The organism is Kaistia defluvii, assembly GCF_026343955.1.
GTDB lineage: Bacteria > Pseudomonadota > Alphaproteobacteria > Rhizobiales > Kaistiaceae > Kaistia > Kaistia defluvii.
Map to the genome: position 1 here is coordinate 56,573 of NZ_JAPKNI010000010.1, position 55,890 is coordinate 112,462.

General features: G+C 65.0%; 52 protein-coding genes, 1 tRNA gene and 1 pseudogene (1 of these 54 running past the window's edge). 23 read left to right on the forward strand and 31 right to left on the reverse strand.

Annotation, left to right across the window (positions count from 1 at the left end):
* Positions 1-292, reverse strand: partial view of a DNA recombination protein RmuC gene (locus OSH10_RS20180; RefSeq protein ID WP_323181643.1) — the 5' end (the start) only. The gene continues 881 nt to the left of window position 1, outside the view; 292 of the gene's 1,173 nt are visible here — the first part of the coding sequence; the start codon lies at positions 290-292; its stop codon lies off the left edge, out of view.
* Between the two features lie 139 nt (positions 293-431).
* On the opposite strand from OSH10_RS20180, the gene def reads away from it, so the two are divergent.
* Genes def through truA form a run of 3 tightly spaced genes read left to right on the forward strand, consistent with a single transcriptional unit; the run spans position 432 to position 2,723 of the window.
* Complete coding sequence (gene def / locus OSH10_RS20185) at positions 432-986, forward strand: peptide deformylase (protein WP_266334047.1); 555 nt, start codon at positions 432-434, stop codon at positions 984-986.
* A gap of 7 nt (positions 987-993) precedes the next feature.
* On the forward strand, positions 994-1,926 hold the full coding sequence (gene fmt / locus OSH10_RS20190; RefSeq protein ID WP_266334049.1) for a methionyl-tRNA formyltransferase: 933 nt from the start codon (positions 994-996) through the stop codon (positions 1,924-1,926).
* Between the two features lie 8 nt (positions 1,927-1,934).
* Positions 1,935-2,723, forward strand: coding sequence for a tRNA pseudouridine(38-40) synthase TruA (gene truA / locus OSH10_RS20195; RefSeq protein WP_266334051.1), 789 nt, complete (start codon positions 1,935-1,937; stop codon positions 2,721-2,723).
* Here truA and OSH10_RS20200 read toward each other — a convergent pair.
* The 10 genes from OSH10_RS20200 to rpmH form a co-directional block, all read right to left on the reverse strand.
* The gene (locus OSH10_RS20200; RefSeq protein WP_266334053.1) at positions 2,676-3,260 is read right to left on the reverse strand and encodes a hypothetical protein; all 585 of its coding nucleotides are present in this window, start codon (positions 3,258-3,260) and stop codon (positions 2,676-2,678) included. The genes truA and OSH10_RS20200 overlap by 48 nt on opposite strands.
* Positions 3,261-3,273: 13 nt before the next feature.
* On the reverse strand, positions 3,274-4,431 hold the full coding sequence (gene dapE / locus OSH10_RS20205; protein WP_266334055.1) for a succinyl-diaminopimelate desuccinylase: 1,158 nt from the start codon (positions 4,429-4,431) through the stop codon (positions 3,274-3,276).
* Between the two features lie 27 nt (positions 4,432-4,458).
* Positions 4,459-4,947 (reverse strand): DUF805 domain-containing protein, encoded by a 489-nt coding sequence (locus OSH10_RS20210; protein ID WP_266334057.1) that lies wholly within the window; start codon positions 4,945-4,947, stop codon positions 4,459-4,461.
* Between the two features lie 63 nt (positions 4,948-5,010).
* Positions 5,011-5,862, reverse strand: coding sequence for a 2,3,4,5-tetrahydropyridine-2,6-dicarboxylate N-succinyltransferase (gene dapD, locus OSH10_RS20215; RefSeq protein ID WP_266334059.1), 852 nt, complete (start codon positions 5,860-5,862; stop codon positions 5,011-5,013).
* 128 nt (positions 5,863-5,990) lie between these two features.
* Positions 5,991-6,692, reverse strand: coding sequence for a pyrimidine 5'-nucleotidase (locus OSH10_RS20220; RefSeq protein ID WP_266334061.1), 702 nt, complete (start codon positions 6,690-6,692; stop codon positions 5,991-5,993).
* A 23-nt stretch (positions 6,693-6,715) separates the two neighbouring features.
* Positions 6,716-7,618 (reverse strand): acetylglutamate kinase, encoded by a 903-nt coding sequence (gene argB / locus OSH10_RS20225; RefSeq protein WP_266334063.1) that lies wholly within the window; start codon positions 7,616-7,618, stop codon positions 6,716-6,718.
* Positions 7,619-7,712: 94 nt separating this feature from the next.
* Positions 7,713-8,354 carry a ribosome biogenesis GTP-binding protein YihA/YsxC gene (gene yihA, locus OSH10_RS20230; protein ID WP_266334065.1) on the reverse strand — a complete coding sequence of 214 codons (642 nt, stop codon included), beginning with the start codon at positions 8,352-8,354 and terminating at the stop codon, positions 7,713-7,715.
* On the reverse strand, positions 8,354-10,183 hold the full coding sequence (gene yidC, locus OSH10_RS20235) for a membrane protein insertase YidC (protein ID WP_266334067.1): 1,830 nt from the start codon (positions 10,181-10,183) through the stop codon (positions 8,354-8,356). The genes yihA and yidC overlap by 1 nt, the downstream gene beginning before the upstream one ends.
* Positions 10,180-10,617, reverse strand: a complete 438-nt coding sequence (gene rnpA / locus OSH10_RS20240; RefSeq protein WP_266334069.1) for a ribonuclease P protein component — start codon at positions 10,615-10,617, stop codon at positions 10,180-10,182. The genes yidC and rnpA overlap by 4 nt, the downstream gene beginning before the upstream one ends.
* A 42-nt stretch (positions 10,618-10,659) precedes the next feature.
* Complete coding sequence (gene rpmH, locus OSH10_RS20245; protein WP_266334071.1) at positions 10,660-10,794, reverse strand: 50S ribosomal protein L34; 135 nt, start codon at positions 10,792-10,794, stop codon at positions 10,660-10,662.
* A 281-nt stretch (positions 10,795-11,075) separates the two neighbouring features.
* Here rpmH and OSH10_RS20250 point away from each other — a divergent pair, with 281 nt between their 5' ends.
* Complete coding sequence (locus OSH10_RS20250; protein ID WP_266334073.1) at positions 11,076-12,596, forward strand: sensor histidine kinase; 1,521 nt, start codon at positions 11,076-11,078, stop codon at positions 12,594-12,596.
* A gap of 220 nt (positions 12,597-12,816) precedes the next feature.
* Positions 12,817-12,893, forward strand: a tRNA-Arg gene (locus tag OSH10_RS20255).
* Between the two features lie 11 nt (positions 12,894-12,904).
* Here the strand turns inward: OSH10_RS20255 and OSH10_RS20260 are convergent.
* Positions 12,905-14,017 (reverse strand): AraC family transcriptional regulator, encoded by a 1,113-nt coding sequence (locus tag OSH10_RS20260; protein ID WP_266334075.1) that lies wholly within the window; start codon positions 14,015-14,017, stop codon positions 12,905-12,907.
* A 274-nt stretch (positions 14,018-14,291) separates the two neighbouring features.
* On the opposite strand from OSH10_RS20260, the gene OSH10_RS20265 reads away from it, so the two are divergent.
* Positions 14,292-15,761 (forward strand): DUF1254 domain-containing protein, encoded by a 1,470-nt coding sequence (locus tag OSH10_RS20265; RefSeq protein WP_266334077.1) that lies wholly within the window; start codon positions 14,292-14,294, stop codon positions 15,759-15,761.
* 507 nt (positions 15,762-16,268) lie between these two features.
* Here the strand turns inward: OSH10_RS20265 and OSH10_RS20270 are convergent.
* From OSH10_RS20270 to OSH10_RS20275, 3 genes are all read right to left on the reverse strand, one after another.
* Positions 16,269-17,789 carry a DUF1254 domain-containing protein gene (locus OSH10_RS20270; RefSeq protein WP_266334079.1) on the reverse strand — a complete coding sequence of 507 codons (1,521 nt, stop codon included), beginning with the start codon at positions 17,787-17,789 and terminating at the stop codon, positions 16,269-16,271.
* Between the two features lie 300 nt (positions 17,790-18,089).
* Positions 18,090-18,335, reverse strand: a complete 246-nt coding sequence (locus OSH10_RS22980; protein ID WP_407660738.1) for a DUF3489 domain-containing protein — start codon at positions 18,333-18,335, stop codon at positions 18,090-18,092.
* Between the two features lie 50 nt (positions 18,336-18,385).
* Positions 18,386-19,390, reverse strand: coding sequence for an AraC family transcriptional regulator (locus OSH10_RS20275; RefSeq protein WP_266334081.1), 1,005 nt, complete (start codon positions 19,388-19,390; stop codon positions 18,386-18,388).
* 139 nt (positions 19,391-19,529) lie between these two features.
* On the opposite strand from OSH10_RS20275, the gene OSH10_RS20280 reads away from it, so the two are divergent.
* The 3 genes from OSH10_RS20280 (at position 19,530) to OSH10_RS20290 (ending at position 22,666) form a co-directional block, all read left to right on the forward strand.
* The gene (locus OSH10_RS20280; protein WP_266334083.1) at positions 19,530-20,501 is read left to right on the forward strand and encodes a hypothetical protein; all 972 of its coding nucleotides are present in this window, start codon (positions 19,530-19,532) and stop codon (positions 20,499-20,501) included.
* A 147-nt stretch (positions 20,502-20,648) separates the two neighbouring features.
* Entirely contained in the window at positions 20,649-20,999 is a 351-nt protein-coding gene (locus OSH10_RS20285; RefSeq protein WP_407660741.1) for a hypothetical protein, read from the forward strand.
* A 44-nt stretch (positions 21,000-21,043) separates the two neighbouring features.
* Complete coding sequence (locus tag OSH10_RS20290) at positions 21,044-22,666, forward strand: DUF1254 domain-containing protein (protein WP_407660739.1); 1,623 nt, start codon at positions 21,044-21,046, stop codon at positions 22,664-22,666.
* 128 nt (positions 22,667-22,794) lie between these two features.
* Here OSH10_RS20290 and OSH10_RS20295 read toward each other — a convergent pair whose 3' ends face one another.
* Both OSH10_RS20295 and OSH10_RS20300 read right to left on the reverse strand, forming a co-directional pair.
* On the reverse strand, positions 22,795-23,019 hold the full coding sequence (locus tag OSH10_RS20295) for a hypothetical protein (RefSeq protein ID WP_266334087.1): 225 nt from the start codon (positions 23,017-23,019) through the stop codon (positions 22,795-22,797).
* Positions 23,020-23,285: 266 nt separating this feature from the next.
* Positions 23,286-23,738 (reverse strand): GNAT family N-acetyltransferase, encoded by a 453-nt coding sequence (locus OSH10_RS20300; protein WP_266334089.1) that lies wholly within the window; start codon positions 23,736-23,738, stop codon positions 23,286-23,288.
* A gap of 423 nt (positions 23,739-24,161) precedes the next feature.
* On the opposite strand from OSH10_RS20300, the gene OSH10_RS20305 reads away from it, so the two are divergent.
* Positions 24,162-24,533, forward strand: a complete 372-nt coding sequence (locus OSH10_RS20305; RefSeq protein WP_266334091.1) for a DoxX family protein — start codon at positions 24,162-24,164, stop codon at positions 24,531-24,533.
* A 78-nt stretch (positions 24,534-24,611) separates the two neighbouring features.
* Here the strand turns inward: OSH10_RS20305 and OSH10_RS20310 are convergent, their stop codons facing one another.
* Positions 24,612-25,112, reverse strand: coding sequence for a DUF2165 family protein (locus OSH10_RS20310; protein WP_266334093.1), 501 nt, complete (start codon positions 25,110-25,112; stop codon positions 24,612-24,614).
* A gap of 426 nt (positions 25,113-25,538) precedes the next feature.
* On the opposite strand from OSH10_RS20310, the gene OSH10_RS20315 reads away from it, so the two are divergent.
* Complete coding sequence (locus OSH10_RS20315) at positions 25,539-26,333, forward strand: SDR family NAD(P)-dependent oxidoreductase (RefSeq protein ID WP_266334095.1); 795 nt, start codon at positions 25,539-25,541, stop codon at positions 26,331-26,333.
* A gap of 72 nt (positions 26,334-26,405) precedes the next feature.
* Here OSH10_RS20315 and OSH10_RS20320 read toward each other — a convergent pair whose 3' ends face one another.
* Complete coding sequence (locus OSH10_RS20320) at positions 26,406-26,600, reverse strand: hypothetical protein (RefSeq protein WP_266334097.1); 195 nt, start codon at positions 26,598-26,600, stop codon at positions 26,406-26,408.
* A 127-nt stretch (positions 26,601-26,727) separates the two neighbouring features.
* Positions 26,728-28,776, reverse strand: a complete 2,049-nt coding sequence (locus OSH10_RS20325; RefSeq protein ID WP_266334099.1) for a M3 family metallopeptidase — start codon at positions 28,774-28,776, stop codon at positions 26,728-26,730.
* Between the two features lie 155 nt (positions 28,777-28,931).
* Between OSH10_RS20325 and OSH10_RS20330 the strand changes: the two genes are divergently transcribed.
* Complete coding sequence (locus OSH10_RS20330) at positions 28,932-29,837, forward strand: carbohydrate kinase family protein (protein ID WP_266334223.1); 906 nt, start codon at positions 28,932-28,934, stop codon at positions 29,835-29,837.
* A 223-nt stretch (positions 29,838-30,060) separates the two neighbouring features.
* On the opposite strand, the gene OSH10_RS20335 is transcribed toward OSH10_RS20330, so the two are convergent.
* From OSH10_RS20335 to OSH10_RS20360, 6 genes are all read right to left on the reverse strand, one after another.
* Positions 30,061-30,942 (reverse strand): N-acyl homoserine lactonase family protein, encoded by an 882-nt coding sequence (locus OSH10_RS20335; protein ID WP_266334101.1) that lies wholly within the window; start codon positions 30,940-30,942, stop codon positions 30,061-30,063.
* Between the two features lie 15 nt (positions 30,943-30,957).
* Positions 30,958-31,452 (reverse strand): hypothetical protein, encoded by a 495-nt coding sequence (locus OSH10_RS20340; RefSeq protein ID WP_266334103.1) that lies wholly within the window; start codon positions 31,450-31,452, stop codon positions 30,958-30,960.
* 150 nt (positions 31,453-31,602) lie between these two features.
* Positions 31,603-33,996, reverse strand: coding sequence for an aldehyde dehydrogenase family protein (locus OSH10_RS20345; protein ID WP_266334105.1), 2,394 nt, complete (start codon positions 33,994-33,996; stop codon positions 31,603-31,605).
* A gap of 11 nt (positions 33,997-34,007) precedes the next feature.
* Positions 34,008-35,006, reverse strand: coding sequence for a deoxyribose-phosphate aldolase (gene deoC / locus OSH10_RS20350; RefSeq protein ID WP_266334107.1), 999 nt, complete (start codon positions 35,004-35,006; stop codon positions 34,008-34,010).
* Entirely contained in the window at positions 34,996-36,018 is a 1,023-nt protein-coding gene (locus OSH10_RS20355; RefSeq protein ID WP_266334109.1) for a sugar-binding transcriptional regulator, read from the reverse strand. The genes deoC and OSH10_RS20355 overlap by 11 nt, the downstream gene beginning before the upstream one ends.
* 638 nt (positions 36,019-36,656) lie before the next feature.
* Positions 36,657-37,649, reverse strand: coding sequence for a nucleoside hydrolase (locus OSH10_RS20360; protein ID WP_266334111.1), 993 nt, complete (start codon positions 37,647-37,649; stop codon positions 36,657-36,659).
* A gap of 303 nt (positions 37,650-37,952) precedes the next feature.
* Here OSH10_RS20360 and OSH10_RS20365 point away from each other — a divergent pair, with 303 nt between their 5' ends.
* The 9 genes from OSH10_RS20365 (at position 37,953) to OSH10_RS20405 (ending at position 47,748) form a co-directional block, all read left to right on the forward strand.
* Positions 37,953-39,713 (forward strand): substrate-binding domain-containing protein, encoded by a 1,761-nt coding sequence (locus OSH10_RS20365; RefSeq protein WP_266334225.1) that lies wholly within the window; start codon positions 37,953-37,955, stop codon positions 39,711-39,713.
* Between the two features lie 45 nt (positions 39,714-39,758).
* Positions 39,759-40,976, forward strand: a complete 1,218-nt coding sequence (locus OSH10_RS20370; protein WP_266334113.1) for an ABC transporter substrate-binding protein — start codon at positions 39,759-39,761, stop codon at positions 40,974-40,976.
* A 177-nt stretch (positions 40,977-41,153) separates the two neighbouring features.
* Positions 41,154-42,035 (forward strand): carbohydrate ABC transporter permease, encoded by an 882-nt coding sequence (locus tag OSH10_RS20375; RefSeq protein ID WP_266334115.1) that lies wholly within the window; start codon positions 41,154-41,156, stop codon positions 42,033-42,035.
* Positions 42,032-42,865, forward strand: coding sequence for a carbohydrate ABC transporter permease (locus OSH10_RS20380; RefSeq protein WP_266334117.1), 834 nt, complete (start codon positions 42,032-42,034; stop codon positions 42,863-42,865). Before OSH10_RS20375 ends, OSH10_RS20380 begins: the two co-directional genes overlap by 4 nt.
* 3 nt (positions 42,866-42,868) lie before the next feature.
* Complete coding sequence (locus OSH10_RS20385) at positions 42,869-43,654, forward strand: enoyl-CoA hydratase/isomerase family protein (RefSeq protein ID WP_266334119.1); 786 nt, start codon at positions 42,869-42,871, stop codon at positions 43,652-43,654.
* A gap of 2 nt (positions 43,655-43,656) precedes the next feature.
* Complete coding sequence (locus tag OSH10_RS20390) at positions 43,657-44,433, forward strand: SDR family NAD(P)-dependent oxidoreductase (protein WP_266334121.1); 777 nt, start codon at positions 43,657-43,659, stop codon at positions 44,431-44,433.
* Between the two features lie 31 nt (positions 44,434-44,464).
* Complete coding sequence (locus tag OSH10_RS20395; protein WP_266334123.1) at positions 44,465-45,580, forward strand: hypothetical protein; 1,116 nt, start codon at positions 44,465-44,467, stop codon at positions 45,578-45,580.
* On the forward strand, positions 45,580-46,491 hold the full coding sequence (locus OSH10_RS20400; RefSeq protein WP_266334125.1) for an SMP-30/gluconolactonase/LRE family protein: 912 nt from the start codon (positions 45,580-45,582) through the stop codon (positions 46,489-46,491). Before OSH10_RS20395 ends, OSH10_RS20400 begins: the two co-directional genes overlap by 1 nt.
* 51 nt (positions 46,492-46,542) lie before the next feature.
* Positions 46,543-47,748, forward strand: a complete 1,206-nt coding sequence (locus OSH10_RS20405) for a CaiB/BaiF CoA transferase family protein (protein WP_266334127.1) — start codon at positions 46,543-46,545, stop codon at positions 47,746-47,748.
* A gap of 265 nt (positions 47,749-48,013) precedes the next feature.
* Here the strand turns inward: OSH10_RS20405 and OSH10_RS20410 are convergent, their stop codons facing one another.
* The 5 genes and pseudogenes from OSH10_RS20410 to OSH10_RS20430 all read right to left on the reverse strand — a co-directional run bounded on the left by OSH10_RS20410 (position 48,014) and on the right by OSH10_RS20430 (position 53,227).
* Positions 48,014-48,826: a carbohydrate ABC transporter permease gene (locus OSH10_RS20410; protein WP_266334129.1), complete on the reverse strand. Its 813-nt coding sequence runs from the start codon at positions 48,824-48,826 to the stop codon at positions 48,014-48,016.
* A 12-nt stretch (positions 48,827-48,838) separates the two neighbouring features.
* Positions 48,839-49,741, reverse strand: a complete 903-nt coding sequence (locus OSH10_RS20415) for a carbohydrate ABC transporter permease (protein ID WP_266334131.1) — start codon at positions 49,739-49,741, stop codon at positions 48,839-48,841.
* Positions 49,742-49,907: 166 nt separating this feature from the next.
* A pseudogene (locus tag OSH10_RS20420) lies at positions 49,908-51,132 on the reverse strand (ABC transporter substrate-binding protein).
* Between the two features lie 109 nt (positions 51,133-51,241).
* Positions 51,242-52,111: a sugar phosphate isomerase/epimerase family protein gene (locus OSH10_RS20425; RefSeq protein ID WP_407660742.1), complete on the reverse strand. Its 870-nt coding sequence runs from the start codon at positions 52,109-52,111 to the stop codon at positions 51,242-51,244.
* A gap of 93 nt (positions 52,112-52,204) precedes the next feature.
* Positions 52,205-53,227 carry a Gfo/Idh/MocA family protein gene (locus OSH10_RS20430; protein ID WP_266334135.1) on the reverse strand — a complete coding sequence of 341 codons (1,023 nt, stop codon included), beginning with the start codon at positions 53,225-53,227 and terminating at the stop codon, positions 52,205-52,207.
* A 236-nt stretch (positions 53,228-53,463) separates the two neighbouring features.
* On the opposite strand from OSH10_RS20430, the gene OSH10_RS20435 reads away from it, so the two are divergent.
* Both OSH10_RS20435 and OSH10_RS20440 read left to right on the forward strand, forming a co-directional pair.
* Positions 53,464-54,495: a LacI family DNA-binding transcriptional regulator gene (locus tag OSH10_RS20435; protein ID WP_266334137.1), complete on the forward strand. Its 1,032-nt coding sequence runs from the start codon at positions 53,464-53,466 to the stop codon at positions 54,493-54,495.
* A gap of 87 nt (positions 54,496-54,582) precedes the next feature.
* Complete coding sequence (locus OSH10_RS20440; protein WP_266334139.1) at positions 54,583-55,803, forward strand: putative DNA modification/repair radical SAM protein; 1,221 nt, start codon at positions 54,583-54,585, stop codon at positions 55,801-55,803.
* The last annotated feature ends 87 nt before the right edge of the window (positions 55,804-55,890 follow it).

Genomic DNA, 55,890 nt, shown 5'->3' on the forward strand with positions numbered 1-55,890 from the left:
TGCGGTTGGACAGTCCGTGCAGCAGTTCCGATTGGCGCGACCCGAACACCTCCGCCATGGTCTGCATGCGGCCGGTCATCTCGCTCTGAATCCGCACCAGCTCGCCGATCCGACGCTCGAATTCGCCGCCCAGCATCGCCTGCTCGGCTTCTGCCGAGTCGCGCCGGCTCATCCCGCGCCACACCACGATCAGCACGAGCAGAAGCAGCAGGACGGCGGCCGCCGCGGCAACCAGCATCAGCATGGCGACGGAGATCGGCCGGTCGCCGACGAAGAAGAGGACATCCTGCATGCCCCTTCATACCAGATTCGCATGCCAAGACGAGATCAAAACAAGAACACGCCTCGCATGGCCGGGCTTGGCCTCCATCATTCCTCGTTGACCCACCCCGCCGCATCTCTTATCTGAAACGGCTCAATCTGAGGTTTTCATGGCCCTACTCGACATCATCACCCTGCCGGACGCGAAGCTGAGGCTCGTCAGCGAGCCGGTGGAGCGCATCGACGACGAACTGCTGCGCTTCATGGACGACATGCTGGAGACGATGTACGAGGCGCCGGGCATCGGCCTCGCCGCGATCCAGGTCGGCGTGCCGCGCCGGATCGTCACCATCGACGTGTCGGGCCGCGAAGAGGGCAGCAAGCCCGAGCCGCTGTTCCTGATCAATCCCGAGATCCTGACGTCCTCCGACGAACGTTCGGTCTATGAAGAGGGCTGCCTCTCGATCCCGGATTATTATGCCGAGGTCGAGCGCCCCGCTTCCGTGCGCCTGCGTTATCTCGATCGCGCCGGCAAGCTGCAGGAAATCGAGGCCGACGACATTCTGGCCACCTGCGTGCAGCACGAAGTCGACCATCTCGATGGCAAGCTGTTCATCGACTACCTGTCCCGGCTGAAGCGCGACATGGTGATCAAGAAGTTCGTCAAGGCCGCCAAGACGGGCGTCCGGCCGGAATTCAAGTCGCATACCCCCGACGAGATGTGAGGCGGATATGAGCCTCCGCGTCGTTTTCATGGGCACGCCCGAATTCTCCGTGCCCACGCTTGTCGAGATCATCGGCCAAGGGCATGAGGTCGTCGCCGTCTACTCGCAGCCGCCGCGTCCCGCCGGACGCGGCATGGCCGAGCGCAAGTCGCCCGTGCACGAGACGGCGGAGCGCTTCGGCATTCCCGTCTTCACGCCGAAATCGCTGAAGAGCGCCGACGAGCAGGAGGCCTTCGCCTCGCTTGAGGCGGACGTCGCCGTGGTCGTCGCCTATGGGCTGATCCTGCCGCAGGCGATCCTGGACGCGCCGCGCGAAGGCTGCCTCAACCTGCATGCCTCGTTGCTGCCGCGCTGGCGCGGCGCCGCCCCTATCCATCGCGCCATCATGGCCGGCGATGCCGAGACCGGCGTCATGGTCATGCGCATGGAGGCGGGCCTCGATACCGGCCCCGTGGCCATGGCGGAAAAGATCGCGATCGCGCCCGATATCACCACCGGCGACCTGCATGACAAGCTGGCGCGGCTTGGCGCCGATCTGATGGTGCGCGCACTCGCCGCCGCCTCGCGCGGCGGGCTCGATGCCGTGCCGCAGGCGGAGGAGGGCGCCACCTACGCCGCCAAGATTGACAAGGCCGAGACGCGGATCGATTGGCAGAAGCCCGCCGCCGACGTGCACAACCATATTCGCGGCCTGTCGCCTTTCCCGGGCGCCTGGTGCGAAATGACGTTTGGCGACAAGGTCGAGCGGGTGAAGGTGCTGCGCTCGACGCGGGCTGCCGGCTCCGGCGCGCCGGGCACGGTGCTGGACGACCAACTGACCATCGCCTGCGCCGACGGCGCCGTCCGGCTTGTCGAGGTGCAGCGCGCCGGAGGCAAGCCGCTCCGCGCCGTGGACTTCCTGCGCGGAGCATCGGTCGAAGCCGGTGCTCTCGTCGGCTAGGCCGGCCGATGCCACGCTACAGGATCCTGATCGAATATGACGGCACGCCCTATGCGGGCTGGCAGCGGCAGAAGAATGCGCCCTCCGTGCAGCAGTCGCTGGAAGCCGCCATCAAGCGCTTCACCGGCGAGGACGTGCTGACCTTCGGTGCCGGCCGCACGGACTCGGGCGTCCATGCGACCGGGCAGGTCGGGCATTTCGATCTCTCGGGAACCTGGTCGGGCCTGCGCATCCGCGACGCCATGAACGCGCAATTGCGCCCCGAGCCGATCGCCATCCTCCAGGCCGAGCCGGTCGACGACAGCTTCGACGCGCGCTATTCGGCGGTGAAGCGGCATTACATCTATCGCGTCATCGACCGCCGCGCCCCGGCCGCGCTCGACATCAATCGCGTCTGGGATGTGCGCAAGCATCTCGATATCGAGGCGATGCAGCAGGCGGCCAATTCGCTGCTCGGCTGGCACGACTTCACCACCTTCCGCTCTGCCGACTGCCAGGCGCTGAGCCCGATGAAGACGCTGGAGCGGCTGGACATAAGCCGCGACGGCGACCAGGTTCTGTTCGAGGTCTCGGCGCGATCGTTCCTGCATAACCAGGTGCGGTCCATGGTAGGCACGCTGAAGAAGGTCGGCGAGGGCAATTGGCCGGTCGCCCGCGTGGCCGAGGTTTTGGAAGCGCGCGATCGCAAGGCCTGCGGCCCGGTGGCGCCGCCTGGCGGGCTCTATCTCGTTCGCGTCGACTATGCCGCCTCAGGCGCCGAACAGCCGGCTGAAGATGCCGCTGAGGATGAGGCTTAGCGCGAGGTCGGCCGCGACCAGCCCGACCCGGAAGCCGACCGACTTGCCGAGCGTCGCGCCGACGATCTGGTAGTGGTAGCGCAGCATGACGCCGACGATCGCCAGCGAGACGACGGCGGCGAATTCGATCGGCACCACGCCAAGACCGGCCAGCAGCGCGATGGCCGCCTGCGGCGCGGCCATGATCACCGAGGCCCAGTTGCGCACCACGATATAGGAGGCGTAGCTGCGCGCGATGCCGAGCCGCCTGGCGAAGATCGCCAGCAGGATGGGCATGGCGATCCAGTCGAGCACCAGGTCGAGCCCGCGCGAGACGAGGAAGATCGCGTCCGTCGGACCGGCAATGGTGACGTCTTCCGGCCGCAGCCGATGCTCGACGGCGACGCTGATGGCGAAGAACGGCAGCATGTAGAGAACGGCACCGAACGAGCGCCAGAAGCCGTCGACGCTGAAGTCGAAACGCGTCAGCCCCTCGCGCCGGCCGAGAAACAGCTCGAACGCGCCCGTCAGCGCGCTGGATGCGGAGGGGGTGATCATAGGGCCGCCGCCGTCACGCAAAATACTGGTCGAGGAAGCCGCGATAGATTGCCGTCAGGGTCTGGAGATCGGCGACGGATACCCGTTCGTCGATCTGGTGCATGGTTTGCCCGACAAGGCCGAACTCGACCACCGGGCAATAGTCCTTGATGAAGCGCGCATCCGAGGTTCCGCCGCTGGTCGAGAGCGCCGGCCGGCGGCCGGTCGAAGCCTCGACCGCGTCCGAGAGCGTGCCGATGAGCTTGTCCGAATGGGTCAGGAACGACGCACTCCAGGTCGGCACTAGCTCAAGTTCGAAGTCGATCTCGTTGCCGGCCGCTTCCTGCAGCCGGCTCATCAGCCAGGCCTCCAGCGTGTCGCGATTCCACTCGTCGTTGAAGCGGATGTTGAAGCGGGCGCTGGCCTCGGCCGGGATGACGTTCCAGGCTTTGTTGTCGACCTCGAGACCGATGAATTCGAGGTTCGAGGCGTCGAAGCGCTCATTGCCATGATCGAGCGCCTCCGCCGTCAGCCGGCGGATCAGCTTCATCAGCTGCGGGATCGGGTTCACGGCCAGATGCGGATAGGCGACATGACCCTGCCGTCCCTGCACGGTGATCGTGCCGGAGAGGCTGCCGCGCCGGCCGACTTTTATCGCGTCGCCCAACCGCTCGGGGTTGGTCGGCTCGCCGACGATCGCGGCGTCGAAGTGGTGGCCCTTCTTCGCCGCCCAGTCGAGCAGCTTGACCGTGCCGTTGATCGAGGGGCCTTCCTCGTCGCCGGTAATCAGCAGCGAGATCATGCCCTGCTGCAACCCGCCCTCGGCCAGGAAATCGAGCGCTGCCGCCGCGAAGGCGGCGATGCCGCCCTTCATGTCGACCGCGCCCCGGCCATAGAGCATGCCGTCGGCGATGTCACCGGAGAAGGGCCCATGCAGCCAATGCGCCTCGTCGCCCGGCGGTACCACGTCGGTATGGCCCGCAAAGACGAAATGCGGCGCGCCGCTGCCGATGCTGGCGAACAGGTTTTCCACGTCCGGCGTGCCGGCCTCGGAAAACACCGGTCGCTCGACCGTGAAACCGGCTTCGGTCAGGACGCCATCCAGATAGGAGAGCGCCCCGCCTTCGGCTGGCGTTACCGATGGGCAGCGGATGAGGTCTTGCAACAGGAGGATGGGATCATGGCGGTGCATGCCATCTCGTTGCCACGCGTTCTCGCGTCAGGCAAGCCCGGGCTCGGCGGAAACTGGTGTGGAAGACGTTGGGGCGAGTGGATCCGGGCCGAAGCGGTTCTCACCACGCGTGCCGCGCAAATGGACAAGCTCAATCCATGACCAGAGGAGCACCACGATGGAGATTGTGGCTACGATTGTGGCGATCGTGGCCAACGGGCCGCCCATCTGCGCGACTTCGATCGCAGGGTATAGGATCAGAGATGGGACAACTTGAATTGCCAGTATCCACCAGCCAGACTTATTTCTGTCGTGCAGTCGTTTGACGCCGAGAGCAGCCCATATAAACGCAGCGAACATTGCGTTTATCATGCTTATCGTCAGCCAAAACAAAATATCGTCGGTCTCAACGGAAAATATCTTGTGTAGAGCTAGCTCTAGACCTGCCAATAATACATTGACCAGAATTATGGAAATCAGGAACTTTGTTCGTGCAATCCGCCCCTGAAATGAAAACAGTAACTGCCACAAACTCATAGTACGCCCCCACCCCGATAGGCGTTGAACCTATCAGGGCGGGAGTGTTTGGCAATCTGCAATCTAGTCGCGAAGCAGTTCGTTGACGCTGGTCTTGGAGCGGGTCTTGGCGTCGACCTTCTTGACGATCACGGCGCAGTAGAGCGACGGGCCGGGCTGGCCGTTCGGCAGGTTCTTGCCCGGCAGCGAGCCGGAGACGACAACGGAATAGGGCGGCACGCGGCCGATATGGATCTCGCCGGTCTCGCGGTCGACGATCTTGGTCGAGGCGCTGATGAACACGCCCATCGAGATGACGGAGCCCTCGCCGACGATCACGCCCTCGACGACTTCCGAGCGGGCGCCGATGAAGCAATTGTCCTCGATGATGGTCGGGCTCGCCTGCAGCGGCTCAAGCACGCCGCCAATGCCGACGCCGCCGGAGAGATGCACGTTCTTGCCGATCTGGGCGCAGGAGCCGACGGTCGCCCAGGTGTCGACCATGGTGCCGGTATCGACATACGCGCCGAGATTGACGAAGGACGGCATCAGCACGACGCTCGGCGCGATATAGGCGGAGCGACGCACGACGGCGCCCGGCACGGCGCGGAAGCCGGCCTTGGTGAATTCATCCGCGCCCCAGCCCTCGAACTTGGTCGGCACCTTGTCCCACCAGGTCGAGCCGTTCGGCGCGCCGGGGATCGGGGCCATGTCGTTCAGGCGGAACGAGAGCAGCACGGCCTTCTTCAGCCAGTCATTGACGACCCAGTCGCCATCGATCTTTTCCGCCACGCGGACTTCGCCCCGGTCGAGCAGGCCCAGCGTCGTCTCGACGGTGGAGCGGACGGCGCCCTGCGTCGCGGAGCTGACATTCGCGCGATCCTCGAAGGCGGCTTCGACGGTGGACTTGAGGGCGGCGAGGTCTTGCGTGGTCATCGTTCTTCCTTGGAAAGCGGGCATCTCCGGCGCAGGAGAGGCCGGCATGGTTCGGGCCGGACGATATCGGGCAATCGGGGGAAGTCAACGCGCAAGGCAGGCGGGTCGTCTTTTTCGCCGACGCCGTCTCAGGCGTTCGGGGCGATTCGGGCCAGGAAGGCGGGGAGATCATCGGTCTGGTGATCGATATGCGCCGTGTTGGCGCGCGCCTCCCAGGCCTCGACGGGGGCTTCGGCGGTGCCGCGCGGAACCACCAGGACGGTCGCCATGCCGAGCGATTTAGGCACTTCGAGATTGCGCGGCAGATCCTCGAACATCGCGGCCGAGGCCGGGTCGATGCCGTTCCGGCCGAGGAAGCGGGCATAGGTGTCGGGATGCGGCTTCGGCACGAAATCGGCGCGGATGATGTCGAAGATGTCGTCGAAAGGGTCGCGGAAGCCCAGCCTGGCGAGGATGCGCTCGGCATGGTCCTGCGAGCCATTGGTCAGCACGAAGCGCCGACCGGGCAGGCGCTCTATGGTGGCGACCAGGGCCGGGTCGGCCTCAAGCTTCGAATGATCGATGTCGTGCACGAAGTCCAGGAAGGGTGCGGGATCGATGCCGTGCTCGACGATCAGGCCGCGCAGCGTCGTGCCGTGGCGCCGGCAGAAATCGGCGCGAACCGCCAGCGCCTGCTCGCGACCGCACGAAAGTTGGCGCTCGACATAGAGAAGGATCCGCTCCGACACCTGCTCGAACAGGCCCGTATGGTGCGGATACAGCGTGTCGTCGAGATCGAACACCCAGGCGCGGATGCCGGCGAACCGGGCAAGCGCCGGGTCCGTCGGCAAGGGGATCTCGGGCATGCGGCCGGTCAGCGCTTGATCAGCGTGCCGGCGCCGCGCTCGGTGAAGAGTTCGAGCAGCACGGCGTGTGGCGTCTTGCCGTCAAGGATGACGACGCCCTCGACGCCGCGATCCAGCGCCTCGATGCAGGTCTCGACCTTGGGGATCATGCCGCCGGAGATGGTGCCGTCGGCGATCATGGCGCGCGCCTCGGCGACGGTCAGTTCCTTGATCAGGTTCTTGTCGCGGTCCAGGACGCCGGGGACGTCGGTGAGGAACAGCAGGCGGCTGGCGTCGAGCGCGCCGGCGATGGCGCCGGCAAAGGTGTCGGCATTGACGTTGTAGGTCTCGCCATCCTCGCCGGCGCAGACGGGCGCCAGAACGGGTATGATTTCCGACTTCGCCAGCACTTCCAGCACTTCCGTGCGGACGCGGGTCGGTTCCCCGACGAAGCCCAGATCGATGACCTTCTCGATGTTGGAATCGGGATCGACGACCTTGCGGGTCAGGCGCTTGACCGTGACCATGTTGCCGTCCTTGCCGGTCAGGCCGATGGCGCGGCCGCCCGCTTCGGTGATCGTCTGCACGATCTCCTTGTTGATCGAGCCGGCCAGCACCATCTCGACGACCTCGACGGTCGCCTTGTCGGTGATGCGCATGCCGGCCGCCCATTCGGACTTGATGCCGAGGCGGGTGAGCATGGCGTTGATCTGCGGGCCGCCGCCATGGACGACGACCGGATTGATGCCGGCGAGCTTGAGCAGGGTGATGTCTTCGGCAAACGCCTTGCCGAGCTCTTCCGAGCCCATGGCATTGCCGCCGAACTTGACCACCACGGTCTTCTCGTCATAGCGCAGCATGTAGGGCAGCGCGGTGGCGATCAGTCGTGCGGTCAGCACCGGATCCGTGCTGTCCTCTACCCGCATATCCATCCTCAAATCTCCGCTCCGCTGCAAAAGGGCAGGGCTCTATAGCGATTATGCGATGGCGGAACAATGACGGCGACGGCTTCGCCGCCGCAGTTCCTCAGGTCGCGAGCTGGGCGATCTCGGCGCGCAGCAGATCCATGCCCTCGCCCGTCTCCGAGGAGGTGGCGATGACGACCGGGAAGGCGGCGGGGCGCTTGGCGATGGCGGCTTCCGTCGCCGCCTTGACGCGCGCGAGTTCGCCCGTCTTCAGCTTGTCCACCTTGGTCAGGACGATCTGGTAGGAGACCGCCGTCTCGTCAAGCAGGTCGAGCGTCAGCTTGTCGTTCGCCTTGAGGCCATGACGGGAATCGATCAGTACATAGACGCGGCGCAGGCTGACGCGGCCGCGCAGATAGTCGCGGATCATCCGGTTCCAGGCATCGACCAGCTTCTTCGGCGCCTCGGCATAGCCATAGCCCGGCATGTCGACGATCGACAGCCCGCTGCCGGAGGTGAAGAAGTTCAGTTCCTGCGTCCGGCCCGGCGTGTTCGAGGTCCGGGCCAGACCGATGCGGTTGGTGAGCGCGTTGATCAGCGACGACTTGCCGACATTGGAGCGCCCCGAGAAGGCGATCTCGGCCACGTCGATCGGCGGCAGGTGCCCGATCGTGGGCACGCTCATCACGAACTCCCAGGCCTTGGCGAAGAAGAGACGGCCCGTTTCGAGGCGGTCGATCTCTTCCTGATCAATCTCCGGCATCAGCTCTTGGCCTTGGTTGGCGCGGTGGTCTTGTCGCCACCGTCCTTGGGCTTCTTCTTGAAGGTCGACATGATGTTGCCGAGCAGGTTCACGTCGACGCCCTGGCGCCGCATGATGACCCACTGCTGGGCTATCGACAGCGTGTTGTTCCAGGCCCAGTAGATCACCAGGCCGGCCGGGAACGTGCCGAGCATGAAGGTGAAGATCACCGGCATCCAGTTGAAGATCACCTGCTGCGCCGGGTCGGCCGGAGCCGGGTTCAGGCGCATCTGCACCCACATCGTCAGACCCATGATCAGCGGCCAGATGCCGATCATCAGCATGTGCGGCGGCGTCCAGGGGATCAGGCCGAACAGGTTGAAGATGGTGGTCGGATCGGGCGCGGAAAGGTCCTGGATCCAGCCGAAGAACGGCGCATGGCGCATCTCGATGGTGACGAAAATCACCTTGTAGAGCGAGAAGAAGACCGGGATCTGGATCAGCACCGGCCAGCAGCCGGCGAGCGGATTGATCTTTTCCTTCTTGTAGAGCGCCATCAGCTCCTGCTGCTGCTTCACCTTGTCGTCAGCATAGCGCTCGCGCAGCGCGGCCATTTCCGGCTGCACCTTCTTCATCGCGCTCATCGACTTGTACGACTTGTTGGCGAGCGGGAAGAACACGGCCTTGACGATGACGGTGACCAGCAGGATGGCCACGCCGAAATTGCCGAATAGCCTGAAGAAATAGTCCATCAGGAAGAACAGCGGCTTGGTGAAGAAATAGAACATCCCCCAGTCGATCAGCAGGTCGAACCGGTCGATCTTGAGGTTGTTCTGATAGTCCTGGATGACCGACACCTGCTTGGCGCCGGCGAACAGCAGGCCCTCGGCCGTAGCGGTGCCGCCGGCCGGAACGGTGATCGGCTTGCTCTTGAAGTCGGTCTGGTAGAGCGGCGTGGCGCCGTCAACGAAGCTGAACGAGGCGTCGAAGGACTCCGTGTCACGCGGAACCACGGCGGCGGCCCAATACTTGTCGGTGATGCCGAGCCAGCCGGTGTTGATGCCCTGGAAGGATTCGGAACCGGCCTTGCGCAGATTCTTGTAGGTGATCTCCTGCAGGCCCTTCTCGCCGAGCACGCCGAGCGGGCCTTCATGCAGGATGTAATAGCCGGCAACGGTCGGTTCGCCCAGGCGCACGACGCGGCCATAGGGCGACATGGAGACGGGTTGGCCCGTCGCGTTGGCGACTTCGTCCCTGACGGTGAACATGAAGCGCGGGTCGATCGAGATCGTGCGCTTGAAAGTGAGGCCGGCGCCATTGTCCCAGGTCAGGACGACCGGGGTGGTATCGGTCAGCTTCGCGCCTTCGGGCGCGCTCCAGAGCGTGTCGGGGCCGGGGGCGGCGACGCCCGCCGGCGCGACCCAGCCGAATTCGGAGAAATAGCCGTTCGGCGCGCCCGAGGGCGACAGCAGGACGATGGTCGGGCTGTTCGGATTGACCGTCTCGCGGAAGCCGTCGAGATGCAAATCGTCGAAGCGGGCGCCCTTGAGGTTGATCGAGCCGGTCACCGACGGGGTGCTGATGGCAACGCGCGGGTTGGCGGCCAGCGCCTGGTCGCGGGTCATGACGGTCGCCTGGCCCGGCGTGGTCGGGGCGCCCGGCGTCGCCGCCGCGCCTTCCGTCCCGGTCGTGGCCGTCGGGCTGCCGGAGGTCGACTGCGCGGCCGGGCTCGTCTGGGCGGTATGCTGGCGCGTCTGATCGATCTTCGGGCCTGCGACGAAATACTGCCATCCGAAGACGACCGCCACCGAAAGAATGACGGCTAGGATCAGATTGCGGTTATCGGTCATCGTTCACGTCTTTCGGGTGAGGTCGCTTGGCCCGGCTGCCGGGCTTTTTCCTTGCCGCGGTCCTGGTGCCGCGGTCCGGAGGTCGGACGCTTCAGCGCGTCGAAGCCGGAGATAAGATCGGTCACGAGGGTTTCGAAGGGCAGCGACAGTGTGGCGCGGCGGCCGACCAGGACATAGTCGGTGCCGGCGACAGCGTGGTCGATGCCCGCCAGGCGGATGGCTTCGCGCAGGCGCCGCCGGATCCGGTTGCGCTCGGGCGAGTTGCCCATCTTCTTCGTGACCGTATAGCCAACACGCGCCGGGCGACTGACGTCATCCGCGCGTGGGTCGCGTTTTTGCAAGACAAAGCCGCGCCGGGAGGCGCGGGGCCCTCCGGCGACGGCAAGAAATTCGGCGCGTTTCTTGAGACGATCCATGGTCTTCATATGATCCATGGGAGGCCTTTCCGGGCGCCGGCCGGCTGTCCCTGCGCCCGATTAGGCAGAGAGCTTCTTGCGGCCCTGTGCGCGGCGAGCCGCGATGACCTTGCGGCCGCCGACGGTGGCCATACGGGAACGGAAGCCGTGGCGGCGGGCGCGAACGAGCTTGCTAGGTTGATACGTGCGCTTCATGCGTCGTCACCGCTTGGGGCGGCCCCTCGAATTCAATGTTTATCATCGGATGAGCGAGCCTTCCCGACGGTCCAGGACCCCATGCCACGGCAAAAGCCGCAGCACGACAGGAAGCGTGCTCTCGTGAGCCCGGCTTATACGGACTAGGCCCAACCAAGTCAACGCGACTCCGGTATCGCTTCGTCTGATCCCCATGACGCGTCCGTCGGGGCGGCAAAGTTTGACGTCATGCGGGCGGGCGAGTCATCATAGAGTGTCATCGGCCGAGATGGGAGTGCCGATTGAATGACGCCAAAGTGACGGATCTCAACGCAAGCCCCTTGCGGTCCGGTATTGCCGCGCAGGCCTCCTTGCCGGATGTCGTCCCCGCGCGGCCGCGCCGCCATGCCTTTGGCCTGTCGATCAAGCTGATCCTGCTGACCATTGTCTTCGTCATGGTCAGCGAAGTCGCGGCCTTCGTCCCGTCGGTGTCGAGCTACCGCGTCCGCTTCCTGGAAGAGAAGCTCGCCACCGCGCAGGCTGCCGCCGTGCTGCTGGGCTCGGCGGCGTGGGAGAATGTGCCGCGCAGCGTTCAGGACGAACTGCTGGCCTCGGTCGGGGCTACCGCCATCGTGCTGCGTACCGGCAAGGCGAGCCGACTTCTGGCCGCAGTCGAAATGCCGCCCACCGTCGATGAGGTGGCGGACCTGCGCGACGTCACGCCATGGCGCTCGGCGGAAGCTGCCTTCACGACCCTGACGGCATGGGCGCCGCGCACGCTGCGCGTCATCGGCCCCGATCGGGACGGCAAGAGCCTCGAACTCGTGATCAGCGACCGTCCGCTGCGCGCCGGGATGATCCGCTTCGCCGGCAACATCCTGCTGCTTTCGGCCGTGATTTCGATCCTGACGGCGATGCTGATCTATATCAGCCTGCAGCGTCTCCTGATCCGGCCGATGCGGCGGCTGGCGCAGGCGATGGTGCGCTATTCGGAGGATCCGGAGGACAAGTCGCGCATCATCGAGCCCAGCGGCCGGTCGGATGAGATCGGCATCGCCGAGGACAAGCTGGCCGCGATGCAGGGCCACCTGACCGAATCGCTGGCGCAGAAACGCCATCTCGCCGATCTCGGCCTGGCGGTTTCCAAGGTCAATCACGACCTGCGCAATCTGCTGGCCTCGGCGCAGCTCTTCTCCGATCGCATCGCGGCGCTGCCGGACCCGGCCGTCCAGCGCTTCGCGCCCAAGCTGATCGCCACGCTCGACCGCGCCATCGACTATTGCCAGACGACGCTCGCCTATGGCCGGGCCCGCGAACGCGAGCCGCAGCGGCGTCTCGTCGATCTCGCTCGGATCTCCCATGACGTCGCCGACGTGCTCGGGCTCGACCAGCATGCGACCATCGCATTCGAGAATCGCATCGAGCCCGGCTTCGAGGTGGATGCCGATCCCGACCAGTTGTTCCGCGTCCTGCTCAACCTGTGCCGCAACGCCGTGCAGGCGATGGACGGCGAGGCCGACCCGGCCATCGTGCGGCGCCTTTCCATCGAGGGACGGCGGGAGGGCAGCGTCGTCATCCTTCGCATCTGCGATACCGGCCCCGGCGTGGCGGCCAAGGCCCGCCAGCACCTGTTCCAGGCCTTCCAGGGCGGCGTGCGGCCGGGTGGGGCGGGACTGGGGCTGGCGATCGCGGCGGAGATCGTCCGGGCCCATGGCGGCACGATTTCCCTGGTCGACCAGAATGCGCCGGGAGCGGTGTTCGAGATAGCCTTGCCGGACCGGCCGATTGCTTTCGATCTCGCCGCCCGGGCCCGGGTTGGCTAGGTCTTTTCCGCACCGACGCTCCGATCGGCTGCAGGGCCTGGGATGCTGCGCGACCCGACGGCAAGCCCGCGCGCCTTTCGGCCCTGGAATGAATTCTCCACAGACTCATCCAACTCGACGCTTGCAATCGCGGGAACGAGGCTGTAGCAATCCCCTCGTCGACGACCTGAGGGTCGGCGCGGCGCCCGGGAGGTTTGCTCCGGGGTGAAGCAAGCGACAGGCGCCCGTAGCTCAGCTGGATAGAGCACCAGACTACGAATCTGGGGGTCAGGAGTTCGAATCTCTTCGGGCGCGCCATTTCCAACGTATCATGCAGTTTCGGCACCGGTGGTGGTCACATATTGATCACGCGGCGGCCATGCCGAATGGTGAGCCCGAAACTGGTGCGGGCTCATGCCCGTTCCATTTCGGAAGGCGCGGGCGAAATGCGCTGGCGCCGAATAGCCAAGTATCGCTGATATCTCGGTGACCGAGATTGGGGTGTCCCGCAGGAGCTCGGCCGCTCTCTTGATCCGCAGGGTATTCGTCAGGTCCCGGAAATTCGTGCCCTCCCGGTTCAGTTCGCGCTGAAGCGTGCGCACGCTGGTGTCGACGGAACAGGCCGCACCCTCGACAGATACTTTTCCGCTCAAGACCTGGGACCATATCTGCTGAAGAATGATGTCGCGGAAGCGGTTCAGCGTCCGGCACTCGACGCGTGCCCGCGCCATATCGGCCACCGTGATGTCGGGGACGCGGCGGGTCCTGACCATCCGCTTCGAGAGTTGCTCCGCCTCCAGGCACACGGACACGGTCTTCGCGTCGAAAACAACCGGACAGCCGAAGGCCTCCTCGAAAGCATCCGGCCGTTGCGGGCGGGCGACGTCGAACTCGATCCGCAGCGGGGTCGCCAGAAAATGCTCGCAGAGGTTACGCAGGATGCCGGCCGTGCCGATCGCTACATGAAGGTAGCCGTCCTGTCCCTTGGCTGCGCTGGCATAGCTGATCCGCGCCTCGCGTCCGCTCACGGCGAGCGACATGGTGTCCCCCTTGCTGTGGAAGCCGATGGTGCGGATCGCCCGCTCGACGGCCTGGCCGAGCGTCGGGGCCGCAAGCATGTAGGTCGCCCAGCACCCCTTGCTGGCCATGGTCAGATGGGGGACGAGCAGCAGCGCGAAATCAGGGTCGCCGGAGAGCCTCGCGACGGCGGCGCCAAAGGTCGTCACCGTGAGATGGGGGATGAAGCTGTCCTGGTCCTCGATGGCCTCGATGTCGAGCAGGACCGCTTCGTTCGCGCCGCGCAGCAGCCGCTCTCCAAAACGGTCGCGGACGAATGCCGATACACCCGACAGGGCCGTGACCGTGATCAGCGACGTCGCGCCGAGACCCGTGCCGGACGACAGCTTGCAGGGCGTTGGCGCGAAATGGGTGGCCGGCAGCATCGTTCTTTGCTCTTTCCTTCTGGCCGCATCCCGCGGCATGTGCCTAATAGGTTTCCCTAAAGGTAAGGTAGTTGCAGCGATGCTCGATAGCCACTGCCTCGGTGATCAGGGCCACTGGCTCCGCGGGCGTCGCCGCCATTCTACTGTCTTGCAGCCACTCCTGCGGACATGCGGGTCGAGTCGTCCTTCGATTGCATCGGCAGTCCGCCTTTCATCCGCCGCTCGGCATATGCGCAGGATGTGCCCGGCATAACTGGCCACAAGGAAGGTCCCCATGACCCGACGTCTTACCGAGGGCGGGCTTTCCCGCCGAACCTTCTTGTCCACGACGGCTATCGGAGCCCTGGCGGCTGCCATGGTTCCCATCACCGCGTTCACGCCCGCCCTTGCGCTCGATCCGGGCTTGACGGCGGCCGAAGCCCGCCAGATCGCCATCGACGCCTATATTTACGGCTACTCGCTGGTGACGACCGACATCACCCGACTGCAAATGAGCAACGTGGCCAAGCCGGGAATGATGAGCGCGCCGCTCGGCTCGTTCTTCAATGTTCGTGGCTATCCGCCTGCGACGTATCGCGGCGTCTCGGCCACCAATGCCGACACGCTCTATTCGATGGCCTGGCTCGATCTGAAGGAGCCGCAGGTCTTCAGCCATCCTGAGATCAAGGACCGCTTCTTCAATTTCGAGCTGGTAGACCTCTGGATGGTGGTCAAGCATGCCGTGGGTACCAACACGACCGGCACCGCCGCCGCGACCTACCTCTTCACCGGCCCCGGTTGGAATGGCGACGTACCGGAGGGCATGATCCACATCGCCTATCCGACCCGCTATCTCGGTGTCCTCGGCCGCACCTATGCTCTCGACACGCCAGAAGATCTCGCCATCGTCCACAAGCTGCAGGACCAGTACAAGGTCGTGCCGCTTTCCGCCCACGGCAAGGACTTCACCTTCGTCGCCCCACCGGTCGCCGAGGTCGGCATCAAGATGGACGAGGCGCCGCAGAAGGTGATCCTGGCCCTCGGCATTGATGGCTATTTCAACTGGATGACGCGACTGATCCCGGCGTCGGCGGTGGCGGCGCCTGAAGACGCGCCGATGATCGAGCGGATCGCGAAGATCGGCATCGTTCCCGGCCAGCCCTTCGACATGGCGAAGCTCCCCGCCGATATACAGGCGGCGCTGAAGGACGTGCCGCAGATCGTCACCAACAAGCTCAACGAGAACTGGGCCGATCTCGGCAAGGACGTGAGCGGCTGGCGCGTCACCTCGACCGGCGCCGTCTACGGCACGGACTACCTGACCCGCGCCACCTGGGCCTCCAACGGCTGGCCGTCGCAGCAGCCCGAAGTCTCGGTCTACCCGACGACTTATGTCGACAGCACCGGCACCAAGCTTAACGGCAAGAACGGCTATACGCTCACCTTCAAGAAGGGCGAGATGCCGCCGGTGAACCCGATGGCGTTCTGGTCGATCACCATGTACCAGATCGACAATGGCCTCTGGTTCTATCCGAACCAGCTTAAACGCCTGACGCTCAGCACCCGCAACGCGTTCCAGTACAACGACGACGGCTCGCTGACGCTCTATTTCCAGAACGAGTCTCCGGGGGCGGACAAGGAATCGAACTGGCTGCCCGCGCCTGCGGCGCCCTTCGCCCTGACGATGCGGCTCTACTGGCCGAACAGGACGCCGCCCTCGATCCTCGATGGCTCCTGGGGGCCGCCGCCCGTCATCAGGCGCTGATCGGATGTCCCGGCGCCGGACGCGTCCGGCTCCGGGACGAAGCATGCGGGCGCGCTAACCGCTGCCTGCGAGGCAGCTACCGTTTGACCAGGTGGCCATGAGAGAGCTGTCGCTGTGACATCGACGTTCCCAGCTTCATCCCCATCGGCGAGAAACGGCATTCGCTGCCGAATTCTGGCGCGAGGTCCTGAGGGTTCTTGAGCCTGGCGGCCATGTCGTGGCGTTCTCTGGCACGCGAACCTATCACCGCATGGCAGTGGCAAGCGACGACTCCGGCTTTGAAATCCGCGATCCATTGGCGTGAGGCCATGGCACGGGGGGAGCCAAATCCCACAGGCTCAGCAAGGCAATCGACGAGTCCCTCTACCGTGCGGGGCTGGCTGGAAGCCCCAACACCAAGCGGCGGGTGCCCCGACGAAGCGGGGCTCTTTCTTCGCTGAGCGACGCATCGCAACGAAATCCGGGATCGACGAAGCTCAGCCGCCGAATAAACGGATGAGGCCTTGGTCAGCCTGCCGAGACAGGTTCGATCTCCCCGGGTCGCCAGGTCTTGTTGAACCACGTTTCAAGCGGTCCGTAGAGCCGGAGGATCATGAACCAGCCCTTGCCCGGGATCGTCTGCACCCAGTTGTTTTCGAAGCCGGCGGGAGCTTTGGGGCCGAAGTAGACATCTACCGAGCCGTCCGCATTGACCTTAACATCCTTGTTCTGGCTACTCACACTTGGAAACTGTTGGTCGGTTTGCAGCATCGAACGCGTTTGGAGGTCGTAAGCGATGACCGACCAGAAATCCTTGACGGGAACATTCGGCGGCAGGTGCAGTTTGTAGGTCTTCGCGCCGTCGAACGGATTGCCATGCGAGTCGCGGGCTGCCCAAGGGTACTGCGAACCCTCGCCCACCATCTTCTCGGTCATCGCCGGTGTTACGCCGGTGGCGATGTAGTAGAAGAACAGTGCACCGTCCAGGTTTCTGACACCCGGCGCGATTTCGAAATTGTACCCGCCGAAGAACGGTAGGCGCCATGCGCTGTCTGGATAGAAGTACGCGTCTTTGCCGCGAATTTCATAGGCTATGGTCCGCGCGGTGACGGCACCGATGTTTGCGGCATCCGTCAGGATCTGCTTCATCCGCTCGTCGGGATCAAACGGCTGACCTTTCACGATGCCGATCGATGCGAAAAGGCCCAATGTCGTCGGATCCGAGCCTTCACTCGGCTCTTCTTGCACCGCTTCGTTCAACAGGCTCCAGAAGGAGTAGTCAGCGGGCGCAACAAACGTCGCCGGAATTCCGGACGCATTGGCGAACTTCATCGGCGGCGGGTTCGCGGCATCGGCCAGTTGATAGACTTTAAGGTGCTGCTTGACCGATTCGATGCCTGGTTTGGGCGAGCCGTCAACGAGGAAGGACCTGAACGGCATCCAGTTGCCGAAGGTGCTGGGGCGAACAACGAAGTAGCCCGACGGCACGTCGCCCTTGTAGCCGGGCGGCAAGATCAGGTATTTCCCGCCCTGACCACGATCCGCGCCTGTAATGCCGACGTCGGCTACCCAGCGGTACCACATGTCGTCAATCAGTCCGAGCACCTTGGGCGGGATCTCGACCACCAGCGGCCCCTTGCTCGTGTCGAGCCAGACGAAACTGTAGACCGTATTGTCGTTCGCGGTCAGTTCCACGGTCTTGGAGTCAACGAGGCTCTCCCAGATCGTGTCGGTGTAATTGTCGGGACCAAACTTGCGCATCGAATTGCGCATCCCGATCTGGTTCACGATCGGTAATCCCAGCAGGTAGGCCTGCAGGGCTCGGGATCGATCCAGATTGTCGTAGACCGTCTTGACAGTGTCGGGCATTGGGTAGCCATCCCGCAGGTGCAGTGTGCCGATGGACGTGTCAACCTTGTCCGGCGTCGCGACACCCTCCGCCATCGGTGTGGTCATCTTGTAAGTCTCGGCCGAAGCCGTCGCGACGATAGTGCCGGCCAGCAGCAATGCCGTTGCGACTGCCGTGGTGAACTGGGCGGGGGTTTTCATCCTGGCGTTCCTTGTTAGACCTTCGTCACTGCCGGCGACGCCAATAAGCGAGGCCGAGAGAGCGCGGCGTCACGCGCCCCGTGGATGCAATCGAAAATTGCAGGTACCTTCCCGGCATCTCCCATATCCCGGATTGACAAGCCCGGATTTGATATAGGTCAAAATGGACGTTCCATTGGGGAAGGTATTGTATTGACGGTGTTGGAAATCAGGTCAACGAGTAGCAACGGTCACTTCTAGCTTACAGATGTACAGGGCGACAAGCTGCTTGTTCGGCCCAAAAACGCGCTCACGACTCTTTCACAATCGCGTCAAAGCAGCAGCTTCCGCGCTCCGTCGCCTATGCCCCAGATCGTGCTTTGCGACTGTCATTCCCCCTACGCCGGTCCCAACATTGTCCTGGCCGCGCTTCCGAAAGGGGCCGGCGATGTACCCGCGCCGCGTGTGGCGCTGCAAACCTGTCGCCTGGCAGATTTCCGGGATGGACGCCCCGTCCTCACGGCCAACGAGTTCGAGGATTGCGTCTGCCTTGGTGGCCTTCTTCACCTTGGGCTCTTTCGGGGCCGGCCTCGCTGCCGGGGCGGGATGCGAGGCCGCTAGGCCTTCGACCGGAAATCGCTCGGCGCATGGCCCGCGGCCTTTCGGAAGGCACGGGCGAAATTGGCGGGAGACGAATATCCCATTTCCGCCGCGACGCGGGTGATCGACCCGTTGGTATGGCGTAGCAGTTCGATTGCGCGCTGGTACCGCATGGCGTTCGCGAGGCTGCGGAAATCGGCGCCGGCCCGATTCAGCTCGCGTTGCAGTGTCCGTACGCTCATGTCGATGGATTGAGCCGCACTGTCGATGGATACGCTACCGGCGAGAACCTGGGCACGAATTTGCTCCAGGACAACGTCGAGCAAGTCTTGCGGCGCTCCACCCTGCCGATCTCGCTCCACGTCTTCGATCGTCACCAGTTGCGAGAGGGGCTGCCGCGAACGGAAGGATAAATACCGACATTCGAAGACAATGCTCACGGTCGGTGCGTTGAAGTGGACCGGGCAATTGAAGACGTCTTCGAGAGGATCTGCCTGGCGCGGCCTGCCGATATCCAGTTCGACCCGCAGGGGTTTCCAGTCTACTGGCAAATAGTTCCTGAACAAACTCAACAAAACGCCCGCCGCCGCACTGGCGACGATGTCGTAGCCGGGGCGTCCGGCCAGAGCAAACCGGTAGCTGTACCGCGCCTCATCGCCCACGATGTCCAGCGACATCTTGTCGTTGGTGCTGTGATAGCGCAGCGCCGCAATCGCTCGCTCAATGGCATCGCCGAGGGTTTCGGCGCCGATGATGTGGCGTCCATAGCTGCCGTAGTTGGCGGCATCCATGAAGGGAGCCATCAGGCCCCCCAAATTTGCCTCCCCTGCCGCCCGTGCCACTGCATTGACGAATCCGAGCACGGCCGACTGCGGGATGAAGCAGTTCCGCCCCTCGGCAAGCTCGAGATCGAAGCCGGCGGCGCGATTGGCCTGCGCCAGCGCCTTCTCCCCAACTTCCCGGCGCACGAACGCCGGCATACCGTGCAGAACGTGACTGGAGATGACCGGTATCTCTGTCATGTCCATTATTCCCCCGAAATACGCATGCGTGGCGCAAAATGAGTGGTGACGGACGAGGCTAGCCGATTTGTATTATGGGTGTCCAAGGCCATCGGGAAGATTCTCCGACGGATGCGACAGGCTGAATATTGATGGGGACGTGTCTACCGTGATTGTGAGGACGATGCTCATAGCCCTCGATCGCCGATATGGACGATTGGATTCGCCTATCAACTGGGCTTCCTCTGCGGATGACGAAACGTCCCAGAGGCCCGATCCGGTTTCTCCATCACTTTTTGACTATGCTAGTGTCCTGAAAAGGCGGATTCCGGCAAAACTGGCGCTCCTGGCGGCCCTGTCATGGCCCGGGGTGGCGATGGCCGAAAACGGGGCCGCCAACACCGAGGACCTCGCCAAGGCGGCGCAGAATCCCGTCGCCGACATGATCAGCGTGCCATTCCAGTTCAACACGAACTTCGGCTATGGCCCGTACGATGACACACAGGAAGTCATCAATATACAGCCGGTTATTCCGATCAATATTTCTCCGGATTGGAACTTGATCACCCGGACTATTTTGCCGGTTATTTCCCAGCCTCAGTTGGAGCCGGATGGCGACCGGACGTTTGGCCTCGGCGACACGACGGTCAGCGCATTTCTTTCGCCAGCTCACTCCGGCAAGTTCATATGGGGCGTCGGGCCGGCCATCCTGCTGCCGACAGCCACGGACCATGACCTCGGATCGGGCAAGTGGGGCGCAGGTCCGTCTGCCGTTGGCCTTGTCATGGACGGGCCCTGGGTCTACGGCGCGCTGGTGAACAATATCTGGTCATTTGCCGGCGACACCAGCCGCAAGGACGTCAACCAGATGACGCTGCAGCCGTTCGTCAACTACAACTTCAAGGACGGCTGGTATCTTTCCTCCTCCCCGGTCGTGACCGCGAACTGGATCGCCGACAGCGACAATCGTTGGACCCTGCCTGTCGGCGGGGCTTTCGGCCGTGTGTTCCGGATCGGAAAGCAGCCGGTCAATGCGCAGGTCGGGGCTTACTACAATGTGATTGCCCCCAACGATGCCGGCCCGCAGTGGCAGATCCGAGCGCAGTTGCAGTTCCTGTTTCCCAAAAAATAGGTGAGAGCCCGGGTTTCCCTCGCTGACGCGGTTGCCGTCGCGCCGATCTTTCGTCCTCTCCCTCGCATGCCAACTTGTATCTACTAGAGAGAAACTGTTGTGCTAAAGATGTTGAAGCTATCGATCCTGTCGGCAGGGCTTGCAGCCATGCTCGTTGCCCCGATGCTCGCGAGTACTCCGGCCTACGCCTATCGGTCTGGCGGGGCGGCCTGCGGACCGCGCGGTTGCGCGGCAGCCGGCTGTGGCCCGCGCGGATGCGCAGCCGGAGCGGCAAGGCCCGGCTATCGCGCTCCGGGCTACCGCCCGCGTGGCGTCGTTGTCGTCAATCCGCATCGCTATTGGCGTCCCGGTGGGGCAATTGCCGCGGGAGCGGCGATCGGATTCATCGCCGGCGCCGCTGCGGTTTCGCTCGCCGGCACCCCGCCCAAGCCTGGTTACTGCTGGTACTACACAACGCCCAATCGGACGAGCGGCTTCTGGGATGTCTGCCCCCGATAACTTCAATCGGCCGCCCGAAGGACTGCAGGAAAGGACCAAGTCCCGTGAAACGCTATCTGAATTTGGCCGGTGCCACCTTGGCCACCGCGCTTGCCCTGACTTCCACGACAGCCCTCGCACAGGTCGCCCCGGAGATCGTCCGTAGCCTCGGCGCCCCCGACACCGCCGAGACACGAGCCGGAACGCTGGAGTTCAAGGACGGCGTCCCGACCGCCGAGACGGCCAGCAAGATCTACGACACCCTCGACTTCACCCGGGCGCTCAATGCCTACAACAACAGCTATCGCGGCGCCTCGGCCCTCGCGATCGTCAAGGGCTTTGAAGAGATTGGCGCCAAGCCCGGCGACGTCGTCATCTTCTCCAAGTTGATGGACTCGACGTCGCTGTTCCTGACGGCCAATGCCGACACGGTTTACTATCTGGCCGGGCTCGACCTGAGCAAGGGACCCGTGGTCGTCGAGCAGCCGTCCGATGCCGTCGGCACGATCAACGACATGTGGTTCTCGTGGATCATCGACGTTGGCGGGCCCGGTCCTGACCGTGGGCTCGGCGGCAAGTATCTGATCGTCGGGCCTGACTATGACGGCCCGCTGCCCGAGGGGGGCTATTTCGTCGCCCATTCGAAGACGAACTTCGCGCTCTATGCCTCTCGCGCCTATCTGGTCAACAACGACCCTCAGCCGGCTATCGACAACGTCAAGAAGAACCTGAAGATCTATCCCTACAAGCCGGGTTCGTACGGAACGAGCATTGCCCAGGCGCTGGAAGGCACGGTCAGCCTCGCCGGCGAACCGAAGGTTCCCGAGACGAAGTTCATCGAAGGAAGTGATCTCTCCTTCAACACGATCCCGCCAAGCGACTTTGGCTTCTTCGAGTTGCTCAACGAGAACGTCCAGAACGAGCCAGCCACCAGCTATGACGTCGAACTGGCCGGCCAGTTTGCTGCCATCGGGATCGTACACGGCAAGAAGTTTGCGCCGGACGAGCGGATGAAGAAGATCCTGACGGACGCCGCCATGGTCGGCCAGGCGACCGGCCGGGCGCTCAACTGGCGCTATGCGATACAGCATCCGGATTGGGCCTATTATGAAGGCTCGCAGTGGGGCAGCATGCTGTGGCAGGGCGGCGCCTATTTCGAAACCCCGCCGCCGAACTTCAAGGACGGCAAGTTCGAGCCGCTGGATCCGACCGGCGCCCGTACGCTCGATTCCCGCACAGCCTTCTACTACGGCTACACGCTGGACTCGCCCGGCATGATCATGCGCATTCCGGAAGTGGGTTCGCAGTATCTGATGAGCTTCCTGGATCCCTCGGGAACGCCGTTCGATGGCTCCAAGACCTATTCGGTAACCCTGCCCAAGGGCATCCCTGCCAAGGCGTTCTGGTCCTTCACGCTCTATGACAACCAGACGCGCTCCATGCTGCAGACGCCGCAGAAATATCCGCGCGCCGGCAGCCAGAGCTATCCCTCGCCTGCGGCGGAGGCCGCGCCCGATGGTTCGACCACCGTCTATTTCGGCCCAACACAGCCGGAAGGCGTGGCCCGGGGCAACTGGATCCAGACCGATCCGAGCAAGGGTTGGTTCACGATCCTGCGCCTCTACAGCCCGTTGCCATCGTTCTTCGACAAGAGCTGGCGGCTTAGCGAGATTACCGAGGTGAAGTAATCCGGATGTCGGCCTTCGACCAGAAACGGAGGCCGACATCATCGATCCTGAAAGCTCTGTTGCTGGAATGCGCGAGTGAACGACGTCACACCTGTACCGGCGGTCAGAGGCTTGGGCGCCTTAGGGCGTTACGGGTGGTACAGGCAGCGACGCGCAAATTCCCGTGCTTGATCGATGACGACCGCATGCAACTGCTCGAGCGTGAGCGGGCGCGTCTCGGCAGGAAACTCGAGCGCGACCTCCATTCGTCCAAGGCCGATGGGAGGGGGGCCGCCCGGCACGCATTCGACGGTTGCGCGAACCGTGACTCCGTCCTCTTCGAGACGTCGGATATTCCAGTGCCATGTGGTCATTGGGAATTCTACTCATCGGAGACATGCAGAACCCGTCGGCCGTTGCGGCAACCGACGGGTCTCGGGCAAGGCCGATCGGGGTGAACGACGGCCCTTGCAGAAATAATTCCAGAGGCGGGGTGAAGTTCCCGCATTGATGCGGTGCAAACGCAAGTTGTGGGCGAAAACAGCGGCGCTTGGCTGGCGCCGCCCGCGCATCCGCGAGAAGATGGTCGTACCGCTGGACGGCGGGAATAGGCGGGGCGGCAGGCCGCCCCGCCGGCTTTCTAGCGCTTCAAGACGAGATGGGCGTTCTCGTGAGGCAGGCCCTGCTCATCCTTGGCCCGCCGCGAGATTTCCTCGAAGCCGAGCTTTTCGTAAAACGAGGTGGCCTGCCTATTGGCGGTGTAGACCTCCAGCTGCAATTCGCCCTTCAAGGTGAAGGCGTGCGCCACCAGAGAACGGCCGATCCCGTGTCCCTGTTGGCCGGGGGCGACGAACAGGCCCCCGATGAAGCGATCGAGCAGGCTGATGAACCCCACCGGCGTCTCGCCGAGGCAGGCCACCCAGGTTTCCGCCTGCGGCAGGTATTCGGTTTCGATCAAGGGGCGCTGTTCGCGCAGCCGCGCCTCGCCGATGAATGGATGCGCGAGCAGGGATGCCTCGAACCAGATGTTCGACAGCGCTTCGCGGTCCGTTGCCTCGTCATAGGCGCGGATAGTCAGTTCCAGAGACGTCATGATTCTTCCGTAGAGAAGTCTGCATAGAGAAACGGCGCCCCGAAGGGGCGCGTGAAAAGTCCGCTGCACGCGGCTCAGTTCGGGTCTCTGTGCATTGATCTCCTTCTACTGGCGGACGTTCTAACGCTGCCAACCTCGGGAGGCAAGGTTGCTGCGAATGCTGCTGGATTCTTCGTGTCTGGCAGGTCGCCGGGGGCTCTGGATATCTTGGCTGCAGGCGCTGGTGCCGATGCGGCCAACAAGGCATTGGGGTTGGCCGTGCCGCGACGCGGTTCCTCGTCGCGCCTCTCCATAGACCCCGCCTCACAGCCGGGAGCGGCACCGCCAAAGGAGAGCCGGAGACCTCTTCGCTCTGGCAAGCGCTGCTCCCTCTTTCCTATTCCCCGGCGATCCGGTAGGTCAGTTGGGAAAGTGGGGGAAATCATGACGTTCGCCGTTACTCTGATCCTGATCGGCCGGGTTATTCTTGGCCTGTTCTTCATTATTGCGGGCATCCGCAACTTCCTGAATTTTGCCAAGGCCAGCGCCTCCGAGACCAATTACGGCTTCAGGTTGCCAGCGCCGCTGGTGGCGCTTGGCTTCGCCGCGCAGCTTGTCGGCGGTCTGTCTGTCGCGCTTGGCATTCTGCCCGCCTGGGGCGCCGCGATGCTGATCCTTTTCCTGATCGCCGCAACCGCGCTGTTCCATAATTTCGTGCTGTTCCAGGGCGAGGCGCGGAAGCCGCACCTTTATTTCACGCTCGTGAACTGCGCGCTGGTTGGCTACTGCCTGATGGTCATCGGCCTCTCCGTCTGAGGGCCAGGGCTTCTCCGCATCATTCGGGGCGCGCCGGTTATGGCGCGCCCGTTTTGATGCGGCCTGCCGCCTCTCCGGCTAGTCGTTCAGTTCGGTATCCGGCATCGAGACGAAGATCAGCACGGCAATGATCGTGATGAAGAAGCGGAAGGCCGATTCGATGCCGTTCCAGGTCTGCGACATCCACATTCCGAACCATTCGCCGCCGATCGACAGGAACGCCACCTGCCAGACCAGGAAGCCGAAGGCGAGGCCGCCGATCGCCCACTTCTTCGAGCGGTTGAACGCGCGGGCATCGGCGCCGAGACGGCCGAGCATGGCGAAGGTGCCGATCCAGCACAGGATCGCCGTCAGCGTCTCCGCCGCGATGATGAGGATGTAGAATGCGTGGTGCAGCGTCGGGCTGGTGATGGCGCGATAGTGAATGGTCGCGTTCGGGAAGATCGTGTCCATCAGCAGCACGTGGCGCACGAACTCGAAGTTGGAGCCGTAGTCCGTGATGTTGCCGAAGGCGACCAGCGTCGCGAAGAAGGCAATCGAAGCGACAAGCGCTGTCTTGCTCAACCGGGTGATCTGCATTTCGTGTCCTCATGGTTGCAAGAGCAAAGCGATACGCCGCTTTTTCTACGAAGACGTAAATACCCCACAGTCAGGCGTGCCTCGGCTCCTTCGTGTCGTCTGGCGCAGTGGCAGGGCTCGCGGCTCTGCTGGAGTTTCGATCCGCAGGGCAGCGTGCACCCAGCACGTGCAGCACAGCCTGGCCCGCTTCGTCGCGGTGCTGCTGGCCGTCGAGCCGGGCTCGTCCCGCTGACGAATTCGTTCGAGAAGCGCGTCGACCGCGTGCGAAATCATGGCGCTCCGCGGTGGCCGATGGCAGGTTAGCCTGATCCAACGGGGTGCCTGATTCCGCAGGGAGCGACGCAAAAAGAGGCGTCGGCCCGGGATGTGGGCAGGGACGGGAACGCGCCCACCGGACGGCAAGGCAAAGGACAGGGAGAGACAAGCATGGCGGAATTGGCGGGCAAGGTGGCGATCGTGACGGGCGGCGCGACCGGTATTGGCTTTGGCGGTGCCCAGGCGTTGGCCGGGGAAGGCGCGACGATCGTGATCTTCGGGCTCGACAAGGCGGCGCTGGACAAGGCGGTCGCAACGCTCGAGGCCTCGGGCGCCACGGCACATGGCATTGTCGGCGACGTTTCCAGCGATGCCTCGGTATCGGCTATGGTTTCCGAGACCGTCGCAAAATTCGGCCGCATCGACATCATCGTCAACAGCGCTGCGATCCAGCCCTACGGCACAGTCGAGACGATGGGCGAGGCGGAATGGGACCGCGTCCTCGCCGTCAACCTGAAGGGCACCTATCTGACGGCCCACCACGCCATTCCCGTGATGCGGGAGAATGGCGGCGGCGCGATCGTCAACATCGCCTCGGTGCAGGGCATAGCCTGCCAGACCAATGTCGCCGCCTATGTCGCCTCGAAGGGCGGACTGCTCGCGCTGACCCGCGCGATGGCGCTGGATCACGCCAAGGACGGTATTCGCGTCAACGCGGTCTGCCCCGGCTCGATCGACACGCCGATGCTGCGCTTCGCCGCCAGCGAAAATCTCGACGGCAGGACGGAGGATGAGGTGATCGCCGTCTGGGGCGCGGCGCATCCGATCGGCCGCGTCGGCCGCATCGAGGATGTCGGCGCGATGATCGCCTTCCTTGCCGGTCCGCGCGCCGCCTTCTGCACCGGCGGCGAATACAAGGTCGATGGCGGCCTGCTCGCCAAGATCGGTGTCGTCCTGCCGGATTGAGACGAAACCGCAGACAAAAAAGCCCCCGGCGAAGTCCGTTCGCCGGGGGCTTTTCTATGGGTGGAGTGAAGCCTACTCGGCGTCGGCGCGCAGGATGCCAAAGCCTTCTTCGGTCAGCACGTAGCCGGCCACGCGGGTGCGGACGAGGCCAAGCTCGATCAGCTTCTGCACGGCCTTGCCGTTCAGGCCGACATACGGGCCGGGACGCGCGACGCGAGCCAGCGTCTTCAGCTCGATTTGGGAAAGGTCGGTCTTCGAAACGGCCATGGCACGGTCCTCTCAGTGATTTGCCGCGGACAATAGCGAATAATCCGGGGAAGACTAGCGCCGCGCCGCGAATTGGTGAAGCCCACCCCAGCGGCGCGAAAAGCGCGGTGCCGGGGCGGTGATATGGCTATTCCGCCGCGGAAAGCAGGCCGCGTTTCCTCAGTAGCGCCGAGGGCTCGGGGTCGCGGCCGCGGAAGGCCCGATAGGCCTCGTCCGGCTTGCGGCGATTGCCGGCGGAATAGACGGATTCCTTGAGCTTGGCGGCAACCGCCGGCGCAAAAATATCGCCCGCCTCCTCGAAAGCGCCGAACCCGTCCGCGTCGAGCACTTCCGACCAGAGGTAGGAGTAATAGGCCGAGGAATAGCCGTCGCCGGCGAAGACATGCTGGAAATGCGGCGAGCGGTGCCGCATGACCATCGCCTGCGGCATGCCGATCTCGTCCAGGATCTTCTGCTCGAAGGCGGGCGCGTCGAGCCCCGCCGTATCATCCAGCAGGTGCAGTTCGAGGTCGACCAGCGCCGAGGAGACATATTCGACGGTGGCAAAGCCCTGGTTGAAGGTGCGGCTTGCCATCAGCCGCTCGATGAGCGCCTTGGGCATCGGCTCGCCGGTGCGGTAGTGCAGCGCGAAGCGCTCCAGCACCGAAGGCTGCTCGAACCAGTGTTCGTAGAGCTGCGACGGGAACTCGACGAAATCGCGCGCGACATTGGTGCCGGCGATCATCGGATAGGTGACGTCAGAGAGCAGCCCGTGCAGGCCATGGCCGAATTCGTGGAACAGCGTGCGGGCGTCGTCGAAGGAGAGCAGCGTCGGCTGGCCATCGGCCGCCTTCGCGAAGTTCATCACATTGACGATGATGGGCTGGATGTCGCCATTCAGCCTTTCCTGGCCGCGATATTCGCTCATCCAAGCGCCGGAGCGCTTTGACGAACGTGCGAAATAATCGCCGAGGAACAGGCCGACCGGCTTGCCGTCACGGTCCTTCACCTCGAAGACGCGGACGTCCGGGTGATAAACCGGCACGTCGAAGCGCTCGGTGAAGGTAGCGCCGAACAGCCGCGTCGCCGTGTCGAAGGCGGCCTCGATGATCCTGTCGAGCTGGAGATAAGGCTTCAGCTGGCTTTCATCGAGATCGAACTCGGCCTTGCGGCGCTTCTCCGAATAATAGCGCCAGTCCCAGGCGGCGATGTCGAAATTGCCGCCTTCCGATTGCGCCAGCGCCTGCAGCGCCTCGCGCTCGGCGATCGCCTGGGCGCGGGCAGGCTTCCAGACGGATCGAAGCAGCCCCATCGCCGCTTCCGGGGTCTTGGCCATGGAATCGTCGAGCCGGTAATGCGCGAAGGTCGGGAAGCCCAGCAGCTTGGCCCGCTCGGAGCGCAGCTTCACGGTCTCGGCGATGATGGCGCGGTTGTCCGTCTTGCCGGCCTCGCCACGCGCGGTCCAGGCAGCGAAGGCCTTTTCGCGCAGGTCGCGCCGGGCGGAAAACTGCAGGAACGGCTCGATCGACGAGCGCGACAGCGTGATCACATGCTTGCCGTCGAGGCCTCGATCCCGGGCTGCCTGGGCCGCCGCATCGAGCATGAAGTCGGGTAGGCCGGCGAGATCGTCCTCGCCTTCCAGCGTCAGGCTCCAGCTCTTCTCGTCGGCCAGAACGTTCTGGCCGAAATTGGTGCCGAGCGTCGCAAGCCGCTCGGCGATCGCGCCAAGCCGGGTCTTGGCTTCCGCCGGCAGGCCGGCGCCCGCGCGCACGAAGCCGGTATGATAGCGATCCAGCACCCGCGCCTGTTCGGCGTCGAGGCCGGCCGTGCCGGCCTTGAACAGCGTGTCGATCCGCTGGAACAGCTTGGCGTTCTGGTAGATGCCGTTGCTGTGCCGCGCGAGCACCGGCGCGAGGTCGAGCTCGATGGTTTCCAGCTCGTCATTGGTATGCGCGCCGGTCAGGTTGAAGAACACGCTGGCGACGCGGTCGAGCTTGCGGCCGGCGCGTTCCATCGCGGCGATGGTGTTGTCGAAGCTGGGCGGCTCGGCATTGTCGGCGATATCAGCGATCTCGGCCTCGTGCTCCGCGATCGCCGCCTGGAAGGCCGGCGTGTAGTGGGCGGGTTCGATGGAAGCGAAGGGCGGGACGCCGAACGGCGTATTCCAGGGCGCGAGAAGCGGATTTTCGGCAGTCATGCGGTCCTCGGTGAGAATGAGTTGGCCCAGACATGGAGCCATCGGCCGCGCGGTTCAAGCTTAATGCCGGCTGCATTCCTCTCTATAGGAGAGAGACCAGCCTTCTGTCCGATTCGAGTTTCGCCATGTCTGCCTCCGTTCCGCCCCGTCCCCGCATGCTTGTGATCGGTGATGTCATGACCGACGTCATCGTGCGACCGGACGGTCCGCTCGTGGTGGGCTCCGACCGGCGCGCCAAGATCGGCCTTTATCCGGGCGGCTCGGGCTGCAACCAGGCCGCCTGGCTGGCGCATTTCGGCATTCCGGTCGCCTTTGCCGGCCGGGTTGGCCGCCGTGATCTGGCCGAGCAGGAACAGGCGCTGCGCGATGCCGGCGTGGTGCCGGTGCTCTCGGCCGATGACGAGCGCACGACGGGCATGCTGATCGTCCTGCTCTCGGAGGGCGGCGAGCGCAGTTTCCTGACCGATCGCGGCGCCAATGACGGGCTTTCGGCCGAGGACCTTCCCTTCTCGATGCTGAACGAAATCGATCTGGTGCATGTCTCCGGCTATTCGCTGTTCACGCCGGGCCCGCGCAAGGCCGTCATGGCCATGATGGCGGTGGCGCGGGCGCGCGGCATCACCGTCACCGTCGATCCGGCCTCGGTTGGCTTCCTGGAGGAAGTCGGTCCGTCGAATTTCCTGGGCTGGACCAGCGACGCCTCGATCATCTTCCCCAATGCCGAGGAAGCCGCTTGCCTCACCGGCACCCGGAATGCCGCGGAGCAGATCCGCTTCCTGACGGCGCGCTACGATCTCGCCGTGATCAAGCGCGGCGCCGAGGGGGCGGAGGCCGCCAATCTGTCGGTTCGCCTCAAGGCGGCGGCGCCCAAGGTCGAGGTCGCCGACACGACGGGAGCGGGCGACGCCTTCCTCGCCGGCTTCCTGGCGGCGCATCTGGCCGGCAAAGGCGTCGACGTCTGCCTCGAGCGCGGCGTCAAAGCCGGCGCCGAGGCGACGACGGTCTTCGGCGGCCGTCCGAAGCATGGCGACCCGCTGCCGCGCGTCTGGGGCGAGGTCTGACGGGTTCGTCGTTGGCAGATTTCGGCCAGTGAGGCGCAAAACTTACGCCACGCTCGGCGTCATCCTCGCATAGGCGAGGATCCATTCAGCCGATTTCTCGCCCGCATACCCTCCCGATCCCTCGGATGCATGGATCCCGGGTCAAGCCTGGGATGACGGCGGAGGGTTTTGCCAGGGGCTGCGTTCCAGTTGGCGGAGGCGTATGGCGCTCCGTCCGTCCGACCTATCGCCCGACGTAGCTTTCCGCTCCATCCGCCAGCGCGACCTCGATGATCTGCAGCCCCGTGTCGCTCAGGCGCGAGGGAAAGCGTTCCGGCAGTCGGGCCTCGTGCGGCGGGATCACCCGGTTGAGGTCGCCGCCCGCCGCCTGGACGATGTCGTGCAGCGCCAGCACCATGTTGGTCTGGCTGCCGACGCCCATGCCGACCGGCCGGTAGAAGGGGTCGTCCGGGGCGCCGCCGTGCAGGTTCTCGGTCCGGTAGACGAGATCGCCGGTGATGACCCAGCTGTCCTTGCTTTCGCGCTGGCCGTCATTGCGGATGACGACATATTGCGAGCCGGCCGTATGCGTGTCCGAGGCGAGGCGCAGATCGATGCCGGGGAACACATCCTCCATGTCGCCACCGATCGAGACAAGCCGGCCGTCGCGCGCCAGCTCGACGCAGCGGATGATGTCGCCGGGATCGGCCGCTTTCATCAACCAGCGGAAGCGCCGGTCCAGTGACATCGCCCAGATCCAGCGCGAGAGTTCGCGCTCCTGGATGTAGAACTTCGCATTCGGGAACAGCGCCAGCCCGCCCATATGGTCGAAATGGGCATGGGTGATGATGACGTCGGTGATCTCTTCCGGCTTCACGCCGATCTCGGCCATCACGTCATGCGGCGGCTGCCAGTTCACCACGCCGGAATTGTCGGCGAGAACCTTGCCATAGGCGGCGTTGTCATGGCCGCAATCGATCAGGATGGTGTGCTGGTCGCTCTTCAGCAGCGTGTAGCCATAGGGCAGCTTGCAGCTGCCCTTGTTGTGCTCGCCATGCACCAGCGCGCTGAGCGGCATCTCGGGAATGTAGGCGTATTCCAGAACCCAGATCGAATAATTGGCCATGTTCCCCCCGTAAGCCTAGAGCGCCAGTCGCCCGGCCGGCCGGTGTTCGGCGCAGCAGGACTGGCTGAAATCGACGAGATCGAAGCCGGGCAGCGCGCGCGAGGCATGACCCAGTTCCTGCCAGGCGCTGGTCAGTCTTTGCGTCGGCGCGGCGACGGCTTGCCTGTCGGCAGGCGTGACGCGAAGCAGATCGAGCGTTTTCGCCAGATTTTCGGCCGCGATCCGCAGATGCCGGTGGTGATGCCTGGCCAGCGACGAGCGTGGGGTCAGACGAAGCGTGGCGTCGCGGGCGGAATCGAAGAGATCGGCGGCGACGGCGAGCATGGGATGATGCGGCCCGGCGGAACGTGCGCCGCTGGCGGCAAGCAGCAGCAGGCCGGCAAGCTGGGCCGCGACCTGGCGCAGATCCTCGAAGCAGCTTTCCGCCGCCTCGATATAGGCGAGCGTCGCGTCATCGAGCCCGCCTGGGGGCTCGCAGCGAAACGTCTCGGATTCGAACCGGTTGGTCATGCGCTCTCCCGCCGAACCGATGGCTCCCCCACAGCCGGCGGGGCAGCATGGTCGAACGGGCGCATCGGCTCAAGACCAGCAGGAAAATTCGCCTCCGCGCGTCCGGCGGGACAAGTCTCGGGGACGCACGGAGGCGGGTGTCGTGGGTGGCTATTCGCCGTAGGGGACCCAGATGTTCTTGACCTGGGTGGCGCGGCGCAGGAACTCGCGGCCCTGGCCGGAAGCCTCGCTCCAGCGGCGCGGAACGCCCTGGTTGGACCAGACCGGCTTCAGGTTTCCGGCCGAAGCCTTTTCGACCATGGCGCTGCCGGCCTTGGAGCCGAAATACCAGAGGGCTGCGACATCGTCGTGCTCGGCCAGGGTCTTGGCGAGCACGTCGCGCTCACCCGTAACGATGTTGACCACGCCGGCCGGGACGTCGGAGGTGTCGAGGATCTGGTAGAAGTCGGTCGCCGCCAGCGGATGGCTGGAGGACGGCACGACGATGACCCGGTTGCCCATGGAAATCGCCGGCATCACCAGCGAGACGAAGCCCAGCAGCGGCGCCTCGTCCGGGCAGAGAATGCCCATATTGCCAAAGGCTTCGTTCATGGCGAGCGTGACGTGGCGCGACTTGGTCGCGTGCACCGCGCCGTCGAACTTGTCGGCCTGCGCCGCGTACCAGAAGGTCCGCCGGATCGACACCGCCACCTCTTCCGCCGCCGCCTTGGCCGAAACGCCGGTCATGGCGACGATGCGCTCTTCGAACTCTTTCGCGCGGGACGAGAGGTTTTCCGCAACGTAGTACAGGACTTGCGCACGGTTATGCGCCGTGGCCCCGCCCCACGATCCGGCCTTGCCGGCCGCTTCGACGGCGTTGCGGATATCCTTGCGGTTGCCGAGGCCGGCCTGGCTGATCGGCTGACCCTTGGGGCCGAGCACCGTGTAGGAATAGCCGGAGTCGGGACGAGCCTGCTTGCCGCCGACATAGAGCTTGGCGGTGCGGTCGATCGACGGCAGGCCCGAGATCTCTTCATCCGCGACCGGCAGCGCCGACAGCTTGGCGGCGATTTTCTCGTCTGCCTTCAAGGGCTTGTCGATCACCGGCTTCAGATATTCGGCCATGCCCTCGCGCCCGCCTTCGCGGCCATAGCCGCTTTCGCGATAGCCACCGAAGCCGGCGGCGGCGTCGAACATGTTGGTCGAGTTGATCCAGACCACGCCGGCCTTCAGCTTGGCGGCGACGTCGAGGGTCAGGTTGATGTTCTCCGACCAGACCGAGGCCGCAAGGCCGAAGCGGCTGTTGTTGGCGATCGCCACCGCTTCGTCCGGCGTGCGGAAAGTCATCGCCGCCAGCACCGGTCCGAAGATCTCGACCTCGGCGATGGTGGAGGCCGGCGCCACATTGGTGAACAGCGACGGCGGGAAGAAGCAGCCCTTGCTTGGTAACCCCTTGTTAGCCTGGAAGAGCGTTGCGCCCTCGGCCTCGCCCTTGGCGACCAGTTCCTTGATCCGCTTCAGCTGGACCGGGTCGACGATGGCGCCCATGTCGACGGATTTGTCGAGCGGATCGCCGACGCGGAGGCTGGCCATCCGGGTGCGCAGCTTGGCATAGACGGCTTCGGCGACGCCTTCCTGCACCAGCAGGCGGGAGCCGGCGCAGCAGACCTGGCCCTGGTTGAACCAGATCGCATCGACGACACCCTCGACCGCGCCGTCGAGGTCGGCGTCGTCGAACACGATGAAGGGTGACTTGCCGCCGAGCTCGAGCGACAGCTTCTTGCCGGAGCCTGCCGTCTTCTCGCGGATGATGCGGCCGACCTCAGTCGAGCCGGTGAAGGCGATCTTGTCGACATCGGGATGTTCGACGATGGCGTTGCCGGTCACGCCGTCGCCGGTGACGATGTTGACGACGCCGGCCGGCAGGCCGACCTCGCGGCAGATCTCGGCAAAGGCGAGCGCGGTCAGCGGCGTGTATTCAGCCGGCTTCAGCACCACCGTGTTGCCGGCGGCGAGCGCAGGCGCAATCTTCCACGCCAGCATCAGCAGCGGGAAGTTCCACGGGATGATCTGGCCGCAGACGCCAACCGGGCCTTCACCGGGGAATTCGCTCTCGATCAGTTCGGCCCAGCCGGCGTGATGGTAGAAGTGGCGGGCGACGAGGGGAATGTCGATGTCGCGCGTCTCGCGGATCGGCTTGCCATTGTCCATCGTCTCCAGCACGGAGAGGAAGCGCTCGCGCTTCTGGATGTGGCGGGCGATGGCGTAGAGATAGACGGCGCGGTCATGGCCCGACAGTGCCGACCAAGACTTGAACGCCTTGCGCGCGGCCTTGACGGCCTTGTCGACGTCGGCGGCGCTGCCTTGGGCGACCTGCGCCAGTTCCGTCTCATAAGCCGGATTAAAGACGGCGAAGCGTTCGCCTTCCGACGGCGCGACGAACTTGCCGTCGATGAAATGGTTGAAGCCGTCCTTGTGCTGGTCGAGCCAGCCGACGACGGGTTCGTTCGCTTCGGGGGCGGGGCCGTAATCCATGCTCACGAGGATGTCCTTGACGAGTGCCATGTTCGTTCCCCTCAGGCGAGCGCGTGACGAATGGTGGAGGAATAGCGGCCGGTAACGAAATGCTCGATCTGCCGTTCGATGTCGGCAAGCAGCGAGCTGGCGCCAATGCGGAAAAGCTCAGGTTCGAGCCAGGCATTGCCGAGCTCTTCCTTCATCAGGATCAGCCAGGACATCGCGTCCTTGGCGGTCTTGAGGCCGCCGGCCGGCTTGAAGCCGATCTTGAAGCCGGTCAGCGCTTCGTAGTCGCGGATCGCGCGGCACATCACCAGGCTCACCGGCAGCGTCGCGTTGACGTCTTCCTTGCCGGTCGAGGTCTTGATGAAATCGGCGCCGGCCTGCATGGCCACCATCGACGCCTTGTAGACATTGCGAAGCGTCTTCAGATCGCCGGTGGCGAGGATCGCCTTCAGATGCGCCTCGCCACAGGCCTCGCGCATGGCGGCGACTTCGTCGTAGAGCGCCTGCCAGTCTGCGTTCAGCACATGGGCGCGGGTGATGACGATGTCGATCTCATGCGCGCCTTCGCCGACCGCGTAGTGGATCTCTTCCAGCCGCTGCTTAAGCGGCGTCAGGCCGGCTGGAAAGCCGGTGGCGACCGAGGCGACGGGAATGCCCGAGCCTTCCAGCGCCTTGACGGCGGGGGCGACCATGGTCGGATAGACGCAGACCGCGCCGACCTTGGGCGGGTTCGCCTGGAGGCCAAGCGCCTCGACCAGATCCTCGCGGAACGGCCGGCGCGCCTTCATGCAGAGGCGGTGGACGCGGCCGGGCGTATCGTCGCCGGCCAGCGTCGTCAGGTCCATCAGCGTCACGGCCTTCACCAGCCAGGCGGCCTGATATTCCTTCTTCACCGTCCGCCGGGTCGGCAGCGTCGCGGCGCGACGCTCCGCGGCGGAGGTGTTGACCTGGGCGCCGTCGAACCATTCGACCTGCAACGGCGTGCCGTCATTGCGCTTCAGGGCATTGGATAGCGGCGGAGTCTTGCGCTCCGTGGAGCCGTCAGCCGGCATGGGTTTTCTCCCGATCTTCGGAAAGGGTTGTTTCGTGGGAAGCGTGGTCGGACAAGGCGTAAAGAGCGGTCGCCTCATCGGTAACGAGAACGTTGACGTAGCGCGCCTTCAGGGCGGCGAGGACGACGGCGTGCTTGGCCTTGCCGGAAGCGACGCCGATCGAATGGGTCTTGTCGCGCAGCTTTTCCGGCGCAAGGCCGATGGTGCGGGCGTCGAGCGCCGGGTCGGCGATGGCCCCGTTGGCGTCGATGAAACGGCCGAGCACGTCACCGACGGCATTCTTGGCGGCGAGGCCGTCGACCTCTTCGGTGGACAGGTAGCCGGATTCGACATGGACGGAGCCGGCCATGCCGCCGAGCCCGAAGCAGGCGACGGGGGCTTCGCCGGCCAGGGTCAGCACGCTTTCGATCACCGGGTCGGCCTCGATGACGGTGCGCGTCTCGGCGCGGCCGACGATGGCCGGCACCGGCAGCAGCGTCGCCGTGCCGTTGCCGGCCTCGGCGAAGCGCTCGGCGACGGTGTTGGTCTTCAGCGTCGCGGATTTGAGGTTGGTGGCGCCGTTCATCAGCACGACGCGGACGCCGTCGTTCCAGCCGGGCGCCAGCCAATGCGCGACGGAGGCCATGGTCCGGCCCCAGGAAACGCCGACCAGGCCGGGGCGCGGGCTGAGGCTGGCCAGATACTGGCCGGCGGCCTGCGCCACCGCGTCCTGCGCCACGTCGCCATCGCCCATCGAGGGCACGATGATCGCCTCGCGCAGCCCGAAGGCCTTCTGCATCCGGGATTCGAGCGCCGGCAGGCGCTGCGCGCGCGGCACGATGGCGATGCGGACGATGCCGGTCTCGCGGGCATCGCGCAGCAGCCGGCTCACCTGCCAGCGGGTCAGGCCGACTTCCTCGGCGATCTCGCTCTGCGTCCGCTCCAGGTCGTAATAGAGCTTCGCGACCTGCACCATGCGGTGCTCGCGCTGCTCGTCACGGCTCGGAGGGGCGGGGGTAGAGCTGCTCGGCATGACTTTCACAAATGTGAGACGAGATCACTTATGTGAAATGGATAGGCTTTCGCTGCGGCAGAGTCAAGGCGCATGCGGGGGCGAGCGGCGTGGGTGGAGGGCGTGATGGCAGGGTGGGATAGGAGGTGGAGGCGTGGGGAGCGCGTGATGGCGCGGAGGGGTGTGGGGGTGGAGGCGTGGGAGAGTATGCGTGGCTGGGCGCATTGGGCGAGGCGCGCGCCGGGCGCGCCTATGGTTGGTGACTATCCCGACGCGACTTGGCTGAAGCGAGTCGCCCGCGCCCCGACGCCATCCCCACGCTCGCCGTCATCCCGGGCGAAGACCCGGGATCCATTCAGCTGAGGTCTGGGGAGGTTCGCCTGGTGAGAACCCGGCTGGATGGGTCCTCGCCTTCGCGAGGATGACGGCGAGCGTGGGGGGCGGGGAGGCTAGACCCGGAACACGCAGCGCCCAACATCTCGACAGCGCATGGAGCATGGCGCATGGAGCTCTCGAACCATCCAGGGACCCTCACCCCAACCCTCTCCCGGAGGCGGGAGAGGGGGTAGCTGCGACGACGGCTCGCGCTCTTCCGTCGATGTAGATGCGGGCCGGCACCCTCGCTCGCTTGGGGGAGAGGGCCTTGCCGGCCCCGAGCCTTACGCCCGGGCCGCGGCGCCTTCGACGATGACCTTGAAGTAGAGGTCGAGGAAGCGCGGGCCGTCGACGGCAATGCAGATCTTCTGGTCCGGCAGGCCATCCCAGGGCGTCGGCGGGAAGGAGCGCAGCGCAGACTTCTGGATCGTCTGGCCGATCGCGATGCCTTCGGTCACCACCTTGATCGGGCCGGCGCGGGTCGTGAACAGGCTCGGATCGAGCAGATAGGCGACGGCCGAGGAGTCATGCACGAAGATGCCGTCTATCCCGGTCGCGCGGCGGTAGAAGTCCTCGTAGAAGCGCGAGATGTCCCAGAAGAACTGGCCGGCCTTGCCGCCCTTTTCGCGCAGTTCCTGCATGTAGGCGGTGGTCATCACGCATTCCTGCGTGACGTCGAGGCCGACGGCGACGACCGGCCAAGGGGCGGCGAACATCTCGTCGGCGGCGTGCGGGTCGCCGATGATGTTGGCTTCGGCCACCGGGGTCACATTGCCGGAATGGCCGTAGAAGCCGAACGCGCCGCCCATGATGACGACTTCCTTGACCAGTTCGGCGATGCCGGGGTCCTCGCGCAAGGCCAGCGCGAGGTTGGTCATGCGGCCGACGGCGACGATGACGATCTCGTGCGGGTGCTTGCGCACCATGTCGATGATGAAGCGATGCGCCGGCAGTTCATGCTCCTGGACCGAAAGCGTCTCGGGAACCGGCACTTCGCCGAGGCCATTGCGGCCGTGCACGAAATGCGGCTCCTCGACCATCGGCACGACCAGCGGCTTGCCCGCGCCGCGGGCGACCGGGGCGGCGATGTCGAACAGTTGCTTCAGATAGAGGGCATTGTGCGTCGTCGTGTCGATCGAGGCGTTGCCGAGCACGGTGGTGATGCCGACGAGGTCGATCTGCGGCGCATATTCCAGGAACAGCAGCGCCATGGCGTCGTCGATGCCGGGGTCCGTGTCGTAGATCACCTTGATGGGGGCGGCGCTCTGGCTAGTCATTCTGGGTCCTGATCGTTCTGGCGGGCCGGCAAGTCGGCCCGTTCTTCTGCCCCGCGCGGCATTCGATCCGCGCCGGAAGGCGGCCAAGATCGGACAGTTTGGCGGGCATGAACAGGGGGAGCGCGCCTGCCCTGCGTTTCTGGCTTTCGCCTAACGCCTGCGCCCCGGGTCAAAACGATCCCGCGAGGACCTGTTCGTGCCGGATTTTGATCAAACTGATCAATCGCCTCGGTGGTCGTTTGTCGGCTTGCGTGCAAAATGCTCGTCTGAATAATGACCGACAGAGCAGGGGTCGTGATCAAGATGATCAAATCGCAACGCGAACAGCGCATTCTCGACATTCTGGCCCAGGCGGGCGAGGAGGTCTCCGTGCTGGAAATCGCGCAGCGCCTCGGCCGGGTTTCCGGCGTGACGATCCGGCGCGACATCGTCCGGCTGGCGCAAGAGGGCCGAGTCGAGCGCACCCATGGCGGCGCGCTTCTGCCGGCGACATCCCCGCAGGACGCCGAGGCGCCGATGCCGCGTGAAAGCGCGCTGCAGGATGAGATCGAGGGGGTCGACGCCATCGTGCTGCCGCCGATCGGCGGGCGCGGGGCGGATACGCTGCGGATGCTGGCCAAGCGCCGGCACATCCCGTTCCTGGCCGAATCCTCGCCGCAGGAAGGCGGCGTCTATCTCGGCCCCGACAATTTCACCGCCGGCCGGGAGCTCGGCCGCGCCGCCGGGCGCATGATGACCGGCGCGGTTGCCGAGGCTCGGTTGCTGCTGGTCTCGCTGGAGACGCTGCCGAACACGCGCGCCCGCTGCGACGGCTTCATCAAGGGTTTTGGCGAGACGTTTCGTGGGCTGGTGCGGCCATGGCGCGTCGACGGCCAGGGCAGCTTTCGCCTCGCTTTGCGCGCCAGCCTCGATGCCTTTGCAGCCTATCCCGACATCAACGTCATCTTCGGCGTCAATGATCACTCCGTTCTGGCGGCGATCGAGGCGTCCGACCGGGCCGGCGTCGCCGAGGTCAGCGCCTTCTCCGTCGGCGGCGAGGGCGGGGCGCTGTTCGATGCGCTCGCCTCGCGCGGCAAGCTCAAGGCGACCTGCGCGCTGTTTCCGGAAATCGTCGGCATCCGCGCCGTCGAGACGCTGGCGAGCGCGCTGCATGGCAGCGCCATGCCGGACGAGATCCGCACGCCGCATGTCGTCGTCACGCCCGACACGCTCGACCCCTATTATCGCAAATCCGGCGCGGGCTGGGGCCTGGCGCCGGAAGCCGAGGCCTCGATCCTGGGCGCGGCCGAGCGGCCCGCCTTCGTGCGCTCCGTCGGGCCGCGCCGCGCCATCGGCTTCGTACCGCATTATCCGGCGCATGACTGGTATCGCAACATGGCCCGCGCCATGCGCGAGCGGGCCGAGGCGCTGGGCTTCGAGCTGAAGATCGCCGCCCCCCAGTCCGGCATTGCCCGCGAGATCGCGGCGATCCGCCGCCTGATCGCCAGGAGCGCCGCCCGGCTGGTGCGCGACGGCGACACCATCCTGATCAACAGCGGCATCCTTTCGACGCTGCTGGCCGACGAACTGATGGGCTGCACGGGTATCACCATCGTCACCAACGCCGTCGACGTCATGGAGCGGCTTTCCGGCCGTCCGGGGCTGAAGGTCATCATGACCAGCGGCGAATACCAGTCGAAGGACCGCTGTCTGGTCGGTCCAAGCCTCGGCGCGCTGTTCGAGACGATGCGGGTCGATCGCGCCTTTCTGTCGGTCGACGGCATCTCGCCGCATTTCGGGCCGTCCGCCACCGACGAACGGCTGGCGCTGGCGGCCAAGCGCTTCGTCGACGCCTCGCGCGAGGTCGTCGTCATGGCCGACCATTCGCTGGTCGGCGTCGAGGCCAGCCACCGCATCGTGGCGCTCGGCGCGATCGACGACCTGATCACGGATTCCGCCTCGCTGCCGGCGGATCGGCTCGCCTTTGCCTCGATGGGCACGCGCATCACGCTTGCCGACGAGGAGCCGGAGGAGATGGCGGCGCCCCGGACGCACAGGCCGGTGGGGGACAGACGAAAGGCCTGAACGGCCGCACGCTTGCAGAAACCGAAGAACAACTGGGAGGATACCATGAAGAAACTGCTTCTCGCCGCGACGATGTTCGCGGGGCTGACGCCTGCCGCCTTCGCGCAGGAAACCATCACGCTGAAGTTCTGGGACAACCAGCAGACCGAGTCCGGCCTGAGCCAGTACCAGCATGAGGCGGTCAAGCGCTTCGAGGCCGAGAACCCCGGCATCAAGATCGAAGTCACGACCATTCCCTATCCGGAATTCCAGCAGCGCCTGCTGACCGCCGTGCAAGGCGGCAACGCGCCTGATATCTCGACCGTCGACCAGATCTGGCAGGGCGCCTTCGCCGAGGCCGGCGCGATCGCCGATCTCGATGCGCAGGCCAAGGCGGCCGGCATCTCGTCCGAGAGCTTCTTCAAGGGCGCCTGGGACTCGGCCAACTACAACGGCAAGCTCTACGGCATCCCGTTCAATGTCGACGTCTGGCAGTTCTCCTTCCTGAACAAGGCGCTGTTCCAGGAAGCCGGCATCGACCCGGCCTCGATCTCGACCTTCGAGGGGCTGAAGGCGGCGGCGGAAAAGCTGACCGATCCGGCCAAGGGCAAGTATGGCGTCGGCCTGTTCGGCCACAAGGGCGAAGACACGGTCGTCGTCATGGACAGCTTCATCTTCTCGAATGGCGGCAAGGTGCTGGACGAGAACGGCAAGTGCGCGCTCACCAGCCCCGAGGCGGTCGGCGCGCTCGAATATCTGCAGACCCTGGTGCCGTTCGCGCCGAAGGGCATCCTCAACGCCTCGTCGGGCGACATGCGCGAACTGTTCCTGAACGGTTCGCTCGCCGTCGAGTTCTGGCCGGCGCTGGAGCAGCCGACGCTGCAGAAGTCCAAGATCGACTGGGACTTCGAGAACGGCACCGCGCCGGCGGGCAAGACCCCGGTCGGCACCTATGGCGGCTGGAACCTCGTCGTCTACAAGTCGTCGCCGCACCAGGACGCGGCCTGGAAGTTCATCCAGTTCCTGACGCGCGAAGACGTCAATGGCGCGGTCGTCGACCTGGTGCCGGCCAACGTCAAGGCGGCCAAGACCTTCCTCGACGCCAACCGCAAGGGCGCCGACAAGATCATGACGCACCTGCAGAACGCCCAGCCCCGCCCGCTCTCGGCCCGTTATCTGGAGGTCTCCGACATCCAGGTGACGCTGGCGCAGGACGTCTATTCCGGCGCCAACGCCAAGGAAGCCGCCGCCAAGGCCTGCGCCGCCATTGACGGCCTGAACTAAGACCTGTCGCCGGGCGCGCGTCTAGAAAGCGCTGCCCGGCCGCTACCCTCTCCGTCATCCCCGCGAAAGCGGGGATCCATCAGGGCCTGAGACGCCTCAGGCTGAATGGATCCCGGGTCAAGCCCGGGATGACGCCACACCTGCGTCCGGCACGCCTATACCGAAAAGAAAAAAACCATGCTGAAACGCGATCGCTGGCTCACCTGGATCTTCGTGACGCCCGCCGTCCTGCTGGTCGCGGTCATGATGTATTACCCGATGATCGGCACGGTCATCGAGAGCCTCTACTCGACCTCGTTCATCAACCCGACGCCGAAATTCGTCGGACTCGCCGTCTACCAGAAGATCTTCGGCAGCGCCGATTTCGGCCAGATCGTGTGGAATTCCTGCGTCTGGACGCTGGCCGTCGTGGCGCTTCAGAACGGGTTCGGCTTCCTGAGCGCGCTGCTGCTCAACCAGAAACTGCCCGGCCAGGGCCTGATGCGCTCGCTGATCCTGCTGCCCTGGGTGCTGCCCGGCGTCGTCGCCGCCATCCTGTGGCGCTTCATGTACGACCCGCAGCTCGGCCTCATCAATTCGTTCCTGATCAGCGCCGGCTTCGGCGACCAGGGCCTCGCCTGGCTCGCCGACAGCTCGACCGCCATGGCTGCCGCGGTGATCGCCGCCGTCTGGAAGGGCTTTCCCTTCTGCACCATCGTCTATCTGGCTGCGCTGCAGAACGTCGAGGAAGAGCAGATGGAAGCGGCGCGCATCGATGGCGCCGGCGCGGTCCGCCGGCTCTGGCACATCGTGCTGCCGTCGATGAAGGAGGTGATCGTGATCAACTTCATCCTGACCACCATCCTGACCTTCAACTATTTCGACATGATCTGGGTGCTGACGCGCGGCGGGCCGCAGAACGCGACGCACATCTTCCCGACCAAGATCTACGAGCTCGGCTTCGGCCAGTTCCGCTTCGGCGAGGCGGCCGGCTATGGCGTCGTCTCGATCGTGATCCTCGCCCTGCTGATCACGCTCTATTTCCTGGCCCAGGGCTCGGGCCGAAAGGCTGCATCATGAGCGTCGCTCCCTCCAAGACCTCCCGCGCCGGCCTGATGCTGCTGCAGCTCGGCCTCTGCGTGGTGATCCTGCTGCCCTTCTTCTGGATGGTGTCGGTCTCGCTGAAGCCGGCTTCCGAGCCCTTCGCCATTCCGGCCCGGCTCTGGCCGCAGAACCCGACGCTGGAGAATTACGTCACGGCGTTCCGGCCGGAATTCCGCACCTATTTCTTCAATTCGGTCGTGGTCTCGCTGTCGACCGTGGTGATCACCGTGACGCTGGCGCTGTTCGCCGCCTACTCCTTCACCCGCACGCAGATGCGCGCCATCTCGGTGCTGATGCTGCTGGTCATCGTGGCGCAGATGTTCCCGGCCAGCGCCATCATCATCCCGATCTACAAGATGATGAAGGCGGCGAACCTGCTGAACACCTATGCCTCGCTGATCCTCGCCTATGTGACGGTGACGCTGCCCGTGGCGATCTGGATGCTGCGCGGCTTTCTCTCGCGCCTGCCGGTCGCGCTGGAGGAGGCGGCGGCGATCGATGGCGCCGGGCCGTTCAAGATCTTCTTCCTGATCATCCTGCCGCTCTGCAAGCCGGGCATCGTCGCGACCGCCGTCTTCGTGCTGATCGTCACCTGGCAGGAGTTCCTGTTCGCGCTCTCCTTCACCTCGACCAAGGACATGCGCACGCTTCCCGTCGGCATGAACGATTTCATCGGCCAGTACGGCATCCGCTATGGCGAGCTGATGGCAAGCTCGGTGCTGATCTCCGTGCCCGTGATCGCGATTTTCTTCCTGCTGCAACGCCAGTTCGTGGCCGGCCTCACCGCCGGCGCCGTGAAAGGCTGACCGATGACCGAACCTCTTGTTCTCAGCGAAGACATTGAGCCCGGCATCGTCCGGCTCACCTTCAACCGGCCCGACAAGCTGAATGCGCTCTCGACGCCGCTGATGCGTGAGTTCGAGGCGCATCTGGACAGGCTCGCGACCGATCCCGCCGTGCGCGTCGTCATCCTCGCTGGCGCGGGCGAAAAAGCCTTCGTCGCCGGCGCCGACATTGCCGAATATCGCGGCAATCGCCGGGCCGAATTCATCGCCTATCAGCTGGAAAGCCGGCGCGTCTTCGACAAGCTGGAAGCGCTGCCGAAGCCCACCATCGCGGCGATCCGCGGCTATGCGCTGGGCGGCGGCTTCGAGATCGCCCTTTGCTGCGACGTCATCCTCTGCGCCACCAGCGCCCGCCTCGGCCTGCCGGAGGGCCTGCTCGGCCTGTCGCCCGGCGGCGGCGGCACGCAGCGCCTGACCCGCGCGGTCGGCCGCATCGTCGCCTCCGACATGATGCTCGCCGCCCGCCGCATCACGGGCGAGCGCGCGTACCAGCTCGGCCTCGCGGCCGAATGCGTCGCCGACGAGGCGCTGGTGGAAACCGCGCTCAGCCGCGCCCGCGCCATGCTCAAGGTCGCGCCGCTGGCGCAGGCCGAGATGAAGCGGCTGATCCGCCAGGGTCCCGACGCGGCGCTGCCGGTGGCGCAGGGTTTCGAGCAGGAAGTGCTGTTCCGCCTTTACGGCACGGCGGACGGCCAGGAGGGCATCGACGCCTTCCTCGACAAACGTGATCCGGTCTTCAAGGGAATATGACGATGCGTGGAAGCGAACTTTTGGGACGGGTTGCCGTCGTCACCGGCGCTGCCATGGGCATTGGCCGCGCCTCGGCCGAGGCGCTGGCGCGGGAAGGCGCGGCGATCGTCGTCGCCGACATCGATGAAGAGGCAGGGGCAGCGACCGCGGCGGGCCTGCGCGGTACCGGCGCCGAGGCGATCTTCGTGCGCACCGACGTCTCGGTCATGGCCGACATGGAGGCGATGGCGGCGGCGGCCGTGAAGGCCTTCGGCGGCATCGACATCCTCGTCAACAATGCGGCCCGTGCGATCGGCGGCGTCGTCGACGAGATCGACGAGGACAGCTGGAACACGGTCCTCACCACCAATCTTTCCAGCGTCTGGCGCGGCATGCGCGTCTGCGTCCCGGAAATGCGCAAGCGCGGCAAGGGCGCGGTCGTAAACATGTCCTCGGTGCAGTCGCTGGCCGGCTTCAAGGGCTGGGCGGCCTATGCGGCGGCCAAGGGCGGTATCAACGCGCTGACCCAGCAGGCGGCGATCGACCTCGCCCCGCACGGCATCCGCGTCAACGCGGTCGCGCCCGGCACGATCATGACGCCGCTGAACGAGAAGATCTTCGCCACCCATCCGGATCCCGAGGGGTTGATTTCGAGCTGGAACAACGCCCATCCGCTCGGCCGCTTTGGAGAAGCGCCGGAAGTTGGCGAAGCGGTCTTGTTCCTGGCCAGTGATCGGGCTTCCTTCATCACGGGAGAAATCCTGCGCGTCGATGGCGGCCTCGTCGTCCGGGGCGAATGACGCGCGGTCATCATCACGGGAAGGAAGCGGAATGAACGGGAACGATTTTCATACGATCGAGGCCAGGGGCGTCAAGGCGACGCTCGACCTGCGTGGCGGCCATGTCCGCGTCTTCGCGACCGAGCAGGACGGCCGCACGATCGAGCCGCTGCACACCGCTCCTTGGGTCGATGACAAGGCGATCTATGAGGACGAGAGCCTCGACGCCAATCTGCGCTTCCTGTCCGGCGATTTCTTCTGCGCCCCCTTCTCGGCCGCCGATTTCGAGCCGGCGCCGCCGCATGGCTGGCCGGCCAATTCGACCTGGAAGCTGGTCGGCCTCGAGGCGCACCCCAAGGGCGGCCAGACGGCGCGCTACGAGCTGGAAAAGCGGGTGCTGGGCGCCAAGGTCATCAAGGAATTCACGCTGCGCGACGGCCATCCCTTCCTCTATGAGCGCCACATCTTCGTCGGTGGCGAGGGGGCAGTGCCGGTCGGCAACCACGCCATGACGCGCTTCGACGCCGGCGGGCGGGTCTCCTTCTCGCCCAAGCGGTTCGGCATGACGCCCGATACCGGGCTGGAGCCGGATCCGGCGCGCGGCCGCTCGGTCCTGGCCTATCCGTCTCGCTTCGAGGATTTGACCAAGGCCCCGCGCGCCGATGGCGGCACGGTCGATCTCACCACCTATCCGATCGGCTCGCGTCAGGAGGATTTCGTCGCCCTGATCGAGGACTCGAAGAACAGCCTCGGCTGGGCCGCCGCCATCCGCCCGGACAAGCGCGATATCTTCGTGTCGCTGAAGAACCCGGCCGATTTCCCGATCACCATGATGTGGTTCTCGAATGGCGGCCGCGACTATGCGCCCTGGAACGGCCGCCACATCGGCGTGCTCGGCCTGGAGGAAGGCCGCACCTATGCCGGCTATGGCCACAAGGCCTCGATCGCGCCGAACCCTTGGTCGGAGGCCGGCATCCCGACGGCGCTGACGCTCGATCCGGCCGGCGAGGTGGAAGTGCGCAACGTGATCGGCGGCGTCGCGCTGCCCCAAGGCTGGACGCGCGTCGCCTCGGTCGAGGCCGGGGATTCCGGACTGGTGCTTACCGACGAGGCCGGCGGCACGGCGTCGGTGCCCTATGACGCGCAGTTCCTGACGCGAGGCGCATGATGGCCGGCGCGGGGATCCATCACGGCTTTTCGACCGGCGGGAATACGATTCTGCCGGCCGAGCGCGCCACCGTCCTGTTTGACGGCATCTTCTCCTCCCCGCGCCTTCAGCATCCCGAAGGTGTGGCGGTCGGGCCGGATGGCTGGGTATGGGCCGGCAGCGAGAATGGCCAGATCCTGCGCATCGCGCCGGATGGCTCCGCCATCGAGGAGGTCGCCTCGACGGGAGGCTTCCTGCTCGGCCTTGCTTTTGACGGCGACCGGGCCCTGTTTGCCTGCGACTCGCGGCACAGGGCCGTGTTCCGGCTCGACCTCTCCGACCGCTCGCTGACGCGTTTCACCGCGCCGGGCATCGAGGTGCCGAACTATGCCGTGGTCGATCGCGCCCGTGACCGTCTCTACGTTTCGGATACACGGGCGCCGAGCAATCCCGGTCCGTCGATCTGGTCCTACGATCTCGCCAGTGGCGCGGGCGATGTCTGGCATGGCGGCCCGTTCGACCATGCCAATGGCATGGCGCTCGCGCCCGAGGGCGACGCGCTGTTCCTGTGCGAGACCTTCGCCCGCCGGATCACGCGGATCGCGATTGCGGCCGATGGTTCGGCAAGCCGTGCGACGATCTGGTCGGACGATCTGCCGGGTCTGCCGGATGGACTCGCCTTCGACGATTCCGGCGCGCTGTTCGTCGGCTGCTACGAGCCGTCGCGCGTGCTGCGGATCCCGGCCGGCGGGGGGCCGTCCGAAATCTATATCGAGGATGCGACCGCCCATGTCCTCGCCCATCCGACCAACATCGCCTTCGACGGCGCGGCCCTGTTCACGGCCAATCTCGGCCGCTGGCACGTGACGAAGATCGATACCGACACGTCCGGCACGCCGCTCTGGCGCCGCTCGATGATTGCGACCGACTAACCAGGGCCACCCGCCCGGGCGGGGGCCAACGATGCGTGTGAGGAACCGACCATGACCGCCGCCAAGGCCCTCCAGGACGTCACCGTCCTCGATCTGAGCCATCTTCTGCAGGGCCCCTTCGCCACCCAGCTGCTCGCCGACATGGGCGCCAATGTGATCAAGGTCGAGCGGCCGGGGCAGGGCGACCTGTTCCGCACGCTGACCTTCAACAATCGCTGGGTCGGCGGCACGGAAAGCCCGAACTTCCTCGCCTGGAACCGCAACAAGCGGTCGCTGGCGCTGGACCTGAAGGCGCCGGAAGCGAAGGAGATCCTCTACAGGATCGCCGAGACGGCCGATGTCGTGGTGCAGAATTTCCGCCCCGGCGTGCTGGAGCGGCTCGGCTTCGGCTATGCCGATTTCGCCAAGGTCAATCCGCGCATCATCTATTGCTCGGGTTCCGGCTATGGCGACAGCGGGCCGTATCTCGCCCGGCCGGGCCAGGACATGCTGATCCAGGGCCTGACCGGCATCATGGCCGCGACCGGCCGCGGCGACGGCCCGCCGGTGCCGGTCGGCTCCGGCTTTTCCGACCAGATCGGCGCCATGAACATGGTCTATGGCATCCTCTCCGCGCTCTACTGGCGCGAACGCTCCGGCGAGGGACAGGAGATCAAGGTCGACCTGCTCTCGGCCATGCTGGCGCATCAGGGCCAGGAAATGCTGATGGCGATGAATTTCCAGCAGGATTTCGTCCGCCCGAATTCCGGCATCGGCCATCCCGGCATGGATGCGCCCTTCGGCGTCTACCCCACCTCGGATGGCTGGGTGACGGTGGCGATGAGCCCGTTCAAGCGCTTCGTCGGCGTGCTCGGCGACGACAGCCTGCTGGTCTATGACAATCCGAAGGATCTTTTCGACAAGCGCGACGAGATCTGGGAGAAGCTCGCGGCGCTGACCAAGGGCTGGACCACCGCCGATCTGATGAACGCGCTGCTCGCCGTCGACATCTGGTGCGGCGAGGTCAAGACGCATCTGCAGGCCGAACAGGATCCGCAGGTAAAACATATCGGCGCGATCACCCGCTACGAGCATCCGACCGCCGGCACGGTCAAGGTCGTCGCCCCGGCGGTGAAGATGTCGAAGACCCCGTCCGAGATCGAGCGCCCGGCGCCGCGCATCGGCGAGCACTCGCGAGAGATTCTGGGCGAGTTCGGCTTTGACGCGGCGACGGTGGATGGCTGGGTAGCGAAGGGGTCGGTCGCCGAGGTGAAGTAGGGGGCCGCGAAGTCTTCCGGGCAGATAAACCCGCTCCGCCATCATCCTGAGGTGCTTCGCGCAGCGAAGCCTCGAAGGAGGTTCCAGCGGAGCACTGCTGCTTGCAGTCCGGTCCGGATCCGGCAAGACCAGTTCCCTGGACCCTCCTTCGAGGCCCGGCTTCGCCGGGCACCTCAGGATGATGGTTGGGGGCACGCAGCGGGCCGTGCATGGCAGACTGAACAAAAAAACCCCGCCGAAGCGGGGCCCTTTCATTTTCCGCCGCCTACTTCAGCGCGCCGGCGGTCAGCCCGCTGACGATCTTGCGCTGCAGCAGCATGAACACGATGACGATCGGCGTCACATAGATCACCGCATAGGTCATGATGCCGTTCCAGTCGGTGGTGTTCGGGCCCATGAAGTTCATCAGCCCCACCGTCGCCGTCTGCAGGTCCTCCTGCGAGATCAGCGTGCGCGAATAGACATACTCACCGAACGACTGCAGGAAGATCAGCACCGAGGTGACGAGGATGCCGTTGCGCGCCAGCGGCACGATGATGCGGAAGAAGGCGACGATGCGCGAGGCGCCGTCGACGCGGGCGGCTTCCTCCAGCTCCTTCGGGATCTGCATGAACGAGGTGCGGCAGAGCACGATGTAGAGCGGCAGCACCTTGGCGGTCTGGGCCAGCACGACGGCGAAGCGCGGCGTGGCGATCAGGCCGATCTGGTTGAACAGCACGAAGATCGGCGTCGCCATCAGCGACGGCGGCAGCACCTGCATCATCAGGATCAGGAACAGGACGAGGTCCATCCAGACGCTGCGGACGCGGGCCAGCGCGTAGGCGCAGCCCGTGCCGATCAGGGCGGCGATCACCGTGGTGCCGCAGGCGACCACCAGCGAGTTCCACAGATAGACGTCCATCTTCTTGTCGATGAACACCCGCACGAAGTTGAACTGCGGATCGGCGGGCCAGAAGCTCGGCGGATAGGTGAAGGTCTCCGACGACGGCTTGAAGGCGGTTAGATACATCCAGTAGAGCGGGAACAGGTAGATCGCGAGGAAGCCGATGGCGACGACCAGCAGGACATAGCGTTTCATGGGTCGCGCTCCTCAGGCCCGGTGTTCTTGGCGCGTCGAGCGCACGTAAAGCAGCGCGACGACGATGACGAAGCCGAGCATCAGCACCGAGACGGCGCTGCCGGTGGCGATGTCGTAGTTCTGGAACGAGAGCTGCCAGGACCAGTATTGCGCGACGTTGGAGGAGTTGGCCGGGCCGCCCTGGGTCAGCGAGGCGAACAGGTCGAACTGCTGCAGCGTGAAGATGATGCCGAGACAGGTCACCGCGCCGATGGTCGAGCGCATCATCGGCAGCGTCATGTGCCAGAACCGGCCCCAGGGCCCGGCGCCGTCCAGGGCGGCGGCCTCGTACATGTCCTTCGGAATGCCGGCAAGGCCCACCGAGAGCAGGATCATGTTGAACGGGATGCCGAGCCAGATATTGGCGATGATGACGGAATAGAGCGAGATCGCCGGCGTCGACAGCCAGAAGATCTTGTCGTTGACGATGCCGGTCGACATCAGCATGTAGTTGAGCACGCCGAAATCGCCGGCGAAGATCCATTTCCAGATCGCGCCGGCAACCAGCGCCGGGATGATCCAGGCTGCCAGGAACAGGCCGCGCAGATAGGTGGCGCCGATGAAATCCTGCTGGAAGAACAGCGCCAGGCCGAAGCCGATGGCGAGCTGGAACACGATGCTCAGGCTGACGAACAGCGCCGTATTGCCCATGATCGACCAGAATTCCGGCGCCGCGAACAGCGCCCGGTAATTGGCTAGGCCCACGAAGGGTCGGATCAGGTCGCCGAGCGAGAACATGTCCACTTCCTGGAAGGACATGGCGACGTTGTAGACGAGCGGGAAGGCCGAGAAGACGAGCAGATAGGCGAGCGCCAGGGCGGCCAGCGCCACGTCGAAACCGCGTCCATCGCGTAGGCTGCGCAGAAGCGCCGACATTGGCTATCTCCAGGATCCGGAACGGGCCGGGGGCGCGCGTTCGCAAAACTGCCGATGATGGGGTGCCGTTCGTCCGGCGGCGCAGGCGCGGCCGGGCACGGCGGAAAGGGGGCCGGCACGCCGCCCGAGGGAAGGCAGCGTGCCGGCGGTGCGCTTGGGAGGGCGCTTACTTCTTGACGATGCCGTCGATCGTCGTCTGCGCCGTGGTCAGCGCGGTCTTGGCGTCAGCCTGGTGCGTCAGCGCCTGCTGGATCGCGGTCGAGATTCGCCTTGGAGATCTTCGCCCAATCCGGCGACGGGCCGCGGACGCGGGCATACTTCATCGATTCCTCGAAGACGGCGTACTGGGGCGCCCACTTCGGATCCTTGGCCTCGACCGGGTAGGACGGCAGGAAGCCGAACTCGTTCCAGACGCGGGGCATCTGCGAATACATGTATTCGAGATAGAGGAAGGCTTCCTTGGGATGCTTCGACTTGGCGAAGATCACATTATTGCCTTCGCCCAGCGCCGAGGCGCGGGTGTCGCCAACCTTCTCGGTCGGCAGCAGCGCGACGCGGACGTCGAACTTGACGTCCTTCGCCATGCGCGGCAGCTCCCACGGGCCGGAAATGCCCATGGCGGCGTTCTGCGCGTTGAACGAAGCCATCGAGTCATACTGCCCGCGGATCAGCGTATCGGGCGAGGCCAGCTTCTCGTCGAGGATCTTCTGCCACATCGTGAGCGCGCGAACGGCGCCGTCATCGGCGATGTGATCGAAATCGGCGCCGGTCGACTGCGCCCAGGGCAGGAACTGGAAGGTGCCTTCCTCGTTCGAATTGGCCGAGAAGGCGAGACCGTAGACGTTCTTGGCCGGGTCGGTAAGCTTCTTGGCCGTCTCGTACAGCTCTTCCCAGGTCTGCGGCGGCTTTTCCGGATCGAGGCCGGCGGCCTTGAACATATCGGCGTTGTAGTAGAGCGCGATGGTGTTGGAGCCGCGCGGCAGGCCGTAGATCTTGCCGTCCCAGGTGACGGAAGAGAGCGGACCCGGGAAGATCTTCGAGGGGTCGACGATCTTGGAATCGGCAATGTACGGGGTCAGGTCGAGCAGCGCGCCCTTGGCCGACAGGAACGGCGTGTTGGGATTGTCGACATAGGCGACGTCCGGGGTCGTGCCGGTCGCAACCGCGCGCATGACATCATTCGCCCAGTCGGCGAACTCGACGCGCTTGATGTTGATCTTGATGTCCGGATGGAGCTTCATGAACTCATCCGCCATGACGTAATTATAGCCCGGATCCGCCTGGCGATCGATCGTCCAGACGTTCAGTTCGACGGGCTCCGCTGTTGCGGCGGCGGTCATGGCCAGAACGCCAGCGGCGCCCAGCAACAGGGTCTTGGTGAAATTCGCCATCGGTTTCCTCCTTGGTGGCGAGCAATCAAACCCACGCTCCTCCGCGTGGCGGGGCACGGCCCCGGCAGTCCCGCCGGCAGGCCGGCGGGTTGGTCGTCGGCGCCGGCGATCAGGCCGGGTTGGCGATGAAGGACATCCCGCCACGGGCTTCCTTCAGGTAATTCAGCGACTTGACCTGCCCGGTGATCTCGAGCTCGTTGCGATAGACCGGGTCATGCCAGCCTTCGATATCGATGCAGCCCTTGTAGCCCGCGAGGCGCAGTTCGCTGATGACGCGGGTCCAGTCGCTGTCGCCGAAGCCCGGCGAGCGCATCTGCACGAAGGGATACTTTCCGAAGATGCCGTTCTCGCGGATGACGTCCCAACGGATCGTCGCGTCCTTGCCATGGACGTGGAAAATCTTCTGCGCCCATTTGCGGATCTGCGGGATCGGGTCGATCAGATAGACCATCTGATGGCACGGCTCCCATTCGAGGCCGATATTGTCGTCCGGCGTCTCGTTGAAGATCAGCTCCCAGGCGTCCGGATTGTGGGCGATGTTCCAGTCGCCGCTCGCCCAGTTGCCGTCCATGGCGCAATTCTCGAAGGCGAGGCGCACGCCCTTGTCGGCGGCGCGCTTGGCAAGCTCGCTCCAGACCTGCTTGTAACGCGGCAGGCTTTCCTCGATCGACTTGCCACGGATACGGCCGGTGAAGCCGGCGATCGTCTTCGCGCCGAACAGATGCGCGTTGTCGATCAGCGTCTTCCAGCCTTCCAGCGTCTGCTGGTCGATGTCGGTGGTCTCGAGCGGATTGCCGAACATGCCGAGCGTGTCGATCTTCACGTCGGCGTCGCCGATCGCTTCCTTGAGCTCGGCGGCGAGCTTCGGGATGTCCTTGCCGCCGATCGTCTGCCAGAAGAACGGCTCGATCGATTCAAAGCCAAGTGGCAGGATCTGCCGGACATAGGCGGCCGGGTCGGGGAGGTTCCCCTTGATCATCGTGCCGATGCGGATGTCGAGAAGCGGATTGGTCAAGGCATCAATTCCCTGGAGCGTTTAGGCCGATGTCGCGGGGACGCGGCCAGCAAAGGTTCAGATCGTGATTTCGACGCGGCGTCCGGTCTCGGCGCTTTCGATCGCGCCGAAGACCATGGCGAGGCTGTTGATGTTCTGGTGGCCAACCGTTTCCGGCTCCGGCCCGCCGCGCGTGGCGGCGATGAAATCCTGCAGGACCCCGAGGTGGCCGCCGGTCCGGTCGGATTCGGCGAGTGGAGGGATCTCGCTGGCAACCACCTCGGAGAAGAGACCGTCGATCGCTTTTCCTGCGATCTCGGCGCGAATGTCCTGGTGGCCGTCCCAGACGAGCGTCCCCTTGGTGCCGACGATGCGCCAGGCGGATTCCCAGCTCGTCATCAGCCCGTCGGCGCACCAGCTGCCGCGATAATTGAAGATCACGCCGTCGCCGAACTCGAAGATCGCGGCGGCGGAGGAACCCTGTTTGTACCAGGAGTTGCTAGGGTTCCATTCGCGGCAATAGACGGCTTCCGGCACATTGCCCGACATGAAGCGGGCGGCGTCGAAGGTGTGGATCGCCATGTCGAGCAGCAGCACATGGTCCATCTGCTCGCGGAAGCCGCCGAAATGCGGCGCCAGGAAGAAGTCGCAATGGATCGAGGTGACCTCGCCGATCGCTCCCTGGTCGATGGCGCGGCGGATGCGGCGCACGCCTTCGAGATAGCGGCGGTTCTGCACGACGACATGCAGCTTGCCGGCAGCCTTGGCGCGGCCGATCAGGTCGCGCGCCTGGTCGAGAGTCTCGGCCATTGGCTTTTCGGAGAGGACATGGCAGCCGGCGGCGAGCGCCGTTGAGACGATATGATGGCGGGCGGCGGGGATGACCACGTCGAAGACGACATCGGGCTTCGCCTCGGCGATCAGGTCCTCGATGCTCGTGGCGATGACGATGTCGCCCAGCTCGAATTCGGCCGCGCGGGCTCGCGCCGCGTCGGAGTTGATGTCGGCCAGTCCCACGATCTCGAGATCGGGGATGGTCTTGGCGGCGGCGAGCCAGGCGCGGCTCATCGCTCCGCAACCGATCAAAACGGCACGTTGCATTCCGGACTTCCTCCCACGGCCAGTTCCTCAAACATCGCACCGCAAACGTTTACGGTGCGATGCAATAAGGCCGTAAACGTTTACGACAACACCAAACTGAGGTACGCTTGTCAAGTGCGAGGGCGCAGGCAACCGGCGGTGCCTGTCGTCAGGTCGGGTGCACGCTGGACCAAAAATGATGTACGCAAGGCGTCCGACGTCGCGGTTCGGCCGGGCGAGGGTGAGGGGACGGCACGGTGAGCATCAAGGAACTGGCGCAGCGGCTGAACATCTCGATCGGCACCGTGTCGCGGGCGCTGAACGGGCGCGCCGACGTCAATCCCGACACCCGCAAACGGGTCCTCGCCGCCGCCAAGGCGATGGGCTATGTCGCCAACCAGTCCGGCCGCAGCCTGCGCCAGGGCACGACCAACGTCATCGGCTTCACGATGGAGACCAATGTCGAGACCAAGACGCACGGCGACACCTTCTTCATGAGCGTCTTCGACGGCGTCCAGACGGTGTTCGCCCGCCACAAGCTCGACCTGGTCGTCCTGCCCTGCCACTCCGAAGATGATCCCTTCGACCATCTCCGTCGCGTCGTCTCGCGCCAGTTTGCCGATGGGCTGATTCTGTCGGCGACCCAGCGCCAGGACCCGCGCATCGACTATCTGATCGAGCGCGGCATCCCCTTCGTGACGCTGGGCCGCAGCCTTTCCGGCGGCGAGCATTCCTGGATCGACATGGATTTCGAGGGCGTGGCGGCGCAGTCCGTCGCGCGGCTGGTCGCCCGCGGCCATACCCGCATCGCGCTCGCCAACACCACGCGCGGCATCAATCTGAGCTATGTGTTCGAGGACGCCTACAGGGCGGCGCTGGCCGGTCACGGCATCGCCTACGACCCCGACATCGTGCTGCGCGGCGACATCACGGAGCTTGGCGGCTACCAGCTCTGCGAGAAGCTGCTGGCGCTGCCCAACCGGCCGACCGCCGTCGTTCTGGTCAATGAAAGCCTGGCGATCGGTTTCTATCGCCGCCTGCACGAGGCCGGCCTCACGCCGGGACGCGACATGGCGATCATCGGCTTCCGGCAGAGCCCGCAGGCGCGATTCCTGTCGCCGGCACTGACCTGCTACCGGTTGTCGCTGCACGATGTCGGCGTCGAACTGGCGCAATCGCTGCTCGCCACCATGCCGGCCTACAAGGACCTCTACCCGCTCGGCACCGTGCAGAAGATCTGGCCGATGGAACTGGTCCCGGGCGAAAGCGATCCGCCGCTGCACCCCTGAACCAACCCGATTTGCAACCGGCCGTCCCTTGCCGCCGGTCCGTCATCGACCTAGAACATATCGTGAACAGAATGAGGATGGGCAACGATGGACATGCTGGAGAAGCTCGGGATCCTGGCAGATGCCGCCAAGTATGACGCTTCCTGCGCTTCGAGCGGCACCGACAAGAAGCACGCCCCGGCCGGCAAGGGCCTAGGCTCGACCGAGGGCATGGGCATCTGCCATTCCTATGCGCCGGACGGCCGCTGCATCTCGCTGCTGAAGGTGCTTCTGACCAATGCCTGCAATTTCGATTGCCTCTATTGCGTCAACCGCGCCTCGTCCAACGTGCCGCGCGCCCGCTTCACGGTGGCGGAAATCGTCAAGCTGACGCTCGATTTCTATCGCCGCAACTATATCGAGGGCCTGTTCCTCTCCTCCGGCATCATCCGCAATCCCGATTACACCATGGAGCAGGTGGTGGCGGTGGCGAAGTCGCTGCGTCTCGACCACGGTTTTCACGGCTATATCCATCTGAAGACGATCCCAGAGGCGAGCGAGGCGCTGATCACCGAGGCGGGGCTCTATGCCGACCGCCTGTCGATCAATGTCGAACTGCCGACCGAGACGGCGCTGACGGCGCTGGCGCCGGAAAAGAGCATCCCCTCGATCCGCCGCACCATGGGCCGGCTGCGGCTGAAGCTCGACGAGGCGAAGTCGGAGAAACACCTGAAACACGCCCGCCGCTTTGCCCCGGCCGGCCAGAGCACGCAGATGATCATCGGCGCGGATGATTCGACCGACCGCTCGATCCTCGATCTCTCCGCCAGCCTCTATGGCTCCTACCGGCTGAAGCGGGTCTATTATTCCGCCTTCAGCCCGATCCCGGATTCGAGCCTGAAGCTGCCGCCCAGGGCACCGCCCTTGATGCGCGAGCACCGGCTCTACCAGGCCGACTGGCTGCTGCGCTTCTATGGCTTCGAGGTCTCCGAAATCGGCGGCAAGGGCGGCATGCTCGATCTCGACATCGACCCCAAGCTCGCCTGGGCGCTGGCCAATCGCGACCGCTTCCCCGTCGATCTCAACCGCGCCCCGCGCGAAGCGCTGTTGCGCGTGCCCGGCCTCGGCGCCAAGACCGTCGAGCGGCTGATTTCGGCCCGCCGCCATCGCACGATCCGCAGCGACGATCTGGTGCAGCTGCGCCTGCCGCTCGCCAAGCTGATGCCCTTCGTCGTGCTCGGTGACCACAAGCCCTCCAGCCTGCTCGATTCGGAACGGCTGTCGACCTTGCTGCGTCCCAAGCCGACGCAGATGCAACTGCCTTTCTAGAAGCTCGTTGGGTGGGAGCCGTTGGCCATAGCAGGCGACACGACCATCATCCTGAGGTGCCCGGCAAAGCCGGGCCTCGAAGGAGGG

What these genes read in the sequence shown, in the direction of transcription:
- OSH10_RS20365 (WP_266334225.1), top strand. Translation starts at nt 37,953, where the DNA reads ATGATCAAATCGCAACGCGAACAGCGCATTCTCGACATTCTGGCCCAG.
- OSH10_RS20395 (WP_266334123.1), top strand. Translation starts at nt 44,465, where the DNA reads ATGAACGGGAACGATTTTCATACGATCGAGGCCAGGGGCGTCAAGGCG.
- OSH10_RS20200 (WP_266334053.1), bottom strand. Translation starts at nt 3,260, where the DNA reads ATGATCACCCCCTCCGCATCCAGCGCGCTGACGGGCGCGTTCGAGCTG.
- OSH10_RS20325 (WP_266334099.1), bottom strand. Translation starts at nt 28,776, where the DNA reads ATGACTGCCGAAAATCCGCTTCTCGCGCCCTGGAATACGCCGTTCGGC.
- OSH10_RS20285 (WP_407660741.1), top strand. Translation starts at nt 20,649, where the DNA reads ATGCTCGTTGCCCCGATGCTCGCGAGTACTCCGGCCTACGCCTATCGG.
- rnpA (WP_266334069.1), bottom strand. Translation starts at nt 10,617, where the DNA reads ATGGATCATATGAAGACCATGGATCGTCTCAAGAAACGCGCCGAATTT.
- OSH10_RS20295 (WP_266334087.1), bottom strand. Translation starts at nt 23,019, where the DNA reads ATGACCACATGGCACTGGAATATCCGACGTCTCGAAGAGGACGGAGTC.
- OSH10_RS20360 (WP_266334111.1), bottom strand. Translation starts at nt 37,649, where the DNA reads ATGACTAGCCAGAGCGCCGCCCCCATCAAGGTGATCTACGACACGGAC.
- yidC (WP_266334067.1), bottom strand. Translation starts at nt 10,183, where the DNA reads ATGACCGATAACCGCAATCTGATCCTAGCCGTCATTCTTTCGGTGGCG.
- OSH10_RS20330 (WP_266334223.1), top strand. Translation starts at nt 28,932, where the DNA reads ATGCTTGTGATCGGTGATGTCATGACCGACGTCATCGTGCGACCGGAC.
- OSH10_RS20385 (WP_266334119.1), top strand. Translation starts at nt 42,869, where the DNA reads ATGACCGAACCTCTTGTTCTCAGCGAAGACATTGAGCCCGGCATCGTC.
- OSH10_RS20210 (WP_266334057.1), bottom strand. Translation starts at nt 4,947, where the DNA reads ATGAGTTTGTGGCAGTTACTGTTTTCATTTCAGGGGCGGATTGCACGA.
- OSH10_RS20430 (WP_266334135.1), bottom strand. Translation starts at nt 53,227, where the DNA reads ATGCAACGTGCCGTTTTGATCGGTTGCGGAGCGATGAGCCGCGCCTGG.
- OSH10_RS20390 (WP_266334121.1), top strand. Translation starts at nt 43,657, where the DNA reads ATGCGTGGAAGCGAACTTTTGGGACGGGTTGCCGTCGTCACCGGCGCT.
- dapE (WP_266334055.1), bottom strand. Translation starts at nt 4,431, where the DNA reads ATGCACCGCCATGATCCCATCCTCCTGTTGCAAGACCTCATCCGCTGC.
- OSH10_RS20370 (WP_266334113.1), top strand. Translation starts at nt 39,759, where the DNA reads ATGAAGAAACTGCTTCTCGCCGCGACGATGTTCGCGGGGCTGACGCCT.
- deoC (WP_266334107.1), bottom strand. Translation starts at nt 35,006, where the DNA reads ATGCCGGCTGACGGCTCCACGGAGCGCAAGACTCCGCCGCTATCCAAT.
- OSH10_RS20305 (WP_266334091.1), top strand. Translation starts at nt 24,162, where the DNA reads ATGACGTTCGCCGTTACTCTGATCCTGATCGGCCGGGTTATTCTTGGC.
- OSH10_RS20415 (WP_266334131.1), bottom strand. Translation starts at nt 49,741, where the DNA reads ATGTCGGCGCTTCTGCGCAGCCTACGCGATGGACGCGGTTTCGACGTG.
- OSH10_RS20265 (WP_266334077.1), top strand. Translation starts at nt 14,292, where the DNA reads ATGACCCGACGTCTTACCGAGGGCGGGCTTTCCCGCCGAACCTTCTTG.
- yihA (WP_266334065.1), bottom strand. Translation starts at nt 8,354, where the DNA reads ATGCCGGAGATTGATCAGGAAGAGATCGACCGCCTCGAAACGGGCCGT.
- dapD (WP_266334059.1), bottom strand. Translation starts at nt 5,862, where the DNA reads ATGACCACGCAAGACCTCGCCGCCCTCAAGTCCACCGTCGAAGCCGCC.
- OSH10_RS20275 (WP_266334081.1), bottom strand. Translation starts at nt 19,390, where the DNA reads ATGACAGAGATACCGGTCATCTCCAGTCACGTTCTGCACGGTATGCCG.
- OSH10_RS20340 (WP_266334103.1), bottom strand. Translation starts at nt 31,452, where the DNA reads ATGACCAACCGGTTCGAATCCGAGACGTTTCGCTGCGAGCCCCCAGGC.
- OSH10_RS20320 (WP_266334097.1), bottom strand. Translation starts at nt 26,600, where the DNA reads ATGGCCGTTTCGAAGACCGACCTTTCCCAAATCGAGCTGAAGACGCTG.
- OSH10_RS20410 (WP_266334129.1), bottom strand. Translation starts at nt 48,826, where the DNA reads ATGAAACGCTATGTCCTGCTGGTCGTCGCCATCGGCTTCCTCGCGATC.
- OSH10_RS20345 (WP_266334105.1), bottom strand. Translation starts at nt 33,996, where the DNA reads ATGGCACTCGTCAAGGACATCCTCGTGAGCATGGATTACGGCCCCGCC.
- OSH10_RS20405 (WP_266334127.1), top strand. Translation starts at nt 46,543, where the DNA reads ATGACCGCCGCCAAGGCCCTCCAGGACGTCACCGTCCTCGATCTGAGC.
- OSH10_RS20400 (WP_266334125.1), top strand. Translation starts at nt 45,580, where the DNA reads ATGGCCGGCGCGGGGATCCATCACGGCTTTTCGACCGGCGGGAATACG.
- fmt (WP_266334049.1), top strand. Translation starts at nt 994, where the DNA reads ATGAGCCTCCGCGTCGTTTTCATGGGCACGCCCGAATTCTCCGTGCCC.
- OSH10_RS20440 (WP_266334139.1), top strand. Translation starts at nt 54,583, where the DNA reads ATGGACATGCTGGAGAAGCTCGGGATCCTGGCAGATGCCGCCAAGTAT.
- OSH10_RS20270 (WP_266334079.1), bottom strand. Translation starts at nt 17,789, where the DNA reads ATGAAAACCCCCGCCCAGTTCACCACGGCAGTCGCAACGGCATTGCTG.
- OSH10_RS20355 (WP_266334109.1), bottom strand. Translation starts at nt 36,018, where the DNA reads ATGCCGAGCAGCTCTACCCCCGCCCCTCCGAGCCGTGACGAGCAGCGC.
- OSH10_RS20310 (WP_266334093.1), bottom strand. Translation starts at nt 25,112, where the DNA reads ATGCAGATCACCCGGTTGAGCAAGACAGCGCTTGTCGCTTCGATTGCC.
- OSH10_RS20425 (WP_407660742.1), bottom strand. Translation starts at nt 52,111, where the DNA reads ATGATCAAGGGGAACCTCCCCGACCCGGCCGCCTATGTCCGGCAGATC.
- OSH10_RS20335 (WP_266334101.1), bottom strand. Translation starts at nt 30,942, where the DNA reads ATGGCCAATTATTCGATCTGGGTTCTGGAATACGCCTACATTCCCGAG.
- OSH10_RS20380 (WP_266334117.1), top strand. Translation starts at nt 42,032, where the DNA reads ATGAGCGTCGCTCCCTCCAAGACCTCCCGCGCCGGCCTGATGCTGCTG.
- argB (WP_266334063.1), bottom strand. Translation starts at nt 7,618, where the DNA reads ATGGATATGCGGGTAGAGGACAGCACGGATCCGGTGCTGACCGCACGA.
- rpmH (WP_266334071.1), bottom strand. Translation starts at nt 10,794, where the DNA reads ATGAAGCGCACGTATCAACCTAGCAAGCTCGTTCGCGCCCGCCGCCAC.
- OSH10_RS20260 (WP_266334075.1), bottom strand. Translation starts at nt 14,017, where the DNA reads ATGCTGCCGGCCACCCATTTCGCGCCAACGCCCTGCAAGCTGTCGTCC.
- OSH10_RS20375 (WP_266334115.1), top strand. Translation starts at nt 41,154, where the DNA reads ATGCTGAAACGCGATCGCTGGCTCACCTGGATCTTCGTGACGCCCGCC.
- OSH10_RS20300 (WP_266334089.1), bottom strand. Translation starts at nt 23,738, where the DNA reads ATGACGTCTCTGGAACTGACTATCCGCGCCTATGACGAGGCAACGGAC.
- def (WP_266334047.1), top strand. Translation starts at nt 432, where the DNA reads ATGGCCCTACTCGACATCATCACCCTGCCGGACGCGAAGCTGAGGCTC.
- truA (WP_266334051.1), top strand. Translation starts at nt 1,935, where the DNA reads ATGCCACGCTACAGGATCCTGATCGAATATGACGGCACGCCCTATGCG.
- OSH10_RS20315 (WP_266334095.1), top strand. Translation starts at nt 25,539, where the DNA reads ATGGCGGAATTGGCGGGCAAGGTGGCGATCGTGACGGGCGGCGCGACC.